This is a genomic window from Streptococcus sp. Marseille-Q6488 (assembly GCF_946902925.1).
In the GTDB taxonomy this organism is placed as follows: Bacteria; Bacillota; Bacilli; order Lactobacillales; family Streptococcaceae; genus Streptococcus.
In genome coordinates this window covers 56,392-97,925 of sequence record NZ_CAMPPZ010000011.1, presented here as the reverse complement: position 1 = coordinate 97,925, position 41,534 = coordinate 56,392, and the positions used below count along the sequence as shown (strand labels likewise).

Below are 41,534 nucleotides of genomic sequence, written 5' to 3'. Positions count from 1 at the left end.
AACAAAGAGGCGTACGTCAAAAAAATTTTAACTTATCGATGATCAAAAATATTTCCATCCCCCTCCCCCCTCTAGCCCTCCAAAATGAGTTCGCAGACTTTGTAGCCCAGGTCGACAAATCACAATTTGCTTGTGAGATAGCTATAAAAGTGTGGAGAAATAGCTTGAAATTTAGTATAATATAGCTAAACTATTTGTTTAAAGTGAGAAAAAAATGGGAAATTTTAGCTTTCTTTTAAAAAATGACGAATATGAATCTTTTTCAAAACCTTGCATTGAAGCTGAGAATATGATTGCTACATCAACTGTGGCTACCGCCTTTATGGCGCGTCGTGCTTTAGAGCAGGCTGTCCATTGGATATATAGTCACGATTCATATTTAGAAGCTCCCTATCGTGCTACTCTATCTTCTTTAGTATGGGATGATGATTTTAGGGATATCGTAGATTCTGAACTCCACAAGCAGATAGTTCTGTTGATTCGATGGGGAAACCATGCTGCTCATGGTGGTGAAATTAAGGAACGAGAAGCGATTTTAGCTTTGCATCATTTGTATCAGTTTGTTAATTTTATCGATTATTGTTACAGCAATGAGTTTGTGGAGCGTTATTTTGATGAGAAGTGCTTACCACTTTCAGCAAACATTAAATACCGAGAAACTCCACAATCTATGATAAAGTTACAAGACAGTTTACCAGAACTGCCTGATTTTCATGAACAGATGGCTGCTCAGTCCGTAGAAGTTCAAGAGACTTATACTGAAAAACGTGAGACTGCAGCGCAACGGCAAGATGTGCCTTTCCATATTGATCAATTATCTGAGGCAGAGACAAGAAAGCTCTTTATTGATATCGATCTCCGTCTAGCAGGATGGATATTTGAAGAAAACTGTCGTGTTGAGATAGCTGTTGATGGTCTCAAGCACGGTTCAGGAATTGGTTACTGTGACTATGTACTTTATGGTAAAAATGGGAAAATTTTAGCGATTGTAGAGGCTAAAAAAGCCTCTGTCAATCCAGAAGTAGGGGAAGTACAGGTCAAAGAATATGCTGAAGCTTTGGAGAAACATATCGGCTATCAGCCAATTTGCTTTATTACAAATGGGTTGAAGCACTATATACTTGATGGTCCGAACCGCCGCCAGATTGCAGGCTTTTACTCTCAAGAAGAATTGCAATTAGTGATGGATAGACGTCATCTTCAAAAACCACTTGAGGATATTTCTAGTAAAATTAGAGACGATATTTCCGGGCGTCACTACCAAAAACATGCGATTGCAAGCGTTTGTGAAGCTTTCTCTAATCATCGTAGACAGGCACTTTTGGTTATGGCAACTGGGGCTGGGAAAACTCGTACAGCAGTTTCTCTAGTTGATATCTTATCACGTCATAACTGGGTAAAAAACGTTCTCTTCTTAGCCGATAGAACTTCCTTGGTTAAGCAAGCATATGATTCGTTTAGAAAATTACTCCCAGATCTTTCCGTTTGTAACTTCTTAGAAGATAAAGAAGGAGCTCAATCAAGTCGCATGGTCTTTTCAACTTATCCGACTATGATTGGAGCGATTAGTGGTCAAGAAGAAGTAAATCAACGCCCTTTCACTGTTGGGCATTTTGACCTTATCATAATTGACGAGTCTCACCGTTCTATTTATCAGAAATACAAGTCCATTTTTGATTATTTTGATGCAAGGATTGTAGGCTTAACAGCTACTCCGCGTCAAGATTTAGATAAAAACACCTATGGATTCTTTAATTTGGAGAATGGTGTTCCAACATATGCATATGATTTGGAAGAGGCTGTTAAAGACGGATATTTAGTAGCCTATCATTCTATCGAAACCAAACTGAAACTACCTACGGATGGTCTACATTATGATGATTTATCCGAAGAAGAAAAGGAACATTTTGATAGCAAATTTGAAGACGATAGCTGTGAAAAAGATATTGATGGGAGTGTGTTTAATTCCTTTATTTTCAATAAAAGTACAGTAGAAATTGTTTTAAATGAACTCATGACAAGAGGAATTCAGACAGCCTCGGGTGATGAAATTGGTAAAACTATTATTTTTGCTAAAAATCATGACCATGCGGAATATATCAGAGGTATTTTTAACAACCGCTATCCTGAAAAAGGGAGCGACTATGCTCAGGTGATTGATTATAGTATTAAGCATTATCAGACCTTGATTGATGATTTTAAAATTAAGGAGAAGTATCCTCAAATTGCGATTTCTGTCGATATGTTAGATACAGGTATTGATGTACCAGAGGTTGTGAATTTAGTCTTCTTCAAGAAAGTACGCTCTAAAACTAAGTTTTGGCAGATGATTGGTCGAGGAACCCGTCTGTGTAAAGATTTATTTGGACCTGAACAGGATAAGGAAAACTTCTTGGTATTTGATTATGGGGACAATTTTGATTATTTTCGTGCAGATCCAAGAGATGGAGAGGGTCGTCACATTGTTTCGTTGACTCAGCGTTTATTTAATATCAAAGTGGACTTGATTCGAGAACTTCAGGGACTCCAATACCAAGAAGATCAGTTTGCGAGAGCATACCGTCAGGAGCTTGTCTCAGAACTTCAAGGTCGTATAGAGAGCTTAAATGAGTTGGACTTCAGGGTTCGTATGGTTTTAGACACAGTTTATAGCTATAGGAAATTGGAAAGTTGGCAGAATCTAACTGCTGTTACAAGTGAAACCATTCAAAAAAATCTCTCTCCGCTTTTATTTGATGAAGATAAAGAAGATGAGATGGCGAGGAGATTTGATTTGTGCTTACTTCATATTCAGTTGGGGCAACTGACAGCTAAATCTTCCACTGTTCATATTTCCCAAGTGATGAAGACGGCTAGAGCTCTTTCTGCTATTGGCAATATCCCGCAGGTTTTTGAGCAGGCTGAAATTATCAGGAAAGTACAGGAGCCTGAATTTTGGAAAGAAGTTAACTTGTCTGATTTGGAAAAAATTCGTCTTGCTATTCGAGATTTATTACAGTTTTTGGATAAAACAGACCGTAAACCCTACTATGTTAACTTTGAAGATCGTATACTCTCCACTGTTCACGAGACCACAGCATTTTTACAGGTCAACGATCTTCGATCTTATAATGAAAAAGTTGAGCATTACTTGAAAACTCATCTGGATGAAGAGTCCATTTCTAAGCTATACCATAATGAAAAGTTGACATCTGATGATATGCTTGCACTTGAAAAATTGCTCTGGGAAAAATTAGGTAGCAAATCAGACTACCAACATCATTATGAAAATAAGGCAATTCCGAGATTGGTGCGTGAGATTATTGGCTTAGATAGAGAGTCTGCCAATCGTATTTTTTCTAAATTTTTGTCGGATGAGAACCTTAATGCCAGGCAGATTTCATTTGTAAAATTGATTGTAGACTACATTGTAGAAAATGGTTGCTTAGAGATGAAAGTGTTAACGCAAGAGCCGTTTAAATCTCATGGATCTGTTCAACTACTCTTTCAACACCAACTACCAGTACTTCGTAATATTGTTCAAACCATTGAACTTATCAATAATCGAGCTGGAGAAGTGGCTTAAATTCTAAAGTGATTGCCATGCTGAGACTCATTTAAAATTAAAAAGAGTAGAAATTTATGTTATATATGAGAAGTTTTATTAGGAAGAATGTCATCGTTTTCCTAGAATACAGTATCAGTTGTTAAGTGGCTGATAAATTTCAAAGTAGATACTTGTACCACGATGTTTGTTGATCGAGTTATTAACAAAAGAGCTACTTTGATTTTAAAGAAATAGAAAACAAAAAGCCGAGCAAGAATTCAATTGCAGGAGAAAATGAAGTAATACTCAGTGAAAATCAAAGAGCAAACTAGGAAACTAGCTGCAGGCTGCTTAAAACACTGTTTTGAGGTTGTAGATAAGACTGACGAAGTCAGTAACCATACCTACGGCAAGGCGATGTTGACGGGGATTGAAGAGATTTTCGAAGAGTATAAATCTTCCTAGGATAAAGCAAAACGCATAGTATCAAGGGTTTTCAACACTTGATACTATGCGTTTTCTGATGTTAAAGACTTTCTACCAGGTTTTTTAAAGCATAATTGTTAGTTGTAGTCATTTATTATTCTTCAAAGAAAAATGGTGGGGCGAATTTTTTCAGTTCTTCAAAGCACTTTTGAGCAGCATCTGTATCTTCACAGATGATAAGGCAAACATCATCACCACAAAGGGTTGCGATAATATATTGGAAATCAAGAGCATCAATAATTGTAGCGAACGATTGTGCTAGACCAGGAAGAGTTTTGAGTAGGACTTGGTGCTGAATAGGTCGCAACATGATGAGGGCATCTTCCATATAGTTTTCCAAACGTTTTTCCCATTTTGAGATGGAACCATTATTAAGAACATAATAAGCGTTATCTTCTTCGCGGACTTTTGATAGGTTCATATTTTTGATGTCGCGTGAGAGGGTTGCCTGGGTCACTTGAATGTCGTTCTCAGCAAGAAGGGACTGCAATTCAGCCTGTGTATGAATCTTGTTTTTTGCGACAAGAGCGCGTATAAGTTGGTGTCGGTGTTCTGATTTATTCATAATAATTTAACTCCTTTTTTAGTAAGGTATTGTAAGTGTGGACTGAGTGAGGTCGACAGTCAAGTGGTAGTCGGTATTGTCACGGATTGTGATTTCAAAGTCAGTAGTATAGAGGACTAAACGAAGAGTATCTCCTTCTTTTAGCTTATAAATAGTTGGTTGCAGTTCAAATTGCACATCCATCCATTCATCTGCAGTAATATCCTCTACTAACAGTAGATCAGTTCTATTTTGTAAATTAAGGTAGCCTTTTGTCACGACTCGTTGTGCATCTGGCCTAAATGGTAATTCACAGAGATTTTCCAACATGTGGTAGCGTCCATTATCAATGGTTTTAGCACTTAAAATAGCTGGATAAGGTTGTAGGTATTTCTTTTGACCAAGTTCCAGTAGTTGAGCAGATAAGAACCCCTTGTTTGTGCTGGATTTGATACGAAGATTAAGCTGAGCGCGACCGTTCAGGTGGAGATCTTTAGTCACAGGCAGGTCAATAGTAATCTGATTGGCTTTCCCTTGATAGAGTTCCGTATTGAAGGTCTGGTAGGTCTTACCATAACGCTCAAAATCCTTATCTGGGTACTGGTTTTGAATAGCTTGCTCTTCTTGCCCAAGTGAGAAGGTTTCAAAGTTTTCTTGCCCACCGAAGTTATCAAGTGATAGCCAAGTCTGTGGAGCTGTATTGTCCTGCCAGATAAGAGTAGGAAGTTGGAAATCTGTATCTTGTCCCAGTAATTTTTTAGTCAATAAGGCATTCATGGCTTCACGGAAATCAATGGACTGCCAGTTATTCATATAAACATGGGCACCATTATGGAAAAAGAGGTGCTTGTTTATATGATTAGGAAGGGCATGGAACATCTGGTAAACATGAAGTGGTTTGACATTCCAATCCTGTGAACCGTGGGTAAAGACAACCTCTGCTTTTACATTATGGGCATTGAGCAGATAGTTGCGATCATGCCAAAACTGGTTATAGTCGCCGGTCTTGCGATCTAGTTGTTCCTTTACTTTTTCTAAGTCAGCTTGGTGAGCTTCATTGCCACGGATATAGTCGCCAGCCAAGAGATTACGAGAATAGGTTAACTCAGCAAGGGAGTCAAAGTCCTCACCGGGATAACCGCCTGGACTAGTTACCAGACCGTTTTCACGGTAGTAGTTGTACCATGAAGAAATGCCAGCCTCAGCAATGATTACTTCTAAACCATCGACGCCTGTAGTCGCAAGCCCATTGGACATAGTTCCAAGATAGGAAAGTCCAGTTGTGGCAACTTTTCCGTTTGACCAGTCAGCTTTGACTTGACGTTGGCGCGTGTGGTCAGTAAAGGCACGGCAACGGCCATTAAGCCAATCGATGACATTTTTATAAGCCTCGATTTGCTGGTAGTCTCCATTAGTCATGAAACCAGTAGAGTCTTTGGTACCAATACCTGACACATAGAGATTGGCAAAACCTCGTGGAAGGAAATAGTCATTAAGAGTATAGCTAGAGTTGATGTGGCTTAGCTTTTCCTCAGCTTCCGACACAAGCTCAGCTTGGCCTTGGGGTTGGACGAGATTGAGTTGAGGTTCCTCTAGTTCAATCTTATGAGCAGGCTTTACCTCAAGCTCGCCCTCCATCTTGTAGAGAGCCTTATCGCTTGCCTTGTCATTTGTTCCCTGATGATAAGGGCTGGCTGTCATGATGGCAGGGATTTTTCCATCAAAACGAGGACGAATAATGCTGACCTTGACTAAGTCTGGAAGACCTTTTTGGTCAGTATCGACACGAGACTCAACGTAAACGACTTCACGAATGACATCATGGCTGGAAAAAGTTGCTAAACTTTTGCCGTTAAAGTAGTGATAGTCATTATCCTCAGAGATAAGACCGTCGCTTACCAGTTGATGAATCAGGGTATTCCCTTTTTTGGTGCGAGTATTGAGTAACTGATAGAGATTTTCAATCAAGTCATCGTATACAATAGGAAATCCAGTCTCTTTACGAAAAGCTTCACTGTCTTCGAAGTCAACCAAATAAGAAAAGCCTAAAAGTTGAAAAGTAACAGTATAAAAAATATCTGCTGTCAAGTCTTTATCAGATTTGAAAAAAGTTAATATGTTAGTTTCTTTGTCTATAGCCAAGCAGGAGAGTGGATAGTCGGTGTTCTCATAAGTGAAAAAGAAGCGACGTAAAAAAGTTTCCAGTAATTCCTTGGGATTGGCTGTGTTTTGTAAATCAAAGCCACATTTTTTTAGTTCAGATAAGATATTTTCTTTTGGAAAAGTGATATAACTATATTGATTAAAACGCATAGAACCTCCATATAGAATGATAGTTAAGGTTATTATATCAAAAAAAAAGCAGAAAGGGAATTGTTAACTGCAAAAGGAAATAATCCAATAAAAATGAATAAAGTGCTAAATTCAATATAGAGAACAGTGTAATAATAGACGTAATGGGTATAATATAAAAATTCTAGGAGATTTATATTGTATGTTTTCTATTTTATATATAATATAGTATAAATATAAAAAATAATGACAAAAACACAAATGAATAAAAAGTAAATTAGTACGCTGATGAAATGTTTCTCAAGAGAAGCCTTTTATAGGTGAAAATGGTATAATATAGTGAGAAGGATAGAGGAGAAGTGTAAATTGATCGCACAACTAGATACAAAAACAGTCTATAGTTTTATGGAGAGTGTCATTTCAATCACCAAGTATGTGAGAGCAGCTAAAGAATTCGGCTACACTCATCTGGCTATAATGGATATTGATAATCTTTATGGTGCTTTTGACTTTCTAGAGGTTACAAAAAAATATGGCATTCATCCTTTATTAGGGCTTGAAATGACTGTATTTGTGGATGCTCAGGAAGTGAATCTGCGCTTTTTAGCTCTATCTAGTGTGGGCTATCAGCAGTTGATGAAGCTTTCAACAGCCAAGATGCAGGGGGAGAAAACTTGGTCAGTCCTGTCTCAGTACCTAGAGGATATCGCGGTAATTGTGCCTTATTTTGAAGAGCTTGAATCACTAAATCTAGGCTGTGATTACTATATAGGGGTTTATCCGGAAACACTGGTAAGCGAATTTTATCGTCCTATCTTACCCCTCTATCGGGTCAATGTCTTTGAAAGTAGGGATAGAGAAGTTCTGCAAGTCTTAACAGCAATTAAAGAAAACCTACCGCTCAGAGAAGTTCCCTTGCGTTCACGACAAGATGTCTTTATATCAGCAAATTCTTTAGAGAAATTATTCCTAGAACGATTTCCGCAAGCCTTGGAAAACTTAGAAAAGCTTATTTCAGGTATTTCTTACGATTTGGATACTAGTTTGAAACTACCTCGTTTTAACCCAGCTAGACCAGCAGTAGAAGAGTTGAGAGAACGTGCTGAGCTTGGGCTTGCCCAGAAGGGATTGTCTAGTAAAGAATATCAAGATCGACTAGACCAAGAATTGGCTGTTATTCATGATATGGGTTTTGATGATTATTTCTTGGTTGTCTGGGATTTGCTGCGTTTTGGACGCTTGAATGGTTATTATATGGGCATGGGACGGGGTTCCGCAGTTGGTAGCTTGGTTTCCTATGCCTTGGACATTACAGGAATTGACCCAGTAGAGAAAAATCTGATTTTTGAACGTTTCCTCAATCGTGAACGCTATACCATGCCTGATATTGATATTGATATTCCTGATATTTATCGTCCAGATTTTATCAGGTATGTTGGCAATAAATACGGTAGTAAACATGCGGCGCAAATCGTTACTTTTTCTACCTTTGGCGCCAAGCAGGCCTTGCGAGATGTTTTGAAACGCTATGGTGTGCCAGAGTATGAATTATCTGCAATTACTAAGAAAATCAGTTTCCGGGACAATCTTAAGTCGGCTTATGAGGGTAACCTCCAGTTTCGTCAGCAAATCAATAGTAAGTTAGAATACCAAAAAGCCTTTGAAATTGCTTGCAAGATTGAGGGCTATCCAAGACAAACTTCTGTCCATGCGGCTGGTGTTGTGATTAGCGACCAAGATTTGACCAACTACATCCCTCTAAAGCATGGTGACGAAATTCCATTGACTCAGTATGATGCTCATGGAGTTGAAGCTAGTGGGCTTTTGAAGATGGATTTTCTGGGACTACGAAATTTGACCTTTGTCCAGAAAATGCAAGAGTTGCTTGCTGAAACAGAAGATATTCACCTTAAAATTGAAGAAATAGATTTGGAAGACAAAGAAACGTTAGCTTTATTTGCTTCTGGCAATACAAAAGGTATCTTTCAATTTGAGCAACCAGGTGCCATTCGTCTGCTTAAGCGTGTGCAACCAGTCTGTTTTGAGGATGTCGTAGCAACTACTTCTCTAAATCGACCAGGCGCTAGTGACTATATCAATAATTTTGTGGCAAGAAAGCATGGGCAGGAAGAAGTGACTGTTCTGGATCCAGTACTGGAGGATATTTTGGCTCCAACTTACGGAATTATGCTCTATCAGGAGCAGGTTATGCAGGTTGCTCAGCGTTTTGCTGGATTTAGTCTTGGGAAAGCCGATATTTTGCGCCGAGCTATGGGGAAAAAGGATGCCTCTGCCATGCATGAGATGAGGGCTTCTTTTATTCAAGGTTCATTAGAAGCTGGACATACTGCGGAAAAGGCAGAGCAGGTCTTTGATGTCATGGAGAAGTTTGCAGGTTATGGTTTTAACAGGTCACATGCCTATGCATACTCAGCCTTGGCCTTTCAGTTGGCTTATTTCAAAACGCATTATCCAGCCATTTTTTATCAGGTCATGTTGAATTCTGCCAACAGTGATTACTTAACAGATGCCTTAGAAGCAGGCTTTGAAGTGGCGCCTCTGTCCATCAACACCATTCCCTATCACGATAAAATTGCCAACAAGTCCATCTATCTAGGATTGAAATCGATTAAGGGAGTCAGCAAGGATTTGGCGCTTTGGATTATTGAAAATAGACCTTATTCTAGCATTGAAGATTTTGTAGCTAAATTACCTGAGAATTATCTGAAACTTCCTCTGCTAGAACCTTTGGTAAAAGTTGGTCTTTTTGATTCATTTGAAAGAAATCGTCAAAAAGTATTCAATAATTTAGTTAATCTATTTGAATTTGTAAAAGAGTTAGGAAGTTTGTTTGGAGATACTATTTATAGTTGGCAGGAATCGGAAGATTGGACGGAACAAGAAAAATTCTATATGGAACAAGAGCTTTTAGGGATAGGTGTCAGCAAACATCCCCTACAAGCTATTGCAAATAAGGCTATTTACCCGATTACTCCAATTGGGAATTTGTCAGAAAATAGCTACGCTATTATTTTGGTTGAAGTTCAGAAAATAAAAGTAATTCGTACCAAAAAGGGCGAAAACATGGCTTTCTTACAGGTAGATGACAGTAAGAAAAAATTGGATGTCACTCTCTTTTCAGACTTATATCGTCAGGTTGGGCAGGAAATAAAAGAGGGAGCCTTCTACTATATAAAAGGAAAAATCCAGTCACGTGATGGCCGTCTGCAAATGATTGCACAAGAAATAAGAGAAGCAGTTGCTGAACGCTTTTGGATACAGGTAAAAAATTATGATTCGGATCAAGAAATTTCACGTATTTTAGACCAGTATAAGGGCCCAATCCCAGTCATTATCAGGTATGAAGAAGAACAGAAAACAATCGTTTCCCCTCATCATTTTGTAGCTAAATCCAATGAATTAGAGGAGAAATTGAATGAAATCGCTATGAAAACGATTTATCGCTAAAAATACGGAAAATAGAAGAATTTTAAAATCAAATGTGGTATAATCAAGAAGAATGTTAAAAGAAAAAGGAGCATAAACCAATATGAAACGTATTGCTGTTTTAACTAGTGGTGGAGACGCCCCTGGTATGAACGCTGCTATCCGTGCAGTTGTTCGTCAAGCAATTTCAGAAGGAATGGAAGTGTTTGGTATCTATGACGGATATGCTGGTATGGTTGCCGGTGAAATTCATCCCTTAAATGCGGCTTCAGTAGGAAACATCATTTCTCGTGGTGGTACTTTCCTTCACTCAGCTCGTTACCCAGAGTTCGCTCAACTTGAAGGGCAACTAAAAGGGATTGAGCAATTAAAAAAACACGGCATTGAAGGTGTAGTTGTTATCGGTGGAGACGGATCTTACCACGGTGCTATGCGTTTGACTGAGCATGGTTTCCCAGCTATCGGTCTTCCAGGTACAATTGATAACGATATCGTTGGTACTGACTTCACAATCGGTTTTGACACAGCGGTTACGACTGCTATGGACGCTATCGATAAGATTCGTGATACATCATTAAGTCACCGTCGTACTTTTGTCATCGAAGTTATGGGGCGTAACGCTGGTGATATCGCTCTTTGGGCTGGTATCGCAACTGGTGCTGATGAAATTATCATCCCTGAAGAAGACTTCAAAATTGAAGATATCGTAGCAAGCATCAGAGCTGGCTATGAATGTGGTAAAAGACACAATATCATCGTTTTGGCAGAGGGTGTTATGTCAGCAGATGAATTTGCTCAAAAACTAAAAGAAGCTGGAGATACGACCGATCTTCGTGTGACAGAACTTGGACATATTCAACGTGGTGGTTCTCCAACTGCGCGTGACCGTGTATTGGCGTCACGTATGGGTGCCCATGCCGTTAAACTTCTTAAAAAAGGTATCGGTGGTGTTGCGGTAGGTATTCGTAACGAAAAAATGGTTGAAAATCCAATTCTTGGTACTGCAGAAGAAGGAGCATTGTTTAGTTTGGCAGCAGACGGTAAGATTATTGTAAATAATCCACACAAAGCTGATCTTGACCTGTCACAATTGAACAATTGCTTGTCATAATTCATAATTTAGTTAATAAGACCAAAAGGTCATATATATAAAGGAGTCACAAAAAATCATGAACAAACGTGTAAAAATCGTTGCAACTTTGGGTCCTGCGGTAGAAATCCGTGGTGGTAAAAAATTCGGTGATGACGGATACTGGGGTGAAAAACTTGATGTTGAAGCTTCAGCTAAAAACATTGCTAAATTGATTGAAGCTGGTGCTAACACATTCCGTTTCAACTTCTCACACGGTGACCACCAAGAACAAGGTGAGCGTATGGCAACTGTTAAACTTGCTGAAAAACTTGCAGGTAAAAAAGTTGGTTTCCTTCTTGATACAAAAGGACCAGAAATCCGTACAGAATTGTTCGAAGGTGAAGCTAAAGAATATTCATACAAAACTGGTGAAAAAATCCGTGTTGCAACTAAACAAGGAATCAAATCAACTCGTGAAGTGATTGCATTGAACGTTGCTGGTGCTCTTGATATTTATGATGATGTTGAAGTTGGTCGTCAAGTTTTGGTTGACGATGGTAAACTTGGTCTTCGTGTTGTTGCTAAAGATGACGCAACTCGTGAGTTTGAAGTTGAAGTTGAAAATGATGGCGTAATTGCTAAACAAAAAGGTGTGAACATCCCTAACACTAAAATTCCTTTCCCAGCTCTTGCTGAACGCGATAACGACGATATCCGTTTCGGTCTTGAACAAGGTATCAACTTCATCGCGATTTCATTCGTACGTACTGCAAAAGATGTGAACGAAGTTCGTGCAATCTGTGAAGAAACTGGAAACGGACATGTTCAATTGTTCGCTAAAATCGAAAACCAACAAGGTATCGATAACTTGGATGAAATCATCGAAGCAGCTGATGGTATCATGATCGCTCGTGGTGACATGGGTATCGAAGTACCATTCGAAATGGTTCCAGTTTACCAAAAAATGATTATCAAGAAAGTCAATGCTGCAGGTAAAGTTGTTATCACTGCAACAAACATGCTTGAAACAATGACTGAAAAACCACGTGCAACTCGTTCAGAAGTATCAGACGTATTTAATGCTGTTATCGACGGTACTGACGCTACAATGCTATCAGGCGAGTCTGCAAACGGTAAATACCCACTCGAGTCAGTAACTACAATGGCTACAATCGACAAGAATGCTCAAACTCTTCTTAATGAATACGGACGTTTGGATTCAGATTCATTCGAACGTAACTCTAAGACAGAAGTAATGGCTTCAGCTGTTAAAGATGCGACTAACTCAATGGACATTAAATTGGTTGTAACTCTTACTAAGACAGGTCACACTGCACGTTTGATTTCTAAATACCGTCCAAATGCTGACATCTTAGCATTGACATTTGACGAATTGACAGAACGTGGTTTGATGTTGAACTGGGGTGTTATCCCAATGTTAACAGATGCTCCATCTTCAACTGACGATATGTTCGAAATTGCTGAACGTAAAGCAGTTGAAGCAGGTCTTGTAGAATCTGGTGACGATATTGTTATCGTTGCTGGTGTACCAGTAGGAGAAGCTGTTCGCACAAACACAATGCGTATCCGCACAGTACGTTAAGAAAAATATAAAAACCTATCATATCCAGCTTTAGAGCTTGTGTGATAGGCTTTTTTTGTATAGAGGGTAAGAAAGAGGCAAAACTTTCATAATGGATTGATACTCTTCGAAAATCTCTTCAAACCACGTCAGCGTCGCCTTACCGTATATATGGTTACTGACTTCGTCAGTTTTATCTGCAACCTCAAAGCAGTGTTTTGAGCTGACTTCGTCAGTTCTATCTGCAACCTCAAAGCAGTGCTTTGAGCAACCTGCGGCTAGCTTCCTAGTTTGCTCTTTGATTTTCATTGAGTATGAAATAAGATATGCACAAAGTGCTTAGGAAATTCAAATGAATTTCTACAAATATTTTAGCAATCGGAATCTACTTGTCTAGATTCGATCTGATATATTTTCGATTTAATGATATGGTATTTAAAACCTCCAAAGCAGCTTGCTCCATTATTTTACTTACGTGAGTGTAGATGTTATTTATTGTTTTAGCGTCTTTGTGTTCCACTCTAACCATTATAGCATTCTTCTCAGCTAGTGTACTAAGGAGTGTGTGCCTGAAAATATGGGAACTAAGGGGCTGATTTATCGGTTTCGCTAGTTTAGTATTTGCCTTTTGCAAAGTGATCTTAAATCCCTTTCTCTAAATTGACATATCACTAGTGTTTAACAAAATCTAATCTGCTTTAGGTCACTTATTCTTTTTTTGAAATGTAGAATGAACTTTTTCAAAGTTTTTCGAATCCTTTAAAATCTGTTTGTTTTATATCGCCATTCTCCCCCTTTTTTAATTCTCCCTATACAGCCTGGCAATTTTTCCGATGGTACGAATATGGTTGCTTTCGTTTAGGTGGATGTCGGGATTGAGTTTTTTTGAGGTAGCCTTGGCGGAGTTTCTTGACATAGTTAGCGCCGTCTACTTGGAAGATGCCGATGGTATTATAGTCAATCTGTGGGGGATTCTTGATAAATAGGTAGTCGCCGTTTCTTATCTTTGGCTCCATGGCCCTGCTGACGACATAAGCGATTGCGTCTTAGTCGTCTGGGATTTCATCCTCATAGAATGGGAATTCCATATCTAAATCGTCGTCCTGCATCAAGCGGCTACCTGCAGAGATAAACTACCTAAAACGAGAGTAAGTAGTCTGTCTGTAGTCGTCCAGTCTGATGATTTTTACGATACTTCGTTTATCTTCGTTTTTCTGCTCATACAGTTGCCTCTCGGCATAGGTCAGGATTTTACCTTGTCTGGATGGTGTCCGTTGGTCGTAGATAGATTGGATATCGCTAGGAGAATCCTTTTGAACTGGAGGAAAGAGGCATCAATCAAGCTACTGAATACTTTAGCTAAGTCAAATATAGTATTTTTCTTAGTAGTCCTAACCCTTTTTTCATAATTTCCAATGGTGTTTTTACTTATACCTATCTTAGTACCCAATTTTTATTGAGTCCAACCATTTACTAGTCTATATTGTTTTATTTTTAGACTGTAACAATCGCAATCTCTTCTTTATCCACAAATGAAATCGCTTTCTATTTTTATAAGTAAAGCATAACACGAAATCCACGAAAATGAAAACTTTGTTGTGTTTTCATAAAAAATTTGTTGACAGAGCACGAAACGCCTACTATAATTAAATCAAGTTTAAGGAAATAACAAAAAAACAAATCAGAGAGAAAGACGATGAACACATTAAATGAGAAAGTAATCAATATCTGTAAAGCAGTAGTTAAAGAAACTTTAATCCAAGACATTTAGGAGAAAAAGATGAAGAAATCAAGAAAATTAGCTACACTAGGAATCTGTTCTGCCTTGTTTTTAGGCTTGGCTGCTTGTCAACAACAAAATACTACTTCTGATGGGACGAGTCAAAGGCAAAGTAGTTCAACGAAAGTTCCATGGAAAGCTTCATACACCAACCTAAACAATCAGGTAAGTACAGAAGAGGTCAAATCTCTCTTATCAGCTCACTTGGATCCAAATAGTGTTGATGCCTTTTTTAATCTCGTTAATGATTACAATACCATTGTCGGGTCAACTGGCTTATCAGGAGATTTCACTTCCTTTACTCATACAGAATACGATGTTGAAAAAATTAGCAACCTTTGGAATCAAAAGAAGGGCGATTTTGTTGGAACCAACTGCCGTATCAATAGTTATTGTCTTTTGAAAAATTCGGTCACCATTCCAAAACTTGATAAGAATGATCAAATGCTTTTCCTAGATAACGATGCGATTGATAAGGGAAAGGTCTTTGATTCACAAGATAAGGAAGAGTTTGATATTCTATTTTCGAGAGTTCCAACTGAAGCAACTACAGATGTCAATGTTCACGCTGAAAAGATGGAAACATTCTTCTCCCAGTTTCAATTTAACGACAAAGCTCGAATGCTGTCTGTAGTCTTGCACGACAATCTGGATGGTGAGTATCTGTTTGTAGGCCACGTTGGCGTCTTAGTGCCTGCTGATGATGGCTTCTTATTTGTAGAGAAATTGACTTTCGAAGAGCCCTACCAAGCGATTAAATTTGCCAGCAAGGAAGATTGTTACAAGTATTTAGGCACCAAGTATGCGGATTATACAGGCGAGGGACTGGCTCAGCCTTTTATCATGGATAATGATAAGTGGGTTAAACTTTAATGGTGGTATGATATGACAATAATCTTAGGATTTTTATTTCTATTTTTGATGACTTGGTGGGTTATTTCAATCGTTAATAGCCAGAAACCAAGAAAAAATGAAAAATTTAGTGGCTATATCCAAAGATACGATATTGATGGGAATGGCTATCAATCAGAAGTATGGGAAGTGACTGAGGAGGAAGATTTATAATTAAAGAACAGACTCGTCCTTACAGTATTGCACCTATTTCCAAACAGTCCATTTGTAGTTTTATCTGGATTGGTTTATAATTTAACTTAGAGAAAATAGGAGGATCAATCAGATGGAATTAAAAGATTTTACAGAAAAAGAACAGGAAATGATAAAGAATGGGCTGACTACGTCTAAGATTAGTGACAAGGAAACTGCTGAGAAGATTCTTGCTCTAGTACCACAAGACTTGATTAAGCGAATCCCATTTTTCGTCAGAAAACATGCTACAACACGCACGATTAAACGCATTTCAATCGAACACCCTGAGCTTTACGCTGCAGCTCAAACAAGTGGTGAGATTCCAGAAAAAGAACGCGAAGACTTGCGTCAGATTATCACGACTATCTTTGAACAAAAGATGAATAAGCATAGTATTAAGTAGAGAATGAAAATGTATTTGATTTGTGAATTGTTCACTAGTTATAAATTATATTAAGAATCGCAATTTATATTCTACTATACAATACTCAACAAAAAACGAACAGGCTCTTTTTCTGTTATTCAGAAGAGAACTTGTTCGTTTTTATCTTGATTTTCTTAAAAAGCTCGATAAACATAGGGATTTTCTGGTTTATCTACTTTGGTAAAGCTTTCGATTTCCAAGGTTGGGAGGTTTTGTTTGAGTTCTTTATGATAGTGATTGACCAGTTTTCCTTTGGCTGTTATCCAGGTATTGTTTTCGTACTGACGGGTATTTCCCTTGGTCAACAAACCATAGACACCAGAATCTGCGATACAGTGAATAATGCCGAAGCGGAACAGAAATTGGCTATTGGCATGACTGGGGTCATTATAGACAAAGCCTGTAAACTGGACCGTCTTGCCCTCAAACTCATCTGGATAGTCATAGATAGCTTCCATGACCTCCATATAGTTTTCATTAGTGATCTGAATACTATCTTGGGATAAGTATTTATCCGCCGCCGTTCGCATTTCCTTTTCATAGGCTGATTTTGAAAAATAAGAACTGGTATCTGGTTTCAAATATTGGCTTGTTGTCCCTTCGCTTGTCTGAATGGCCAGATCCGTTCCTTCCGATAGGGGGAAATGATAGCCTTTGGCAGAAACGGTCTGAGAATCCAAGCTAACAGTTGGGAAAGTTAAGCCGATGACAAGTGGAATAGCCAGAAGAGAAATACTCGTCATCTTGGCCAATCGGCTGTTCAGATGACTGTGGGTTTTGACTTGCTTCATCCAGATATACAGTTGAACAATTGCCAAAATAAAGGAAAGCACCATGGAGATATAGGCCAGATAGGAATAGTGCATGTTGATGTACTGGTTTAATTTGCCCGACAGATGGAGGTAAATAGTCAGTTCAAAATAGCCAGCTAAAACTAAAAATCGAATCATAGGATGACTCCAATCAAGAGAGAATAGACTAAGACGACAAGAGTCACAATAGTGATAAAGTGACTGATAAATCGTACTTTCAAGTAATTTTTCATCATGAGAATATTTTTGATATCCAGCATTGGACCAATGACGAGAAAGGCCAGAACTGGTGCCAAACCGAAACTCGAGAGAAGAGAAGCACCGATAAAGGCATCCGCCTCACTACAGAGCGAAAGAAGAAAGGCCAAAAGCATCAGGAGCAGAATGGCAAAAAGAGGGGTCGCACTGATAGAGGTCAGAATCCGAGTTGGAACGTAGACCTGTATAACAGAGGCAAAGAGACAGCCAAATACCAAATAACGCCCCGTATCAAAAAATTCATCAATGGCTTGCACAAAGACCTGAAAAACTTTTTTTGCAGGGGTCAAGTGAGAAAAATCATGTTCATGACAGGCCAACCGATTTTCTTTTTGAATCGGTTCTTGCCAGAAAAATCCTAGAACAATCCCAAGTATCACAGCCACAAGAATGGAACCCAGAGCTCGTAATAGGGCGATATGGAAGGAGTTGCCAAAGGCAGAATAGGTCGCAAAGAGAACAATGGGATTGATAACAGGTGCTGTCACAAGAAAGGGAACGGCCGTGTAACTGGGAACCTTCTTTTCCAGAAAACGATTGATAATGGGGACGATTCCACATTCGCAAGAAGGGAAAAGTATCCCAACGAAGGTCCCAAAAAAGATTCTCCCCCAACGATTTCGAGGGAGAAAATGATAAACCTTGTCAGGTGTGATATAGACCTCAATCAGCCCTGAGACAATACTTCCTATCAGAACGAAGGGTAGGGCTTCAATGATTATAGAGAGAAAAATAGCCCCAGTCTGAAGTACACTAGATGGGAGTTGTTGGAAAGCAGTCATCTAGTTTTTCTTTTCTGCTTTGGCTTTTTTCTCTTTGTCATCAGGGAAAGTGACCTGCTTCAAATCTGGGAGTTTAGCAAACTCTTCAAACATCTTGTCCAAGTCGTCTCGTTTTGTAAATTTTACAGCCATAGGTGTACCTCAATTCTAAATTCTACCTCTATTATACTATTATTTTGAGGAAAAGGGAGTTTTTTAATTTGTTTTCGATAGTTGATACTCTTCGAAAATCTCTTCAAACCACGTCAGTTTCGCCTTGCCGTATATATGTGACTGACTTCGTCAGTCTTATCTACAACCTCAAAACGGTGTTTTGAGCAACCTGTGGCTGGCTTCCTAGTTTGCTTTTTGATTTTTATTGAGTATAAAAAGGATTGGAGAAAGCCTTTCAGCTTGTGGTATAATAGATTTATGGATAAAAAATATGAAAAAATCTCTCAGGATTTGGGAGTGACGTTAAAGCAAATTGATACTGTTCTAAGTTTGACAGCTGAAGGGGCGACTATTCCCTTTATCGCGCGTTATCGCAAGGACATGACTGGTAGTTTGGATGAGGTGGCGATTAAGGCCATTATCGATTTGGATAAAAGTCTGACCAATCTCAATGACCGCAAGGAAGCTGTCTTGGCGAAGATTCAAGAACAAGGTAAGTTGACCAAGGAATTGGAAGAAGCTATCTTAGCTGCCGAAAAATTAGCGGACGTTGAAGAACTCTATCTTCCATACAAGGAAAAGCGTCGGACCAAGGCAACCATTGCCCGTGAAGCCGGACTCTTCCCACTTGCTCGCTTGATTTTGCAGAATGTAGCCGACTTAGAAAAAGAGGCTGAAAAGTTTGTCTGTGAAGGATTTGCGACTGGTAAGGAAACCTTGGCTGGTGCAGTTGATATCTTGGTCGAAGCCTTATCGGAAGATGTGGCCTTGCGTTCCATGACTTATCAGGAAGTTCTGAGACACTCTAAACTCACTTCCCAAGTCAAGGATGAAAGTCTTGATGAAAAGCAGGTTTTTCAGATTTATTATGATTTTTCAGAGACGGTTGGAAATATGCAAGGTTATCGTACCTTGGCCCTCAATCGTGGGGAGAAGCTAGGTGTCTTGAAGGTTGGTTTTGAACATGCGACGGACCGCATTCTAGCTTTCTTTGCAGCTCGTTTCAAGGTGAAAAACGCCTATATAGATGAAGTTGTTCAACAGTCAGTTAAGAAAAAAGTTTTGCCTGCTATCGAGCGACGTATTCGGACAGAATTGACTGAGAAAGCGGAAGAAGGGGCTATCCAACTCTTTTCTGACAATCTGCGCAATCTGCTCTTAGTTGCTCCGCTGAAAGGGCGCGTGGTTCTTGGGTTTGACCCAGCCTTTCGTACAGGTGCCAAGCTAGCTGTCGTGGATGCAACAGGGAAAATGCTGACAACACAGGTCATTTACCCTGTCAAACCAGCATCAGCTCGTCAAATTGAAGAAGCCAAGAAAGATTTGGCAGACTTGATTGGTCAGTATGGCGTGGAAATTATTGCTATCGGAAATGGGACGGCCAGTCGTGAAAGTGAAGCCTTTGTGGCGGAAGTTCTGAAAGATTTTCCTGAGGTTAGTTATGTCATTGTAAATGAAAGTGGTGCTTCGGTCTATTCTGCCAGCGAACTTGCTCGTCAGGAGTTTCCAGATTTGACCGTTGAAAAACGCTCTGCTATTTCTATCGCCCGTCGTTTGCAAGATCCTCTTGCCGAATTGGTCAAAATCGATCCTAAGTCAATCGGTGTCGGTCAATATCAACACGATGTCAGTCAGAAGAAACTGTCTGAAAGTCTGGATTTTGTCGTGGATACAGTGGTAAACCAAGTCGGTGTCAATGTCAATACAGCTAGTCCAGCTCTTCTTTCCCACGTTGCTGGACTCAACAAAACTATCTCTGAAAATATTGTCAAATACCGTGAGGAAGAAGGAAAAATCACTTCACGCGCTCAAATCAAGAAAGTTCCTCGTCTGGGGGCCAAGGCCTTTGAACAGGCAGCTGGTTTCCTTCGTATCCCTGAAAGTAGCAATATCCTTGATAATACAGGAGTTCACCCAGAAAATTACAGTGCTGTTAAGGAGCTCTTCAAACGCTTAGATATTAAAGACCTAAACGAAGAAGCCCAAGGCAAACTCAAGTCGCTTTCAGTCAAGGAAATGGCGCAAGAGCTAGACCTTGGACCAGAAACTCTTAAAGATATCATTGCTGACCTTCTAAAACCAGGTCGTGATTTCCGTGATTCTTTTGATGCACCTGTTCTTCGTCAAGATGTCTTGGATATTAAAGACTTAAAAGTCGGCCAGAAGCTGGAAGGTGTGGTGCGTAATGTCGTTGACTTTGGTGCCTTCGTTGATATCGGGATTCACGAGGACGGCTTGATTCATATTTCCCATATGAGTCACAAATTTATCAAACACCCAAGCCAAGTGGTGTCAGTCGGAGATTTGGTGACTGTTTGGGTCAAGAAAATTGATACTGAACGTGAAAAAGTCAATCTGTCGCTCCTAGCTCCAGATGAATCTAACTGATTACGTCAAGCAAGTTTCGCTAGAAGACTTCGGCAGACCTTTTATCCATCAAGCTCAGTGGAATTCTCGTCTACGTTCGACAGGTGGGCGATTTTTCCCCAAAGATGGGCATTTGGATTTTAATCCCAAGGTTTATCAGGAGCTGGGTTTAGACGTTTTTAGGAAAATTGTTCGCCATGAACTCTGTCACTATCACCTCTATTTTCAAGGGAAGGGCTATCAACACAAGGATAGGGATTTTAAGGAACTGTTGAAAGAAGTTGATGGACTGCGCTATGTACCACCCTTGAAAACACAATCTCAAAGTGCCTACCTAGTCTATTAGTGCCAATCTTGCCAGCAAAGGTATTAGCGCAAGCGAAGGATTGATACCAAACGCTATCGCTGTGGACTTTGTCGAGGTGAATTGCTACTAATAAATCAGCCTGAGGACTGATGAAAGCCGAGCCTACCCGTGATATACTATGTCTAACCTAGCAGAAAGAGGAAATATCATGAACAGTAAATTTTATAAAATGAGACGAAATCGCATGATTTCAGGAGTTCTGGCAGGCCTGTCAGACAAGTGGAACTTTGATGTTACCCTTGTTCGTTTTCTATTTGCTATTTTTACAGTTGCAAACTTTGGACTTGGCGTGATTATCTATATCATACTAGCTTCTGTCATGCCGACTAAGGAAGAAATCGAAGCAGAAATGTATGGAACAGGCCCACGCAAACGCAAAGAAGCCCAAGCCATTGACGATAATGAAGGCTGGTTTTGGTGAGGTTTTTCAAAAGATTTGGAATAAGCAAAAAGCTTTAAATCAATAGTCTAAACTGCTTGATTTAAAGCTTTTTTACTTTTAATACGATTTTCCCAGCTTCATCTGTAAACTAAAAATATTATTTTGAACTTAGATTTCTAATCTGATTTTTCATGCTGAGACAATACATTTTTTGATAAATGATGGATACTGATAACAACTGATAGCCAGCAAATAGCATAAGCAGTAGCTGTAAATTGTGTACCGATAAAGTGTGTCTTTTCAACTAAGAGCTGACCGATGAATGGAGAGAGGAGATAGAGAAGTCCGATGAGTATATGTTCTTTGTGTTTCATTAAAGCGCACCTTCTTTCCTTATAGGTTGAACGACTTGCAAGTGTTAAATTTAATGGTATGTTATCTAGGTAAGCTTACTCAAATGTTAGTTTCCGCTTCCTCCTTTCTAAAGTAAGCCTTTTCACACTTATATTTTACAATTTTTAAAATAGGAAGTCAAATCATTTTCTAAGTAATTTTGCCTACATTTCCCCCAATCTTACAAAAATGTAAGATTAAAGTCTCTTTTGTAAGGTTAGATTATGGCAAGCGGTCTTTTTTTGATGTAAACTAGACTCATAAAGAACAAAGGAGTAACATCATGAAACAAATCTTACAGAAGAAAACAAGAAAACCAAGCCATAAAGATATCGAGCGTGTTCAACTGGGATGCGCTATGATGCAAGCAACATTTCATTTGATGGGATATTAAGAAAGGAGATTCTCATGACACTTTTAGATGTAAAACACGTTCAAAAAATTTATAAAACTCGTTTTCAGGGCAATCAAGTAGAAGCTCTCAAGGATATTCACTTTACCGTCGAAAAGGGTGACTACGTTGCCATCATGGGTGAGTCTGGTTCTGGTAAATCAACTCTTCTCAATATTCTAGCTATGCTGGATAAACCAACTCGTGGTCAGGTTTACCTGAATGGAACAGACACAGCAACCATTAAAAATTCACAGGCTTCTAGCTTCCGTCGTGAAAAGCTAGGCTTTGTCTTCCAAGACTTTAACTTACTTGATACTCTGTCTGTAAAGGATAATATCTTGCTTCCGCTTGTCTTGTCAAGAAGACCCATTACAGAGATGATGAAGAAATTGGTGGTGACAGCTGAGAATCTAGGCATCAACCAATTACAAGAGAAGTACCCTTACGAGATTTCTGGTGGTCAGAAACAGCGTGTAGCAGTAGCCCGCGCCATCATCACAGAACCTGAAATTCTCCTTGCGGATGAGCCAACAGGAGCTCTTGACTCCAAGTCCTCTGCAGCCTTACTTGATGTCTTTGATGAAATCAATGAGCGCGGCCAAACCATTCTCATGGTAACCCACTCAACGGCAGCAGCTAGCAGAGCTAAACGTGTACTCTTTATCAAAGACGGCATTCTTTACAACCAAATCTACCGTGGAGAGAAGACAGAGCGTCAGATGTTCCAAGAAATCTCTGATACCTTGACTGTCATGGCAAGCGAGGTGAATTAGTATGTTTCGATTAACCAATAAGTTAGCGGTATCGAACTTGATTAAAAACCGCAAACTCTACTATCCTTTTGCGCTGGCTGTTCTCTTGGCAGTCACTGTCACCTATCTCTTTTACTCCCTAACCTTTAATCCTAAGATTGCGGAAATCCGTGGAGGAACAACCATTCAGGCTACACTTGGATTTGGTATGTTTGTCGTCACCCTTGCGTCAGCCATTATCGTCCTCTATGCCAATAGTTTTGTAATGAAGAACCGTTCCAAGGAACTGGGAATTTATGGCATGTTGGGATTGGAGAAGCGTCATCTAATCAGTATGACCTTTAAGGAGTTAGTGCTATTTGGAATGCTAACTGTTGGAGCAGGAATCGGTATTGGAGCCTTGTTTGACAAGTTGATTTTTGCTTTCCTACTCAAACTGATGAAATTAAAGGTTGAGCTAGTCGCTACCTTCCAGATGAAAGTTGTCATTACAGTACTTGTTGTCTTCGGTTTGATTTTCCTAGGCCTCATGTTCCTGAATGCCCTTCGAATCGCTCGTATGAATGCCCTCCAGCTCTCTCGTGAGAAAGCTAGTGGAGAGAAAAAAGGTCGTTTTCTACCTCTCCAAACCATTCTTGGTTCGATTAGTTTAGGGATTGGATATTATCTTGCCCTTACGGTAAAAGATCCTCTTACAGCCTTAACAACCTTCTTCATAGCTGTTTTGCTGGTTATCTTTGGTACTTATCTCTTGTTTAATGCAGGAATTACCGTTTTCCTTCAAATCTTAAAGAAAAACAAGAAATACTATTACCAACCTAATAACCTCATCTCTGTTTCCAACTTGATTTTCCGTATGAAGAAAAATGCAGTTGGACTAGCAACTATCGCTATCTTGTCAACAATGGTTTTGGTAACTATGTCAGCAGCGACAAGCATTTTCAATTCCGCAGAATCCTTTAAAAAAGTTCTAAATCCTCATGATTTTGGAGTTTCAGGGCAAAATGTTGAAAAAGAAGACTTGGACAAACTCTTGAGCCAGTTTGCAAGTGACAAAGGTTATAAGATTAAAGAGAAAGAAGTGATTCGTTACACTTACTTTGGTGTTGCGGCCCAAGAAGGAAATAAGTTAACCCTTTTTGAAAAAGGACAAAATCGTGTCCAACCCACAACAGTTTTCATGGTATTTGACCAAAAAGATTATGAAAATATGACTGGTCAAAAACTGTCTCTATCAGGAAATGAGGTCGGACTCTTTGCAAAGAATGAGGGAGTTAAAGAACAGAAAACTCTAACTCTGAATGATCATCAATTTTCTGTCAAAGAAGAATTTAATAAAGATTTCATTGTCAACCATGTCCCAAATCAGTTTAATATTTTGACTGCTGATTACAATTACCTTGTTGTACCTGATTTACAAGCCTTTTTGGATCAATTCCCAGATTCGGCTATCTATAATCAGTTTTACGGTGGTATGAATGTAAATGCCAGTGAAGAAGAACAACTCAAGGTCGCTGAAGAATATGATAAATACCTCGATCAATTTAATGCTCAATTAAACACGGAAGGTAGCTATGTTTATGGTAGTAATTTATCAGATGCTAGTGCTCAGATGAGTGCCCTCTTTGGTGGTGTCTTCTTTATCGGTATTTTCCTATCCATTATCTTTATGGTCGGAACCGTTCTTGTCATCTACTACAAACAAATTTCTGAAGGATATGAAGACCGTGAACGCTTTATTATCTTGCAGAAAGTCGGTTTGGATCAAAAGCAAATCAAACAAACCATCAACAAACAGGTTTTAACTGTTTTCTTCCTTCCTTTGCTTTTTGCCTTCCTACATCTAGCCTTTGCCTACCATATGCTTAGTCTGATTCTAAAAGTGATTGGTGTACTAGATACGACTATGATGTTGATTGTAACCTTGTCTATCTGCGCTATCTTCCTCATCGCCTATGTCTTGATTTTTATGATTACTTCAAGAAGCTATCGTAAAATTGTCCAAATGTAAAAAAGATACCTCGACTTCAAAATCGAGGTATTTCTTGTATTTTATACTCAATGAAAATCAAAAAGCAAACTAGGAAGCTAGCCGCAGGTTGCTCAAAGCACTGCTTTGAGGTTGTAGATAGAACTGACGAAGTCAGCTCAAAGCACTGCTTTGAGGTTGCAGATAGAACTGACGAAGTCAGCTCAAAACACTGTTTTGAGGTTGCAGATAGAACTGACGAAGTCAGCTCAAAACACCGTTTTGAGGTTGCAGATAGAACTGACGAAGTCAGCTCAAAACACCGTTTTGAGGTTGCAGATAGAACTGACGAAGTCAGTAACATATATACGGCAAGGCGAAGCTGACGTAGTTTGAAGAGATTTTCGAAGAGTATTAAATGCTGAAAAGTTGTCCGAGCAGGAAAGTAACTCCCATAGTCAAGAGACCAATAGCAAGGTTCCGAATCATCGCTGTTCTAGTCGGAGCCTTTCCAAGTCTGGCACTAGTGTAACCAGTGAGAAGAAGGGCCACACCGACGATAAGGACGGTAGCAGGGATGCGGTAATCACTTGGGAAAATGGTAATTGAAAGCATTGGTGGTAAGCTACCAAGGAAAAAGGCAACAAAACTAGAAATGGCAGCATGCCAAGGATTGGTAAACTCTTCATACTCTATCCCATATTTTTCCTCTACCAGAGCCTTGAGTGGATTTTTAAGAAAGGCCTTGTTGGTGAGAAGTTGGGCTGATGTTTCACACTCGCCATTTTGGATATAGGCAGCATAGAGGGACTTTTTGGCTAGTTACATATCTTGGTCTAGCAAGACTTGCTCACGCGCAACGGCCGCTTCCTCAGTATCTTTTTGAGTTGAAACGGATACGTATTCCCCACCAGCCATAGAAAAGGCACCAGCCAAGATAGCCGCAAACCCTGATAAAAAGATAATCCAGATATTGCTGGTGGCACTGGCAACCCCAATAACCACACCAGCAATGGAAATAATTCCATCATTGGCACCAAGAACACCAGCACGCAGGATATTTAAACGACCTGCAAAATTTGAATCGATTTCGTGATTTGTTTCTGACATACTAATCTCCTTTTTATCCAGTATAAAGGAAAGAGGTAATGAAATCAATCTTTTAAAAGTATCTGAAAAAAGTTGCACGATTTTAATGATATAAAAATGTCGACATCTTCTCTAATAGATCAAACACCGAAGGTAAAGAGTATAGAATTTTTAAATTAAATACGATAAACATTTTGTTCACTTTATAATCGTTTACAAGAGAATAATGAGTATTAAATCAAATAAAATCCAAATATTTTGCGAACTTTTTTATATTTTTTTCGTAAAAGGCTTTACAAGTTCTTAAAAACATGATATAGTAATGGAGCTTAGAAAATGAGATGATGTTTTCTAGCAAATATAAACCCGAGTAAAAAATGCCTACGGACAGGCAGGGTTGAATGCCGAAGCGTGGTTGAAAAACCACATTATTGATAGGGTTAAAAGCCTACTTTTATAAGTTGATGTTAGGACACTTGTCCTAATTCATAAATTTTTAGTGTGGTGAAAGCACACGTCATCTTGTGAAACGATCAATAAAGTACGTAATATTTGCTACTAGAGAGTTAGGAAACATCGGGAACAGACATACTCAACAGAAACAAACATAAAAACGTCAGAAGATTGCAGAGCAGGTGAAATCCTGCTCTTTTTTCATGAGTCAACCTTTAGTTCCTTAGTTTTCATAAGGTACTAAAAATATGGAAAGGAGTATGTCTTGAAAGAGTTAGATCAAAACCAAGCCCCAATTTATGAGGCCTTGGTGAAGTTACGCAAGAAAAGGATTGTTCCCTTTGATGTTCCAGGTCACAAGCGCGGACGGGGAAATCCAGAACTTGTCGAACTGTTAGGTGAAAAATGTGTTGGCATTGATGTCAATTCGATGAAACCCTTGGATAATCTTGGTCACCCTATTTCGATTATTCGGGATGCAGAGGAGCTAGCGGCGGATGCTTTTGGAGCTAACCATGCCTTTCTCATGATTGGTGGAACAACTTCATCGGTGCAGACTATGATTCTGTCAACCTGCAAGGCTGGAGATAAGATTATTCTGCCACGAAATGTCCATAAATCTGCCATCAATGCGCTGGTTCTATGTGGTGCCATTCCCATCTATATCGAGATGAGTGTAGATCCTAAGATTGGTATCGCTTTAGGTCTTGAAAATGACCGAGTAGCCCAGGCCATAAAGGACCATCCAGATGCCAAGGCCATTTTGATTAACAATCCCACTTACTACGGAATCTGTTCAGACCTAAAGGGTTTGACAGAAATGGCTCATGAAGCTGGCATGATGGTTTTAGTAGATGAAGCCCACGGAGCGCATTTGCATTTCACTGATAAACTTCCAATTTCTGCTATGGATGCAGGTGCTGATATGGCAGCAGTTTCTATGCATAAGTCTGGTGGGAGTTTGACACAAAGTTCGCTTCTTTTAATCGGGGAGCAGATGAATCCCGAGTACGTACGTCAGATTATCAATCTGACCCAGTCAACATCCGCCTCTTACTTGTTGATGGCTAGTTTGGATATTTCACGTAGGAATTTAGCCCTTCGTGGTAAAGAGTCTTTTGAGAAGGTCATCGAGCTATCCGAGTACGCTCGTCGTGAAATCAATGCCATAGGTGGCTACTATGCCTACTCAAAAGAGTTAATAGACGGAGTGTCCGTTTGCGATTTTGACGTGACCAAGTTGTCAGTTTACACTCAGGGTATTGGCTTAACAGGTATCGAGGTTTACGACCTCTTGCGAGACGAATACGACATTCAGATTGAGTTTGGTGATATTGGCAATATCTTGGCCTATATTTCGATTGGTGACCGTATCCAAGACATCGAGCGCTTGGTCGGTGCTTTGGCTGATATCAAGAGACTCTATTCACGAGATGGGAAGGACTTGATAGCTGGAGAATATATCCAGCCCGAGTTGGTCCTTTCTCCTCAGGAAGCCTTCTATTCAGAGAGAAAAAGTTTGTCTTTAGACGAATCTGTTGGACAGGTCTGTGGGGAATTTGTCATGTGCTATCCTCCAGGTATTCCTGTCTTGGCTCCTGGAGAACGCATTACACGAGAAATTGTCGACTATATCCAATTTGCCAAGGAACGTGGTTGCTCCCTCCAAGGGACGGAAGATCCAGAGGTCAATCACATCAACGTCATTAAGAGAAAGGAGAACTAGATGGATTTATGGTTTTCTGAAGTTCATACTCCAGATGTGAAATTGTCCCTGAGAACAGCCAAGCAACTCTACGCTGGTAAAAGTGAATGGCAGGATATCGAAGTCTTGGATACACCAGCTTTTGGGAAAATACTAATTTTAAATGGGCACGTCTTGTTCTCAGATGCGGATGATTTTGTCTACAATGAAATGACCGTTCATGTTCCCATGGCTGTCCACCCAAATCCCAAGAAAGTCTTGGTTATTGGGGGTGGTGACGGTGGTGTTGCCCAAGTATTAACCCTCTATCCTGAACTGGAGCAAATCGATATTGTGGAACCAGATGAGATGTTGGTTGAGGTCTGTCGTGAGTATTTCCCAGACTTTGCTTCGGGACTTGATGACCCTCGTGTTACCATTTACTATCAAAATGGGCTACGCTTTTTGCGAAACTGCGAAGATGACTACGATATTATCATCAACGATGCGACAGATCCATTTGGACATACGGAAGGGCTCTTTACCAAGGAATTTTACGGTAACAGTTACAGAGCCTTGAAAGAAGACGGCATCATGATTTACCAGCATGGGAGTCCCTTCTTTGACGAGGATGAGTCAGCTTGTCGAAGCATGCACCGCAAGGTCAATCAAGCCTTTCCAATCAGTCGGGTCTATCAGGCCCATATCCCAACCAGCCCTGCTGGTTATTGGTTGTTTGGATTTGCATCGAAAAAATACCACCCTGTTAAAGATTTTGACAAGGAAGGCTGGAAAAAACGCCAGCTTTTCACAGAATACTACACTGCAAACTTACACGTGGGAGCCTTTATGTTACCCAAGTATGTTGAGGACATTTTAGAAGAAGAGGAAGGAAAAAAATGAGTCGTTTATTAGTTATTGGATGTGGGGGCGTTGCCCAAGTTGCTATTTCAAAGATTTGTCAAGATAGCAAAACCTTTACAGAAATTATGATTGCTAGCCGTACCAAGTCAAAATGTGATGACTTGAAAGCTAAATTGGAAGGCAAAACAAGTACAAAGATTGAGACAGCTGCTCTTGATGCTGACAAGGTTCAAGAAGTGATTGCCCTGATTGAAAGCTACAAACCAGAAGCTGTTTTGAACGTAGCTTTACCATATCAAGATTTAACCATTATGGATGCTTGTTTGGAAACAGGTGTTCACTATATCGATACGGCTAACTATGAAGCAGAAGACACAGAAGACCCTGAGTGGCGTGCTATCTACGAAAAACGTTGCAAAGAACTTGGTTTTACCGCCTACTTTGACTACTCATGGCAATGGGCTTATCAGGAAAAATTCAAAGAAGCAGGTTTGACTGCTCTGCTTGGATCTGGCTTTGACCCAGGTGTGACTAGTGTCTTTTCTGCCTATGCTCTCAAACATTATTTTGATGAAATCCACTATATCGACATTTTAGACTGTAATGGTGGTGACCACGGTTATCCATTTGCGACCAACTTCAACCCAGAAATCAATCTACGCGAGGTTTCTGCGCCAGGTTCTTACTGGGAAGATGGAAAATGGGTTGAAGTCGAAGCTATGTCTATCAAGCGTGAGTACGATTTCCCTCAAGTTGGACAAAAAGACATGTATCTCCTTCACCATGAAGAAATTGAATCATTGGCCAAAAACATTCCTGGAGTCAAACGCATTCGTTTCTTTATGACTTTTGGTCAATCATACTTGACGCACATGAAATGTCTTGAAAATGTTGGGCTCCTTCGTACGGATACCATTAACTTTAACGGTCAAGAAATTGTTCCAATCCAATTTTTAAAAGCGCTACTTCCAGATCCTGCAAGCCTTGGTCCACGTACAGTCGGAAAAACCAATATTGGATGTATCTTTACAGGTGTAAAAGATGGCGTTGAAAAGACCATCTACATCTACAATGTCTGCGACCATCAGGAATGTTACACAGAAGTTGGTTCACAAGCTATTTCTTACACGACAGGCGTTCCAGCCATGATTGGGACAAAATTGGTTATGAACGGTACTTGGAAACAAGCTGGAGTGTATAACCTTGAAGAATTGGATCCAGATCCATTTATGGAAGCTTTGAATGAGTACGGTTTGCCTTGGGTTGTGGTTGAAAATCCACAAATGGTGGACTAATGAAGCTAGAACAAGTACCAACACCAGCTTACGTCATTGACTTGGCAAAGTTAGAATCAAACTGCCGCATTCTACAATATGTACAAGAAGAAGCTGGTTGCAAGGTTTTGCTTGCCCAGAAGGCCTATTCCCTCTATAAAACCTATCCCTTGATTAGCCAGTATCTATCAGGTACGACAGCTAGTGGACTCTATGAAGCTAAGCTAGCTAGAGAGGAATTTCAAGGGGAAGTCCATGTCTTTGCGCCAGCTTTCAAGGATGCAGACTTGGAGGAATTGCTTGAGATAACAGACCATATCGTTTTTAACTCTGAGAGACAGTTGCGTAAACATGGGGCTCGTTGTCGGAAAGCTGGTATCAGTGTAGGTTTACGTCTCAATCCTCAGTGTTCAACTCAGGGTGATCACGCGCTCTATGACCCTTGTGCACCAGGCTCTCGTTTTGGAGTCACTCTAGACAAGATTCCTAGTGATTTACTAGATTTGGTGGATGGTCTTCATTTTCATACCCTTTGCGAGCAGGGAGCAGATGATTTACAAACAACTTTGAAAGCAGTAGAAGCGCAATTTGGTTCGTACTTACATGAGGTAAAGTGGCTCAATATGGGGGGCGGACACCACATCACAAGAGAAGGTTACGATGTGGATTTGCTGATTTCTGAAATCAAACGTATCCGAGAAACTTACAATCTTGAAATCTATATCGAGCCGGGTGAAGCCATTGCGCTCAATGCAGGTTATCTAGCAACTGAGGTATTAGATATTGTCGAAAACGGTATGGAAATCTTGGTTTTAGACGCCTCCGCGACCTGCCATATGCCTGACGTACTTGAGATGCCCTATCGTCCACCTTTGAGAAATGGCTCTGAGGCACAGGAAAAAGCCCATACCTATAGACTTTCTTCTAATACCTGTCTGACAGGCGATGTGATTGGTGATTATAGCTTTGAAAATCCAGTTCAAATCGGTGATAGACTTTATTTTGAAGACATGGCTATTTATTCTTTTGTCAAAAATAATACCTTTAATGGTATTGGATTGCCAAGTCTCTATCTCATGGACGAACAGGGAGACTGCAACTTAGTCAAATCTTTTGGTTATCAAGACTTTAAAGGGAGATTATCATGATGGACAGTCCAAAAAAATTAGGCTATCACATGCCAGCAGAGTACGAACCCCATCATGGTACCCTCATGATATGGCCGACTCGACCAGGTTCATGGCCTTTTCAAGGAAAAGCTGCTAAAAGAGCATTTAGTCAGATTATCAAAACCATAGCAGAAGGAGAAAGAGTCTATCTTTTGGTGGACCAAGACTACTTAGCTGAAGCCCAAGACTACCTTGGAGATAGCGCTGTTTATTTAGACATTCCTACCAATGATGCCTGGGCGCGTGATACAGGTCCAACTATTCTTGTCAATGATAAAAGAGAAAAGTTGGCAGTCGATTGGGCTTTTAATGCCTGGGGTGGCACCTATGATGGTCTTTATCAAGATTATGAAGATGATGACCAAGTAGCCAGTCGTTTTGCTGAGGCCTTGGAAATGCCTGTTTACGATGCTAAGCCTTTCGTCCTTGAAGGCGGAGCCATTCATAGCGATGGTCAAGGAACCATTCTTGTGACTGAAAGTTGCCTTCTAAGCCCTGGACGCAATCCTCATCTAAGTAAAGAGGAAATCGAGAGTACCTTATTAGAGAGCCTTGGTGCTGAAAAAGTTATCTGGCTTCCTTATGGTATTTATCAGGATGAAACCAATGAACACGTTGACAATGTTGCTGCCTTTGTTGGTCCTGCAGAACTTGTCTTGTCTTGGACGGACGACGAAAGTGATCCTCAATATGCCATGTCAAAAGCAGATCTCGAACTCTTAGAGCAAGAGACAGATGCAAAAGGACGGAAGTTTACCATTCATAAACTTCCAATTCCAGCTCTTCATCAAGTTGTAACCGAAGAGGATCTGCCAGGCTACATCTATGAAGAAGGAGAAGAAGAGCGATACGCAGGTGAACGACTAGCAGCTTCCTACGTAAACTTTTATATCGCCAACAAGGCAGTCTTGGTTCCACAGTTCGAGGATGTCAATGACCAAGTGGCCTTAGATATCCTCAGTAAGTGTTTCCCAGACCGTAAAGTTGTCGGAATACCAGCCAGAGATATTCTTTTAGGTGGTGGCAATATCCACTGTATCACCCAACAAATCCCAGAATAGGAGAAAAAGATGAGAAATGTAAGAGTTGCAGCCATTCAGATGCAATGTGCCAAGGATGTGGCAACAAATATTCAAACAGCGGAGCGTTTAGTACGTCAGGCTGCAGAACAAGGTGCACAAATTATCCTTTTACCCGAATTGTTTGAACGTCCCTATTTCTGTCAGGAACGTCAGTATGACTACTACCAACATGCCCAGTCGGTGACAGACAATACAGCCATTCAGCATTTTAAGGTGATTGCTAAGGAACTAAAAGTTGTTTTACCAATCAGTTTCTATGAAAAAGATGGCAATGTCTTGTATAACTCTATTGCCGTCATTGATGCAGATGGAGAAGTGCTGGGCGTTTATCGAAAGACCCACATACCAGATGACCATTACTATCAAGAAAAATTCTATTTCACGCCTGGCAATACAGGTTTCAAGGTCTGGGATACTCGCTATGCTAAGATTGGGATCGGTATCTGTTGGGATCAATGGTTCCCTGAAACAGCCCGTTGTCTTGCATTGAATGGTGCTGAATTGCTCTTTTATCCAACTGCTATTGGCTCTGAGCCTATCCTAGATACGGACAGTTGTGGTCATTGGCAACGTACCATGCAAGGACACGCAGCAGCAAATATTGTCCCAGTTATTGCAGCCAATCGTTATGGTTTGGAGGAAGTCACTCCTAGTGAGGAAAATGGTGGACAGAGTTCCAGTCTTGACTTCTACGGTTCATCCTTTATGACGGATGAAACAGGAGCTATTCTAGAGCGAGCTGAAAGACAAGGAGAAGCTGTTCTGTTAGCTACTTATGATCTTGACAAGGGAGCAGGCGAACGCCTAAACTGGGGCTTGTTTCGAGATAGAAGACCAGAAATGTATCGACGAATTACGGACTAGTAGGGGAGAAATGAGAGATTTATTATGCTAGACTCGTTTTTACTAGCAACTATAAGATACTAGGTCATCTAGCAAGTGAATTTTACATTTTAACCCTCTAAGGCTTTCTCGCGCTTTAATGCGAGGAGCTTTTCTATTTAAGCTTTATCAATAAAACATGCTATAATAGTTGCAGAAAGGTTGGTATTTATGGCTAGGATATTGGTTATTGAAGACAATAGTGACATTCAAGAGATTTTGCGAACACTTCTTACTGAGGAGCATGAGGTAATTCAAGCCTTTTCCGGTACAGAAGGAATCATGCGTTTTGACCAAGGTGGGATTGAGCTCGTTTTGCTAGATATCATGCTTCCTGGGAAAAATGGGGATCAGGTTTTAAAAGCCATCAGGGAACAAAGTCAAACTCCAGTCATTATGCTAACGGCTTTGAGCGATAAGAAGCTAATCAGTCAATATCTCTTAGATGGTGCCAATGATTACATAGTGAAACCTTTTGATTTGGATGAAGTCTTTGCTAGAGTTACTGTTCAGTTACGCCAAAGTGCAGAAAAACAGCCTGTGGAAATAGTAAAAACTGAAAATCTGCCACAAAACTTGAAAAATATCCAGTTTGATGCAGAAAGTTTTGAAATCAAAAATAACCAGGAAACGATTCGCCTTGCCAAGAAAGAATGCTTGATTCTCCAAACTCTCCTTAAACATCCTAAGAAAATTTTCACCAAGGAAGAACTGTATGAATTGGTCTGGGAGGAGAGCTACCTACCTGGAGATAATACCCTCAATACGCATTTGAGTAATCTTCGTAAAAAATTAAACCAGCTTGACCCAAATCAAGAATATATTGAAACCATCTGGGGCGTTGGGGTAAGATTAAAAGGAGACAAGCAATGACCTACATGATAATTTTTGTCCTACTAGTACTCCTAATTATTTTATCGATTGCATTGATTCGCTACCATCTAGCACTTAAAAACTTGAGTCAACAGATTGAAGACAAGATTCTCACAGGTAGTATGAAAAGAGTCGGAGTCAGCATTTTTTCCAAACATTTTTTACATCTCTACCAGCAGATTGATAATCTATTTCAGGAAGTGGAACAATCTCGATTGGTTATGAAAAGGGAAAAACAGACTCTGGATATGGCCATCAGCAATATCGCCCATGATATTCGGACGCCTTTGACTATCGCTTCAGGCTACACGCAACAATTGATAAAGTCTCCTGAAAACCAAGCAGAAACCCTACAAAAAATTGCCAATCATCTTGATTTAGTTTCCAAACGTTTGGAGGCACTCCTAGAATATCGTCGTTTGATGGAAGGGGCTGTCAAACCGAAACTGGAAGAAGTGGATTTTTCAACTTTTATCACCAAAAAGACTCTGGCTTATTATGATGTTTTTCAAGCGGCGAATATCACGCTTGATTTTAAGGTTGAAGATGATTTAAAAATGAGAACTGATGAAGACTTGCTGGATCGAATTTTACAAAATCTGCTTGGAAATGTCCTCAAACATGGCAAGGAAGAAGCGCGTCTATCTTTGAGAAAGGAAAAGGGACAGCTTGTCTTAGAGATTGCAAACCTTGTCAAACAGCCCATCAAAAAAATAGAAAATCTCAGCAACCGTTTTTATTCTGAAAATCTATCTGATACGGAAGAATCCTCTGGTTTAGGCCTTTATATCACTGAGGAATTATGTCATCTTCTCGGTGCAGAGATGAAACTAAGCACAGATGGACAGTGGTTATCGGTTTGTATTTACTTTTAACGAAAAGGAACCTCCTCTGTAGGCTAGAGGAGGTCTTTTTTTATAGACTTTTCTTTTTGAAAACTATCAATCCACTTATATTAAAGATTACAATAACAGCTAAGCTACCTATAAATGTGTAGAGAATTGACTCACTATTAGCAGTCATAGCATAAGTAAATTGCAATGATAAATATGGCAAAATTTTGATACTTGGAAAAATGAGCATTGGCATAGAAAGTAAGATCGAGCTGACAAAATAACCAATAAATACTGCAAGATAAGAATGGCTAACATAGAGAATAAAGGAAACAATGGAAAGCCAAGCAAGGAGGCAAAATAATTGAAGGAAAATGGTTATCAGTAGATTTCCGATAAAGCCATCAGGCATAGTTCCAAATCCATTTAAGATAGTTGCTGGAACAAAGGCAATCACAAGACTGATGATAAGTTGCAAAAGTGCAATACAAGCCACTACAAAGGCTTTAGCAAGGAAAAACTCTGTACGAGAAACACCTACTGTCAAACTATTTTTATAGAGCTTTCCGATTAAATCAACTCCGAGAACGAGGCAGGCTAGGATGATGCAGAGAAAAACGAGGTTTGAACCTTGACTAGATGCGTTGATCAGGGCTTGTACACCATTCCAACCTTGGGTTGGAATTTCTGATTCTTCTGCCTGGATTGCCATCAGATGACCCGTAGCTCCTATACTTGCACCCATTAGCATGAGAGCAAAGAGAATGAACTCTGTAATCCAGAATCCTTTGGAACGGAAAAGACGGTAAAAGTCTGCTTGAATGGTATGTATCATGATTTTCCTCCTATTCGACCAATTGAGTGAAGTATTCTTCTAGGTTTTGACGGGCATAGTAAATCTCGTCAATGTCAACATCTGCCAAAGTTAATTCCTTGAGAATCTGTTTGACATCTTGTTCCTGACCAAAGATGTGGATTTCATTCTCAGGATTGACAACCTTGAACTGGAGCTGGATTTGTTCTTTCAATACTTGACAAGCTTTCTCTTGGTCGGCTGTCTTAAGCACAATATAATCCTCACTTAGTGTTTCAAATTCAGCCTTGCTGATTTCACGGATAATCTTGCCTTGATCTAAAATACCAAAACGATTAGCTACGAGGTAGAGTTCTGACAAGATATGGCTAGAGATGAGAATGGTTATCCCTTTTTCTTGATTGAGCCGTTGAATCATTAGTCGAAATTCTTTGATACCGATTGGGTCAAGACCGTTGATAGGTTCATCTAAGATCAGGAAGTCTGGTTTGGATAGAAGGGCAATGGCGATACCAAGTCTTTGTTTCATTCCTAGCGAGAAATCACGAAAGACTTTCTTACCTGTATCTGACAAACCTACATAGTCCAGCGTTTCTCGAATGACTTGATCAGCATTTGGAATATGACGAATCATACAGTAATATTTCAGATTTTGATAGGCTGTTAAGTGATTATGAGCTACAGGCGATTCGATAACAGAACCTACTCGAGATAGAGCCTTGGTCCACTCATTTTCCGTTTGGCTAGAGAAGAGGGAAACAGTCCCTTTATCCGCAAACAGTAGTTGCGTAATGATTTTTATCAAGGTGGTTTTCCCAGCTCCGTTCTTTCCAATAAGTCCATAAATATCTCCCTCTCTTATCGTTAAATGAAGATTCTGAAGAATAGCTTGTTTGTCAAAGTTTTTGGACAATCCATGAATATCAAGTACTGTTTTCATGATTCTCTCCTTTTGATTTATTTTGTTAACTTTAGTATAAAGCATAGAAATCAAAGAAAGCTCAAGGATTTCTAAAGAGTTTCTAAAGTTTTAGGAATTCTTAAATATCAAAACCCAGTTGATATGAACTGGGCTTCTTTACTATAAAATATATTTCTCAATGGCACGCGCAACGCCGTCTTCTTCGTTGCTGGCTGTAACAGCATCCGCAAGAGATTTGACATAATCGCTGGCATTTCCCATAGCAATACCAAGCCCTGCAAACTGGAGCATTTCGATATCGTTATTAGCATCGCCCATAGCCATAATCTCTGAGGAATCAATCTTCAAAATATCTGCTAGTCGAGAAAGAGCAGTAGCCTTTGTCGTACCAAGTGGCATGGCTTCATAAATAACAGGCTGTGAACGAACTCCACTAAATCGTTGACAGAGTTCCCCAGCAAAACGCTCTTCAAAATCGTCTGTTTGCTCTCTGGTGCCCAAAAACATCCCTTGGAACATCCGGTACTTGCCACTAGTCGCTTCCTCAAGAGAAATTTCAGTCAGGTCTGAAAAGACTAGTTTAGCATCATTTTGAACAATTTCATTAGGCTTGCCACCGAGGACAAAATAATGAGTCTCGTCAAAAAGTGTCAACTGAACCTCACTTTTTTCAGCAAGCTCATAGAGGTATTCGATGTCAGCTGGACTGAGTTCTTGCCAGTCGACTAGCCCCCAATCACTTGTCTGGTGAGTTGAACAACCGTTGTTAACAATCACATACTCATTCTGGAGATCAAGCCCCAGTTTTTGATAGTAGGGGAGGACACCAAAAAGCGGGCGACCTGTACAGAGAACCAGTTTGACACCTTTTTCAATAGCTTGGTGAATAGCAGTAATATGAGCTTGTGGGATTTCCTTGGCTTCATTGAGGAGGGTTCCGTCCATATCCAAGGCTAGTAGTTTAATCATAAGACTTCCTTCTTTATCTTTTGGTATTATTATAGCATATTTTGGAGAAGAAATTGATAGAAAGCTTGGGGCTAATTGATTTTACAGTTTAGGATGTTTTGATAACAATTCATGATTTGAAGAGGATATTTGGCCAAGATATGCTATACTAAAATTGTCAATGTTGCAACTAGACAAGCATAAAAAAACTAGCTTAAAATAGTTTTTTTGTAAGTAGGTATGAGTATCAGATTACTCAACTAATCTAAACAATAACGGAGGAAATATATCATGATTTTAATGACAAAAAATATAAATCTAACAAATGAAGAATTAGAGCTGATACAAGGTGGAGCAGATCCCTATGGAAAAGAACCTAATGGTTATTTTCCTTGGCAAATAGAGCCGGTATTAACTATGCCGGTTCATGGATTTTGTCCCAGAGGAACCTATGATTTAGGATATATTGGAGGAGGCAATCATCTTTGCAAAGGAAGTCCTGTGAGATTTTAAGTAAAATTTATTAGGAATATGGAGAAAACAGAGGATTTAATATGAAAAAACGGATTATTCAGATTTTACTAGCATTATCCTTAATTTTTTACAAATCAACTTGGTTTTGGGGAATTTTCAATCACCTCGCAAAGCCCTATCTACCAGCAAGTCGTGAATTTTTTCAGATTCTGCTTTGGATGGAGAGTGGAGGTCTTTTATTAGCGGTCATCTATCTACTAGTTTTTGCAGGAAAGAAGACTTTTCATTTCAAATGGCAGCTGAGGCACTTTATCTACCTTTTACTGGGTTACATCATTTTGTATATGTCTGACTTCCTCTTGTCTTATTTCATACCCTCGTCTTCAAATCAAATTTCTTTGAATGAAACGATAGAAATGATGGGGAGACAGGAATTACCCTATTTCTTGCTCATAGCTTGCTTCATCGGCCCTATTGCTGAGGAGTTGATTTACCGCGGTGTGCTTATGACAACCTTTTTCAAAAACTCGCCTTGGTACGGAGATGTCTTGCTTTCTGCTATTATTTTCGGTTATATTCATATCAATTTTGCTTTAACACCTCTTGCTTTTTTCATTTATGCTAGTGGAGGTCTCATTTTAGCTCTACTGTATCGCATGACAAAAAATCTCTACTATCCAATACTAGTTCATATTCTCATCAATATCACTGCCTTCTGGAATGTATGGTTACTCCTATTTTCAGGAAGTTAGCTTACTAAAACAATGTCGGAACTTTCCGGCATTTTCTTTTTTTCACAAATAGTCATCGTTTTTCTTTCCGATACTGGAGTGGTGTGTATCCAGTTATTTTTTTGAATTGATTTTGAAAATAAGATTGGCTTGAGAAAGGCAGATAGTGAAGATAGTTAAGGAGAATAGGATGTGCTTTTTTCCTTTTTGGAAAACTTCTAAAATATGGTATAATGAAAAGATAAAGAAGTTGGGGGTAGAAGATGAACATTCAACAATTACGCTATGTTGTGGCCATCGCGAATAGCGGTACTTTCCGTGAAGCTGCTGAAAAGATGTATGTTAGTCAGCCTAGTCTGTCCATTTCTGTTCGTGATTTGGAAAAAGAGTTGGGCTTTAAGATTTTTCGTCGGACCAGCTCAGGGACTTTCTTGACCCGTCGCGGTATGGAATTTTACGAAAAAGCGCAAGAATTGGTCAAGGGATTTGATATTTTTCAAAATCAGTATGCCAACCCTGAGGAAGAAAAAGATGAATTTTCCATTGCTAGTCAGCACTATGACTTCTTGCCACCAACCATTACGGCCTTTTCAGAGCGCTATCCTGATTATAAGAACTTCCGTATTTTTGAATCGACTACTGTTCAAATCTTAGATGAAGTAGCGCAAGGGCATAGTGAGATTGGGATTATCTACCTCAACAATCAAAATAAAAAGGGGATTATGCAACGGGTTGAAAAGCTGGGTCTTGAGGTCATTGAATTGATTCCCTTCCATACCCATATTTATCTCCGAGAGGGGCATCCTTTAGCCCAGAAAGAGGAATTGGTCATGGAGGATTTAGCAGATCTACCAACGGTTCGTTTCACTCAAGAGAAAGATGAGTACCTTTATTATTCGGAGAACTTTGTTGATACCAGTGCGAGTTCACAGATGTTTAATGTGACAGACCGTGCTACCTTGAATGGTATTTTGGAGCGGACGGACGCTTATGCGACAGGTTCTGGATTTTTGGATAGTGACAGTGTGAATGGTATTACAGTTATTCGTCTCAAGGATAATTTGGATAATCGCATGGTCTATGTTAAACGTGAGGAAGTGGAGCTGAGTCAGGCTGGAACTCTTTTCGTAGAAGTCATGCAAGAATATTTTGATCAGAAGAGGAAATCATGAAAAAAAGAGGAATAGTGGCAGTCATTGTACTGCTTTTGATTGGGCTGGATCAGTTGGTTAAATCCTATATCGTCCAACAGATTCCACTGGGTGAAGTGCATTCTTGGATTCCCAATTTCGTTAGCTTGACCTACCTGCAAAATCGAGGGGCAGCCTTTTCGATGTTACAAGATCAGCAGTTGTTATTTGCTATCATTACTCTGGTCGTCGTGGTAGGTGCCATTTGGTATCTACATAAACACATGGAGGACTCACTCTGGATGGTCTTGGGTTTGACCTTGATTATTGCAGGTGGTCTTGGAAACTTTATTGACAGAGTCAGTCAGGGCTTTGTTGTGGATATGTTCCACCTTGACTTTATCAATTTTGCAATTTTCAATGTGGCAGATAGCTATCTGACGGTTGGAGTGATTATTTTATTGATTGCAATGCTAAAAGAGGAAATAAATGGAAATTAAAATTGAAACTGGTGGCCTGCGTCTAGATAAGGCTTTGTCGGATTTGACAGAATTATCACGCAGTCTCGCGAATGAACAAATCAAATCAGGTCAGGTCTTGGTCAATGGTCAAGTCAAGAAAGCTAAATACACTGTCCAAGAGGGCGATGTCGTCACTTACCATGTGCCAGAACCAGAGGTCTTAGAGTATGTGGCTGAGGATCTTCCGCTAGAAATCATCTACCAAGATGAGGATGTGGCCATCGTTAACAAACCTCAGGGGATGGTTGTGCATCCGAGTGCTGGTCATACTAGTGGAACTCTGGTAAATGCCCTTATGTATCATATTAAGGACTTGTCTGGTATCAATGGGGTTTTGCGTCCGGGAATCGTTCACCGTATTGATAAGGATACGTCAGGTCTTCTCATGATTGCTAAAAATGATGAGGCGCACTTAGCACTTGCCCAAGAACTCAAGGATAAAAAGTCTCTCCGCAAATATTGGGCGATTGTTCATGGAAATTTGCCCAATGATCGCGGTGTCATTGAAGCACCGATTGGTCGTAGTGAAAAAGACCGTAAGAAACAGGCTGTGACTGCTAAAGGTAAGCCTGCAGTTACCCGTTTTCACGTCTTGGAACGCTTTGGTGATTATAGCTTAGTAGAGTTGCAACTGGAGACAGGGCGCACCCATCAGATTCGTGTTCACATGGCTTATATTGGCCATTCAGTCGCTGGTGATGAAGTCTATGGTCCACGCAAGACACTTAAGGGGCATGGACAGTTTCTCCATGCCAAGACTCTAGGATTTACCCATCCGAGAACAGGTGAGACCTTGGAATTTACAGCAGATATCCCAGAGATATTTAAGGAAACCTTGGAGAAATTAAGGAAGTAAGAATGAAAAAGAAATTGATTAGTTTAGCACTTGCAGGCGCTTTTTTAGGTTTGTCATGGTATGGGAA

General features: G+C 39.8%; 40 protein-coding genes and 2 pseudogenes (1 of these 42 running past the window's edge). 29 read left to right on the top strand and 13 right to left on the bottom strand.

Translation table 11 applies throughout. The annotated features are described in order from the left end of the window. The 3 genes from OVN23_RS06485 to OVN23_RS06475 form a co-directional block, all read left to right on the top strand. A partial coding sequence (locus OVN23_RS06485; RefSeq protein ID WP_267240844.1) for a restriction endonuclease subunit S occupies positions 1-185 on the top strand: 185 nt, incomplete at its 5' end. Positions 186-214: 29 nt separating this feature from the next. Continuing rightward, complete coding sequence (locus OVN23_RS06480; RefSeq protein WP_173212260.1) at positions 215-3,565, top strand: DEAD/DEAH box helicase family protein; 3,351 nt, start codon at positions 215-217, stop codon at positions 3,563-3,565. Positions 3,566-3,835: 270 nt separating this feature from the next. Then, the gene (locus OVN23_RS06475; RefSeq protein ID WP_173212262.1) at positions 3,836-3,991 is read left to right on the top strand and encodes a hypothetical protein; all 156 of its coding nucleotides are present in this window, start codon (positions 3,836-3,838) and stop codon (positions 3,989-3,991) included. Between the two features lie 115 nt (positions 3,992-4,106). On the opposite strand, the gene OVN23_RS06470 is transcribed toward OVN23_RS06475, so the two are convergent. Both OVN23_RS06470 and OVN23_RS06465 read right to left on the bottom strand, forming a co-directional pair. Next, on the bottom strand, positions 4,107-4,577 hold the full coding sequence (locus OVN23_RS06470; protein WP_001043011.1) for an arginine repressor: 471 nt from the start codon (positions 4,575-4,577) through the stop codon (positions 4,107-4,109). Positions 4,578-4,595: 18 nt separating this feature from the next. Continuing rightward, positions 4,596-6,869 (bottom strand): Xaa-Pro dipeptidyl-peptidase, encoded by a 2,274-nt coding sequence (locus OVN23_RS06465; RefSeq protein WP_173212264.1) that lies wholly within the window; start codon positions 6,867-6,869, stop codon positions 4,596-4,598. A gap of 345 nt (positions 6,870-7,214) precedes the next feature. Between OVN23_RS06465 and OVN23_RS06460 the strand changes: the two genes are divergently transcribed. The 3 genes from OVN23_RS06460 (at position 7,215) to pyk (ending at position 12,970) form a co-directional block, all read left to right on the top strand. Next, positions 7,215-10,316, top strand: a complete 3,102-nt coding sequence (locus OVN23_RS06460; RefSeq protein ID WP_173212266.1) for a DNA polymerase III subunit alpha — start codon at positions 7,215-7,217, stop codon at positions 10,314-10,316. Between the two features lie 82 nt (positions 10,317-10,398). Continuing rightward, positions 10,399-11,406 carry a 6-phosphofructokinase gene (pfkA, locus tag OVN23_RS06455; RefSeq protein WP_173212268.1) on the top strand — a complete coding sequence of 336 codons (1,008 nt, stop codon included), beginning with the start codon at positions 10,399-10,401 and terminating at the stop codon, positions 11,404-11,406. A gap of 58 nt (positions 11,407-11,464) precedes the next feature. Next, entirely contained in the window at positions 11,465-12,970 is a 1,506-nt protein-coding gene (pyk, locus tag OVN23_RS06450; protein WP_050224194.1) for a pyruvate kinase, read from the top strand. Between the two features lie 30 nt (positions 12,971-13,000). Here the strand turns inward: pyk and OVN23_RS06445 are convergent, their stop codons facing one another. Both OVN23_RS06445 and OVN23_RS06440 read right to left on the bottom strand, forming a co-directional pair. Next, entirely contained in the window at positions 13,001-13,258 is a 258-nt protein-coding gene (locus OVN23_RS06445) for a hypothetical protein (protein ID WP_240149002.1), read from the bottom strand. Between the two features lie 500 nt (positions 13,259-13,758). Next, positions 13,759-13,965: a S24 family peptidase gene (locus tag OVN23_RS06440; RefSeq protein ID WP_173212270.1), complete on the bottom strand. Its 207-nt coding sequence runs from the start codon at positions 13,963-13,965 to the stop codon at positions 13,759-13,761. A 764-nt stretch (positions 13,966-14,729) separates the two neighbouring features. On the opposite strand from OVN23_RS06440, the gene OVN23_RS06435 reads away from it, so the two are divergent. From OVN23_RS06435 to OVN23_RS06425, 3 genes are all read left to right on the top strand, one after another. Then, positions 14,730-15,602: a DUF4300 family protein gene (locus OVN23_RS06435; RefSeq protein ID WP_173212272.1), complete on the top strand. Its 873-nt coding sequence runs from the start codon at positions 14,730-14,732 to the stop codon at positions 15,600-15,602. Positions 15,603-15,614: 12 nt separating this feature from the next. Beyond that, positions 15,615-15,794 (top strand): hypothetical protein, encoded by a 180-nt coding sequence (locus tag OVN23_RS06430; RefSeq protein WP_173212274.1) that lies wholly within the window; start codon positions 15,615-15,617, stop codon positions 15,792-15,794. A 112-nt stretch (positions 15,795-15,906) separates the two neighbouring features. Next, a complete protein-coding gene (locus OVN23_RS06425) occupies positions 15,907-16,218 on the top strand; it encodes a hypothetical protein (protein WP_173212277.1) in 312 nt (103 codons plus the stop codon). Between the two features lie 155 nt (positions 16,219-16,373). On the opposite strand, the gene OVN23_RS06420 is transcribed toward OVN23_RS06425, so the two are convergent. The 3 genes from OVN23_RS06420 to OVN23_RS06410 are packed head-to-tail and all read right to left on the bottom strand — an operon-like array spanning position 16,374 to position 18,223. After that, the gene (locus OVN23_RS06420; RefSeq protein ID WP_173212279.1) at positions 16,374-17,189 is read right to left on the bottom strand and encodes a TIGR03943 family putative permease subunit; all 816 of its coding nucleotides are present in this window, start codon (positions 17,187-17,189) and stop codon (positions 16,374-16,376) included. Next, positions 17,186-18,091 (bottom strand): permease, encoded by a 906-nt coding sequence (locus tag OVN23_RS06415; RefSeq protein WP_023941381.1) that lies wholly within the window; start codon positions 18,089-18,091, stop codon positions 17,186-17,188. Before OVN23_RS06415 ends, OVN23_RS06420 begins: the two co-directional genes overlap by 4 nt. Next, a complete protein-coding gene (locus OVN23_RS06410; RefSeq protein ID WP_000268685.1) occupies positions 18,092-18,223 on the bottom strand; it encodes an SPJ_0845 family protein in 132 nt (43 codons plus the stop codon). 279 nt (positions 18,224-18,502) lie between these two features. Here OVN23_RS06410 and OVN23_RS06405 point away from each other — a divergent pair, with 279 nt between their 5' ends. From OVN23_RS06405 to OVN23_RS06395, 3 genes and pseudogenes are all read left to right on the top strand, one after another. Further along, positions 18,503-20,632: a Tex family protein gene (locus tag OVN23_RS06405; protein WP_173212281.1), complete on the top strand. Its 2,130-nt coding sequence runs from the start codon at positions 18,503-18,505 to the stop codon at positions 20,630-20,632. Beyond that, positions 20,619-21,068: pseudogene (locus OVN23_RS06400) on the top strand (SprT family protein). The gene OVN23_RS06405 and the pseudogene OVN23_RS06400 overlap by 14 nt, the downstream one beginning before the upstream one ends. Positions 21,069-21,126: 58 nt before the next feature. Continuing rightward, a complete protein-coding gene (locus OVN23_RS06395; RefSeq protein ID WP_001085048.1) occupies positions 21,127-21,399 on the top strand; it encodes a PspC domain-containing protein in 273 nt (90 codons plus the stop codon). A gap of 137 nt (positions 21,400-21,536) precedes the next feature. Here OVN23_RS06395 and OVN23_RS06390 read toward each other — a convergent pair whose 3' ends face one another. Continuing rightward, positions 21,537-21,734, bottom strand: a complete 198-nt coding sequence (locus OVN23_RS06390) for a hypothetical protein (RefSeq protein WP_049511549.1) — start codon at positions 21,732-21,734, stop codon at positions 21,537-21,539. A gap of 427 nt (positions 21,735-22,161) precedes the next feature. Between OVN23_RS06390 and OVN23_RS06385 the strand changes: the two genes are divergently transcribed. From OVN23_RS06385 to OVN23_RS06375, 3 genes are read left to right on the top strand one after another with little or no spacing between them, the layout of a single operon-like run. Further along, positions 22,162-22,920 (top strand): ABC transporter ATP-binding protein, encoded by a 759-nt coding sequence (locus OVN23_RS06385; protein WP_000173372.1) that lies wholly within the window; start codon positions 22,162-22,164, stop codon positions 22,918-22,920. Between the two features lies 1 nt (position 22,921). Beyond that, positions 22,922-24,910, top strand: a complete 1,989-nt coding sequence (locus tag OVN23_RS06380) for an ABC transporter permease (protein WP_267240843.1) — start codon at positions 22,922-22,924, stop codon at positions 24,908-24,910. A 50-nt stretch (positions 24,911-24,960) separates the two neighbouring features. After that, positions 24,961-25,254, top strand: coding sequence for a hypothetical protein (locus OVN23_RS06375; protein ID WP_267240842.1), 294 nt, complete (start codon positions 24,961-24,963; stop codon positions 25,252-25,254). Positions 25,255-25,282: 28 nt separating this feature from the next. Here OVN23_RS06375 and OVN23_RS06370 read toward each other — a convergent pair. Further along, a pseudogene (locus OVN23_RS06370) lies at positions 25,283-25,978 on the bottom strand (VIT family protein). A 697-nt stretch (positions 25,979-26,675) separates the two neighbouring features. Here OVN23_RS06370 and OVN23_RS06365 point away from each other — a divergent pair. From OVN23_RS06365 to OVN23_RS06330, 8 genes are all read left to right on the top strand, one after another. Further along, positions 26,676-28,136: an aminotransferase class I/II-fold pyridoxal phosphate-dependent enzyme gene (locus OVN23_RS06365; protein WP_173218218.1), complete on the top strand. Its 1,461-nt coding sequence runs from the start codon at positions 26,676-26,678 to the stop codon at positions 28,134-28,136. After that, positions 28,137-28,997 (top strand): polyamine aminopropyltransferase, encoded by an 861-nt coding sequence (gene speE, locus OVN23_RS06360; RefSeq protein WP_000366729.1) that lies wholly within the window; start codon positions 28,137-28,139, stop codon positions 28,995-28,997. Beyond that, the gene (locus OVN23_RS06355) at positions 28,994-30,253 is read left to right on the top strand and encodes a saccharopine dehydrogenase family protein (protein WP_173218220.1); all 1,260 of its coding nucleotides are present in this window, start codon (positions 28,994-28,996) and stop codon (positions 30,251-30,253) included. The genes speE and OVN23_RS06355 overlap by 4 nt, the downstream gene beginning before the upstream one ends. Beyond that, the gene (gene nspC / locus OVN23_RS06350) at positions 30,253-31,380 is read left to right on the top strand and encodes a carboxynorspermidine decarboxylase (RefSeq protein WP_173218222.1); all 1,128 of its coding nucleotides are present in this window, start codon (positions 30,253-30,255) and stop codon (positions 31,378-31,380) included. Before OVN23_RS06355 ends, nspC begins: the two co-directional genes overlap by 1 nt. Then, entirely contained in the window at positions 31,377-32,462 is a 1,086-nt protein-coding gene (aguA, locus tag OVN23_RS06345) for an agmatine deiminase (RefSeq protein ID WP_173218224.1), read from the top strand. Before nspC ends, aguA begins: the two co-directional genes overlap by 4 nt. Before the next feature lie 9 nt (positions 32,463-32,471). After that, positions 32,472-33,347: an N-carbamoylputrescine amidase gene (aguB, locus tag OVN23_RS06340; protein ID WP_173218226.1), complete on the top strand. Its 876-nt coding sequence runs from the start codon at positions 32,472-32,474 to the stop codon at positions 33,345-33,347. A 189-nt stretch (positions 33,348-33,536) separates the two neighbouring features. Next, positions 33,537-34,238, top strand: a complete 702-nt coding sequence (locus tag OVN23_RS06335) for a response regulator transcription factor (RefSeq protein ID WP_173218228.1) — start codon at positions 33,537-33,539, stop codon at positions 34,236-34,238. Then, entirely contained in the window at positions 34,235-35,113 is an 879-nt protein-coding gene (locus OVN23_RS06330) for a sensor histidine kinase (protein WP_173218230.1), read from the top strand. Before OVN23_RS06335 ends, OVN23_RS06330 begins: the two co-directional genes overlap by 4 nt. A gap of 40 nt (positions 35,114-35,153) precedes the next feature. Here OVN23_RS06330 and OVN23_RS06325 read toward each other — a convergent pair whose 3' ends face one another. The 3 genes from OVN23_RS06325 to OVN23_RS06315 all read right to left on the bottom strand — a co-directional run bounded on the left by OVN23_RS06325 (position 35,154) and on the right by OVN23_RS06315 (position 37,776). After that, the gene (locus OVN23_RS06325) at positions 35,154-35,906 is read right to left on the bottom strand and encodes an ABC transporter permease (RefSeq protein ID WP_173252996.1); all 753 of its coding nucleotides are present in this window, start codon (positions 35,904-35,906) and stop codon (positions 35,154-35,156) included. Positions 35,907-35,916: 10 nt separating this feature from the next. Then, on the bottom strand, positions 35,917-36,825 hold the full coding sequence (locus OVN23_RS06320) for an ATP-binding cassette domain-containing protein (protein WP_173252995.1): 909 nt from the start codon (positions 36,823-36,825) through the stop codon (positions 35,917-35,919). Positions 36,826-36,966: 141 nt separating this feature from the next. Continuing rightward, positions 36,967-37,776, bottom strand: coding sequence for a Cof-type HAD-IIB family hydrolase (locus OVN23_RS06315; RefSeq protein ID WP_173252994.1), 810 nt, complete (start codon positions 37,774-37,776; stop codon positions 36,967-36,969). A 270-nt stretch (positions 37,777-38,046) separates the two neighbouring features. Between OVN23_RS06315 and OVN23_RS06310 the strand changes: the two genes are divergently transcribed. Both OVN23_RS06310 and OVN23_RS06305 read left to right on the top strand, forming a co-directional pair. Continuing rightward, positions 38,047-38,268, top strand: a complete 222-nt coding sequence (locus OVN23_RS06310; protein ID WP_173218238.1) for an SP_0924 family bacteriocin-like peptide — start codon at positions 38,047-38,049, stop codon at positions 38,266-38,268. A 41-nt stretch (positions 38,269-38,309) separates the two neighbouring features. Then, on the top strand, positions 38,310-38,981 hold the full coding sequence (locus OVN23_RS06305) for a CPBP family intramembrane glutamic endopeptidase (RefSeq protein ID WP_173218239.1): 672 nt from the start codon (positions 38,310-38,312) through the stop codon (positions 38,979-38,981). Between the two features lie 52 nt (positions 38,982-39,033). Here OVN23_RS06305 and OVN23_RS06300 read toward each other — a convergent pair whose 3' ends face one another. After that, the gene (locus OVN23_RS06300) at positions 39,034-39,231 is read right to left on the bottom strand and encodes an AraC family transcriptional regulator (protein WP_173233898.1); all 198 of its coding nucleotides are present in this window, start codon (positions 39,229-39,231) and stop codon (positions 39,034-39,036) included. Between OVN23_RS06300 and OVN23_RS06295 the strand changes: the two genes are divergently transcribed. The 4 genes in view from OVN23_RS06295 to cbpE are tightly spaced (at most 2 nt apart) and all read left to right on the top strand, a layout consistent with a single transcriptional unit that may run on beyond the window. Then, a complete protein-coding gene (locus OVN23_RS06295) occupies positions 39,224-40,132 on the top strand; it encodes a LysR family transcriptional regulator (protein WP_001025693.1) in 909 nt (302 codons plus the stop codon). The two genes, OVN23_RS06300 and OVN23_RS06295, sit on opposite strands and share 8 nt — an antisense overlap. Beyond that, complete coding sequence (gene lspA, locus OVN23_RS06290) at positions 40,129-40,590, top strand: signal peptidase II (RefSeq protein ID WP_173233900.1); 462 nt, start codon at positions 40,129-40,131, stop codon at positions 40,588-40,590. Before OVN23_RS06295 ends, lspA begins: the two co-directional genes overlap by 4 nt. After that, complete coding sequence (locus tag OVN23_RS06285) at positions 40,580-41,467, top strand: RluA family pseudouridine synthase (RefSeq protein WP_267240841.1); 888 nt, start codon at positions 40,580-40,582, stop codon at positions 41,465-41,467. The genes lspA and OVN23_RS06285 overlap by 11 nt, the downstream gene beginning before the upstream one ends. A 2-nt stretch (positions 41,468-41,469) precedes the next feature. Further along, on the top strand, positions 41,470-41,534 hold the 5' portion of the coding sequence (gene cbpE, locus OVN23_RS06280) for a phosphorylcholine esterase CbpE (RefSeq protein ID WP_173218247.1). The gene runs 1,819 nt beyond the window's last position; only the first 65 of its 1,884 coding nucleotides appear in the window; the start codon lies at positions 41,470-41,472; the stop codon falls past the right edge of the window.

Coding starts and splice junctions, on each gene's coding strand:
- OVN23_RS06480 (WP_173212260.1), top strand. CDS start 215: ATGGGAAATTTTAGCTTTCTTTTAAAAAATGACGAATATGAATCTTTT.
- OVN23_RS06470 (WP_001043011.1), bottom strand. CDS start 4,577: ATGAATAAATCAGAACACCGACACCAACTTATACGCGCTCTTGTCGCA.
- OVN23_RS06465 (WP_173212264.1), bottom strand. CDS start 6,869: ATGCGTTTTAATCAATATAGTTATATCACTTTTCCAAAAGAAAATATC.
- pfkA (WP_173212268.1), top strand. CDS start 10,399: ATGAAACGTATTGCTGTTTTAACTAGTGGTGGAGACGCCCCTGGTATG.
- pyk (WP_050224194.1), top strand. CDS start 11,465: ATGAACAAACGTGTAAAAATCGTTGCAACTTTGGGTCCTGCGGTAGAA.
- OVN23_RS06445 (WP_240149002.1), bottom strand. CDS start 13,258: ATGAAAATCAAAGAGCAAACTAGGAAGCTAGCCGCAGGTTGCTCAAAG.
- OVN23_RS06440 (WP_173212270.1), bottom strand. CDS start 13,965: ATGGAGCCAAAGATAAGAAACGGCGACTACCTATTTATCAAGAATCCC.
- OVN23_RS06435 (WP_173212272.1), top strand. CDS start 14,730: ATGAAGAAATCAAGAAAATTAGCTACACTAGGAATCTGTTCTGCCTTG.
- OVN23_RS06430 (WP_173212274.1), top strand. CDS start 15,615: ATGACAATAATCTTAGGATTTTTATTTCTATTTTTGATGACTTGGTGG.
- OVN23_RS06425 (WP_173212277.1), top strand. CDS start 15,907: ATGGAATTAAAAGATTTTACAGAAAAAGAACAGGAAATGATAAAGAAT.
- OVN23_RS06420 (WP_173212279.1), bottom strand. CDS start 17,189: ATGATTCGATTTTTAGTTTTAGCTGGCTATTTTGAACTGACTATTTAC.
- OVN23_RS06415 (WP_023941381.1), bottom strand. CDS start 18,091: ATGACTGCTTTCCAACAACTCCCATCTAGTGTACTTCAGACTGGGGCT.
- OVN23_RS06410 (WP_000268685.1), bottom strand. CDS start 18,223: ATGGCTGTAAAATTTACAAAACGAGACGACTTGGACAAGATGTTTGAA.
- OVN23_RS06405 (WP_173212281.1), top strand. CDS start 18,503: ATGGATAAAAAATATGAAAAAATCTCTCAGGATTTGGGAGTGACGTTA.
- OVN23_RS06395 (WP_001085048.1), top strand. CDS start 21,127: ATGAACAGTAAATTTTATAAAATGAGACGAAATCGCATGATTTCAGGA.
- OVN23_RS06390 (WP_049511549.1), bottom strand. CDS start 21,734: ATGAAACACAAAGAACATATACTCATCGGACTTCTCTATCTCCTCTCT.
- OVN23_RS06385 (WP_000173372.1), top strand. CDS start 22,162: ATGACACTTTTAGATGTAAAACACGTTCAAAAAATTTATAAAACTCGT.
- OVN23_RS06380 (WP_267240843.1), top strand. CDS start 22,922: ATGTTTCGATTAACCAATAAGTTAGCGGTATCGAACTTGATTAAAAAC.
- OVN23_RS06375 (WP_267240842.1), top strand. CDS start 24,961: ATGAAAATCAAAAAGCAAACTAGGAAGCTAGCCGCAGGTTGCTCAAAG.
- speE (WP_000366729.1), top strand. CDS start 28,137: ATGGATTTATGGTTTTCTGAAGTTCATACTCCAGATGTGAAATTGTCC.
- OVN23_RS06355 (WP_173218220.1), top strand. CDS start 28,994: ATGAGTCGTTTATTAGTTATTGGATGTGGGGGCGTTGCCCAAGTTGCT.
- nspC (WP_173218222.1), top strand. CDS start 30,253: ATGAAGCTAGAACAAGTACCAACACCAGCTTACGTCATTGACTTGGCA.
- aguA (WP_173218224.1), top strand. CDS start 31,377: ATGATGGACAGTCCAAAAAAATTAGGCTATCACATGCCAGCAGAGTAC.
- aguB (WP_173218226.1), top strand. CDS start 32,472: ATGAGAAATGTAAGAGTTGCAGCCATTCAGATGCAATGTGCCAAGGAT.
- OVN23_RS06335 (WP_173218228.1), top strand. CDS start 33,537: ATGGCTAGGATATTGGTTATTGAAGACAATAGTGACATTCAAGAGATT.
- OVN23_RS06330 (WP_173218230.1), top strand. CDS start 34,235: ATGACCTACATGATAATTTTTGTCCTACTAGTACTCCTAATTATTTTA.
- OVN23_RS06325 (WP_173252996.1), bottom strand. CDS start 35,906: ATGATACATACCATTCAAGCAGACTTTTACCGTCTTTTCCGTTCCAAA.
- OVN23_RS06320 (WP_173252995.1), bottom strand. CDS start 36,825: ATGAAAACAGTACTTGATATTCATGGATTGTCCAAAAACTTTGACAAA.
- OVN23_RS06315 (WP_173252994.1), bottom strand. CDS start 37,776: ATGATTAAACTACTAGCCTTGGATATGGACGGAACCCTCCTCAATGAA.
- OVN23_RS06310 (WP_173218238.1), top strand. CDS start 38,047: ATGATTTTAATGACAAAAAATATAAATCTAACAAATGAAGAATTAGAG.
- OVN23_RS06305 (WP_173218239.1), top strand. CDS start 38,310: ATGAAAAAACGGATTATTCAGATTTTACTAGCATTATCCTTAATTTTT.
- OVN23_RS06295 (WP_001025693.1), top strand. CDS start 39,224: ATGAACATTCAACAATTACGCTATGTTGTGGCCATCGCGAATAGCGGT.
- OVN23_RS06300 (WP_173233898.1), bottom strand. CDS start 39,231: ATGTTCATCTTCTACCCCCAACTTCTTTATCTTTTCATTATACCATAT.
- lspA (WP_173233900.1), top strand. CDS start 40,129: ATGAAAAAAAGAGGAATAGTGGCAGTCATTGTACTGCTTTTGATTGGG.
- OVN23_RS06285 (WP_267240841.1), top strand. CDS start 40,580: ATGGAAATTAAAATTGAAACTGGTGGCCTGCGTCTAGATAAGGCTTTG.